This window comes from Enterobacter sp. 198, from assembly GCF_009025585.1.
In the GTDB taxonomy this organism is placed as follows: domain Bacteria; phylum Pseudomonadota; class Gammaproteobacteria; order Enterobacterales; family Enterobacteriaceae; genus Enterobacter; species Enterobacter ludwigii.
The window spans coordinates 57228-114898 of the sequence record NZ_WCIM01000023.1 but is presented as its reverse complement, the minus strand read 5'-3'; the positions used below and the strand labels follow the sequence as shown (position 1 = coordinate 114898).

Below are 57671 nucleotides of genomic sequence, written 5' to 3'. Positions count from 1 at the left end.
AATTGGACTCGAACCAACGACCCCCACCATGTCAAGGTGGTGCTCTAACCAACTGAGCTATGAACGCAACGTGTTGTCGGTGACAACGGGGACGAATATTAGCGGCACAGCATCGTTGAGGCAAGAGGGAAAATGCATTTTTCTCTCTGATTTCACGCGATTGCTTTATTACCGCGCAAAGTGAAGAGAAAGTAGCCGCCAGCTGGCGGCTACTGCGTATTTAACGTGCAGCGCGTTGCAATATTACCGAGGATGACTGGCGTTGCAGGAAGCGCATGCGCAGCATCATCATAATTGCCGCAGAGGTTAAGCCGATGATAAAGCCCATCCAGAATCCTGCCGGCCCCATGCGGTCAACCACGAGGTCGGTAAGCGCCAGGATATAACCACACGGCAGACCCAGCACCCAGTAAGCGATGAAGGTGATAAAGAAGATCGAACGCGTATCTTTATACCCACGCAGTACGCCGCTGCCAATCACCTGTATGGAATCGGAGATCTGGTACACCGCGGCAAGCAGCATCAGATGGGATGCCAGCGCCACCACTTCCGGGTTGTCGTTGTAAAGCAGGGCAATTTGCTCACGCAGCGTGATGGTAAACAGTGCCGTACAGATGGCCATACAGACACCGACGCCAAGCCCCGTGCGAGCCGCCGTTTGCGCATCCAGCGTCGAACCTTGCCCCAGACGAAAGCCCACGCGAATGGTCACCGCTGCGGCCAGCGACATCGGCAATACGAACATCAGGGAACTGAAGTTCAGCGCAATCTGGTGACCGGCTACGTTCACAATGCCGAGCGGAGAAACCAGCAGGGCGACCACGGCAAACAGCGTCACTTCAAAGAACAGCGCCAGTGCAATCGGCAGGCCTAACTGCACCAGACGCGTCATGATGTTCCAGTCCGGCGTGCTGAACGAACGTTCATTGCGGATATCGCGCATTGAACGGGCACGTTTCACATAGGAGATCATACTGAAGAACATCACCCAATAGACGGCAGCCGTCGCCACGCCGCAGCCGACGCCGCCGAGCTCCGGCATACCGAAGTGACCATAGATGAAGATGTAGTTCACCGGAATATTCACCAGCAAGCCGATAAAGCCCATTACCATTCCGGGCTTGGTTTTCGCCAGACCTTCACACTGGTTACGCGCGACCTGGAAGAACAGATAGCCAGGCGCACCCCACAGCAGGGCCCGCAGGTAGCCGACGGCTTTGTCAGCCAGTGCCGGGTCAATATTATGCATGGCGCGGATGATATGACCGGCATTCCACAGCACAACCATTATCAGCACGGAGACAAATCCTGCCAGCCAGAACCCCTGTCGAACCTGATGGGCAATACGTTCACGTCGCCCTGAGCCATTTAGCTGAGCGATAACCGGGGTGAGGGCGAGCAGCAGGCCGTGGCCAAACAGGATAGCCGGAAGCCAGATCGAGGTGCCTATTGCCACGGCGGCCATATCGGTGGCGCTGTAGCCACCCGCCATTACCGTATCCACAAATCCCATTGCGGTCTGGGCCACTTGCGCGATGATCACTGGTATAGCCAGTGCCAATAACTGGCGCGCTTCATTCATGTACTTCTGCACGTGAACACCTTTATATTCTAGTTATTTGAGAGACTAAAAAGGCCGCCGTAACTGGCAGCAAGAAGAAAATGCAGGGGGGTGCCAGCTATTGTAGCGGGGTTTAGCTATTTATCTAGTGAAAAAATCGCCACAAAATGCGCTCCGCTGGCAACCTGTTTTTCCAACTGTTATTGTGGTGGGATTAAACGGTGTCACCACCGTCCGGAAAAAACAGGAGTTGTAAGCATGTTTACTGGTATTGTGCAGGGCACCGCCAAAGTGGTGTCCATTGATGAAAAACCTAATTTCCGAACTCATGTGGTTGAGCTTCCGGAATATATGCTTGATGGCATTGAAACTGGCGCCTCGATTGCACATAACGGCTGTTGCCTGACGGTAACCGAAATTAACGGTAACCAGATTAGCTTTGATTTAATGAAAGAGACGCTGCGCATCACCAACCTGGGCGAGCTGGTGGTGGGGGATACCGTAAACGTAGAGCGTGCGGCCAGGTTCAGCGATGAGATTGGCGGCCATCTGATGTCAGGCCATATTATGACCACCGCGGAAGTGGCGAAGATTGTCACCTCGGAAAATAACCGTCAAATCTGGTTTAAAGTGCAGGATCCTTCATTAATGAAATACATCCTGTATAAAGGATTTATTGGTATTGATGGGATTAGCCTGACGGTTGGGGAAGTGACGCCGACCCGTTTCTGCGTGCATTTAATTCCTGAAACCCTCCAGCGTACAACCCTGGGGGCGAAAAAACTGGGGCATCGGGTTAATATCGAAATCGATCCGCAGACTCAGGCGGTTGTGGATACCGTTGAGCGGCTGTTGGCGGCAAAAGAAGCCGCAATAATAAAGACCGCAGAAGAAGAATAAAATGAACCCCGGATATCCGGGGTTTTTTTTAGCGTGCGACCCGCAAACCGTGTTCTATCCCTCGGCTGAAAACAACCTGCCAAAGTTGAATATCACGCGCGCGAAAGGCGCCTGCGCAGGCATTGAGATAATAGCTGAACATCCGTTTAAACCGTTCAGAATAGTTGTCCGCAATTTCTGGCCAGGCTTCCTGGAAACGTGAATGCCATGCCATCAACGTGGTGTCATAATCCGCGCCAAAGTTATGCCAGTCTTCCATAATGAAATGAGGTTCACTGGCGTTAGCAATCTGGCGAACGGACGGCAAACAGCCATTCGGAAAGATGTATTTGTTGATCCACGGATCGACGTTATTGTCGGTGCGCTTAGAACCAATGGTGTGCAGCAGGAAGATGCCGTCAGGTTTCAAGTTACGGTCCACCACGCTGAAGTAGGTGTCATAGTTTTTCGGCCCCACGTGTTCGAACATGCCGACGGAGACTATGCGATCAAACTGCTCGTTCAGGTCGCGATAATCCTGAAGGCGAATATCCACATCAAGGCCCTGGCAGCGCTCCCGTGCCATTTTTTGCTGTTCAGCTGAAATGGTCACACCGACCACGCTGGCACCATAATGCTTCGCCATAAAATAGGCCAGACCACCCCATCCACAGCCGATATCCAGCACACGCATACCCGGCTGTAGCTGCAGTTTTTCACAAATCAGACGCAGCTTAGCCTGCTGGGCTTCTTCAAGGGTTGAGGCCTCTTTCCAGTAGGCGCAGGAATATTGCATGAAAGGATCGAGCATGCGGCTGAACAGGTCATTACCGAGGTCGTAATGCTCCTTGCCGACGATCCACGCCCGTTTTTTGCTTTGCAGATTAAACAGCCGGGCGGAGGCGACACGTAATGTATCTTTCAGATTGCGGGGGAGCTGGTTTTCCAGACCGGCGCGTAAAACGCTGGAGAAAAACATATCCAGCCGTTCACACTCCCACCAGCCGTCCATATAACTTTCCCCCAGGCCTAACGATCCCTCTCGCAATACGCGTTTAAAAAAGTCGGGATGCTTAACCTGTGGATCGGATGGCGAAGATCCATTAATAGTGATGCCTGCGCGACCTAACAGTTCACTGACGATCCGGGACCAGTTATCGTCCGGAACGCTGACTTCTTCTATACACGATGAACTCATAGCTTCTCCATCACCTTACTGTGATCAGAACCTTCAAACAGCGTAGACGCTTTTTATGGTTTGTGAGAAATCTCACGGTATTTCCCCGTGAGGCTAGTATCCGACGTAGAACAGAGGAAGGGAGATAACCCTTGCCGAAATGCCTTCCATGGTAAAACGGGAGCACTCCGGCTCCCGTTAACACTTAATATTTATCGTATTTAATCGAACCAAATTTAGTATAGGCCTCAAAATTTGGTGATTCAATAGAAAATTCTTAGCAACCTAATCACTGATATTTAACATAATTTCTGGCGCGATTATGCATGCGAGGTTTTCACCTCTGCGCGGTCATCCTGCTCACGTTGTGCCGCTGACTGCATACGGTATCCCAGAAGGGCCAGCGCAACCGTAACCAGCATGACGCTGGTGGTGGTCAGGAGCGGCGTGGCAATCAGCGCAGAGACCACCAGGCTTGCCAGGAAGCACAGACCCAGCTGCAGGGTATTCTGAAGCGCGGCCGCACGCCCTGTTGCCTGTGGGAACGGACGTAACGCCTGGGCTACGACGATAGGGTAAATCGCACCGTTCGCCACGGCCATCACGCAGAAGGGAATCAGAATTTCTGCCAGACCGGCGCCCGGGATAAAGCCCACAGCCCAAGTGGCGATCACGCTCAGCGCGTAGAGCACCAGCAGCCAGGGCAGCATCTGCTGACCTTCCCATTTTTGCAGCGCCGCGCGACAGCCATAGCCCCCGACCAGAAACGCGATGGTCTGCGGGACATAGCTCAGACCAATGGCGGCCGGGCTGTAACCCATATCGTGAAGAATGAACGGCGAACCGGTCAGCCACGCGAAGAAACTCGCCGAGCAGGCGGCATAAATCAGGACATTACCGCGGTACGCTTTGGTGCTCAGCAGAGAGGTAAAGGTCACCGGTGTTGTGTCAGCAGGCGTCTCTTTCTTATGTGCCGCTTTGAGTGTGAATGCCGGGATCATCAGGACCAGCGTGATGGCAAACAGCGTAGCGAAAATGGCCTGCCAGTCAAAATGTGCCAGGATCCAGCTCCCGAGCAGCGGGGCGAGGGCAGGCGAAAGCCCTACCAGCGGCATAATGGTGGCGAAAATGCGGTTTGTACGGTTGGCCGGATAGTAGTCGGTGACCAGCGCCTGCCAGGTCACCGCAGCAGCACAGACGCCAACGGCCTGCACGAAGCGCAGTACCAGCAGCCAGGTTGCATCGCGCACCCATAACATTCCCAGACAGCCGACGGCAAAGATAGCCAGCCCCAGCAACAGCACCGGTTTACGGCCAAAGCGGTCAGAGAGAGGCCCCCAGAGCAGCTGCGCGAAGGCAAAGCCCGCGAGGAATAAGCTCAGGCTGGCGCTGATGGCTGCCGCCGGGATCTGTAAATCTTCCTGCATTGCGGCGAAGGCGGGCAGGTACATATCAGTGGCTAAAAAGCCCAGCACGCTTAAACCACCGAGCCAGACTAAAAATCCTTTCCTGGGTTGCATTGTTTTTTCTCCTGAGGGAGGCAGGTCTATGTTTGCGCAGAGTGTAGGGAGTGCAAAGCAGCTTGTGAAACGCTAATATTTGGCGAGTGCATTCAAAATTTTTGCAGGCAGAAAATGTGGTCAGATTATTCTCTTGAAGTGGTCGATGCTGTTGCGCGCAACGGCAGCTTTAGCGGTGCCGCGCAGGAGTTGCACCGCGTCCCCTCAGCAATCAGCTATACGGTGCGTCAGCTTGAGGAATGGCTGGCCGTTCCGCTGTTTGAACGGCGTCACCGTGATGTGGAATTAACGCCCGCCGGGGCATGGTTTTTGAAAGAAGGGCGTTCTGTTATCAAAAAAATGCAGATCACCCGCGAACAGTGTCAGCAGATCGCTAACGGCTGGCGAGGACATCTTTCGATTGCCGTGGATAACATCGTAAAACCAGAACGTACCCGGCAGATGATTGTCGATTTCTATCGCCATTTCTCGGATGTCGAATTGCGGGTATCCCAGGAAGTGTTTAACGGCGTCTGGGATGCGCTGGCAGATGGCAGGGCAGAGATGGCGATCGGTGCCACGCAGGCGATCCCGGTTGGGGGACGCTTTGCCTTTCGCGACATGGGCATGCTCAACTGGAAATGTGTGGTGGCAAGCGATCATCCGCTGGCTGACCTGGACGGGCCGCTCAGCGACGAAACGCTCCGTAACTGGCCCTCGCTGGTGCTGGAAGATACCTCGCGTTCGTTGCCCAAACGCATTACCTGGCTGCTGGATAACCAGCGACGGGTGGTTGCGCCGGACTGGGAATCCTCAGCAACATGCCTCAGCGCAGGGCTGTGCGTTGCCATGGTTCCTGGCCATTTTGCACGGCCCCGAATCGACACCGGTGAATGGGTTGAACTGACGCTGGAAAATCCTTTTCCGGATGCGGCCTGTTGCCTCACCTGGCAACAAAATGATGTGTCGCCCGCAATGGCCTGGCTTCTGGATTACCTGGGAGACAGTGAGACGCTTAACCGGGAATGGCTACGGGAGCCAGTATAACTGGCCCCGTAAAAGATTAACGACGATAGTCGCGGAACGGACCATCCGCAACGGAACGGCGTTCGATAAGACGCGGGTGAACTTCAATAGACTGAGACTCTTCACGCTTGTTGACGATCCTGTCCATCAGCATATTGAAGGCCGTTTCACCCAGCGAGTCTTTTGGCTGGTGGATGGTGGTCAGCGCCGGGGTAAAGAAGCGCGCGTTGCGTACGTTGTCATACCCGATCACGGAAATGTCCTGCGGCACGCGCAAACCCAGTTCATCGGCGGCACAAAGAGCACCCATCGCCATAATGTCACCGCCACAGAAAACGGCTGTCGGGCGATGCGACTGGGAGACAATCTGCTGCATCGCGCGGTAACCGGATTCCGGTTCAAAGTCACCCTGCACGATCCAGTTTTCCGGCACGGTAATCAGCGCCTCTTCCATGGCTTTCATAAACCCGGCCAGACGCCCGGCACCGGTGTTGCGCTCCAGTGGACCCGGGATCACACCAATCTCGCGGTGACCACGTTCAATCAGATAACGGCCTGCCATATAGCCGCCTTCAAACGCGTTATCGATGACGGAGTCGGTGAAGTCTGCACGTGCTTCGCCCCAGTCCATGACCACCATAGGAATATGGCGGTACTCTTCCAGCATGGAAAGCACGGACTCCGGATACTCTGAACACATCACCAGCAGGCCATCCACACGCTTTTGCGCCATCATGGAGAGATAAGCGCGCTGTTTTTCAATGCTGTTCCACGCGTTGCCCAGAATCAGGGTATAGCCTTTCTGGAAGCAGTTTTTCTCGACTGCTTCAATGATCTCGGCAAAATAGGCCGCTTCACTGCTGGTTGCCAGCAAACCAATGGATTTGGTGTGATTAACTTTGAGGCTGCGCGCCACCGCACTCGGTGAATAGTGTAATTCTTTGATTGCCGCCCAGACGGCGTTGCGCGTCTCTTCCGCCACAAAGCGGGTTTTGTTAATTACATGTGATACGGTTGTAGTGGAAACGTTTGCGCGTTTTGCTACGTCTTTAATTGTTGCCATTAAATGTCACTCCAGACCATATCCTAAACTCCTGAAAAACTTGAAGGTAAACGTTTGCCTTCTCTCACCCTTATCACGCAATCTTGAATTGCGGCACGCCGGGAAAACGACACAGGACGTCAGGAGGGGGTCAATGGCCGGTACGCTAATAAATTTAGCGTGGAATTTTGTCCTATCTTGATGAAAAGGGGAAGAGCTAAAGTGGTTATCAGTTTAAATCCAGGAAGATTTTTGAACTAAACTGTGTAAAAATGAGCAGGCTCACTTTTCGTGGGGAGATTAAAAGGAGAAAAATTGATGAGCTACGATCTGAAGTTTTCGCTGGTGACCACCGTTATTGTACTGGCTCTGATTGTTGCGGCGGGTCTGACGGCTGCATTGCACTGATTTACACGGAGGGAGAGCTCTCTCCCTCTCAGTTTTCCTGATTGTTACGCCTGCGGCAAAAATCTTTTGCCAATTTGTTAACTTCTCATTTTTTGTGATTGATGTCATGCTTTCGGCTTCTTTGTTCTGTGTCACGACATGACACGGCATCCGGAGTTGACGCATGAAAATCAATTTTCCCCTGCTTGCCCTGGCGATTGGCGCTTTTGGGATTGGCACCACTGAATTCTCCCCGATGGGGTTACTGCCTGTTATCGCCCGGGGCGTGGATGTTTCTATCCCGGCGGCCGGGATGCTCATCAGCGCCTACGCCATTGGCGTGATGGTGGGGGCACCGCTCATGACGCTTCTGCTTTCACACCGCGCGCGCCGCAATGCGCTGATTTTCCTGATGGCGATATTTACGCTGGGCAACGTGCTCTCCGCCATTGCTCCGGATTACACCACCCTGATGTTGTCCCGCATTCTGACCAGTCTTAACCACGGCGCGTTCTTTGGGCTGGGATCGGTTGTGGCCGCAAGCGTGGTGCCAAAACACAAGCAGGCGAGTGCCGTGGCAACCATGTTTATGGGTCTGACGATTGCCAACATTGGCGGTGTACCTGCCGCAACCTGGCTGGGTGAGGCGATCGGCTGGCGCATGTCGTTCCTGGCGACGGCCGTGCTGGGTGTTATCGCCATGGTGGCGTTGTACTTCTCCTTGCCGAAAGGCAGCGCTGGTGAACGTCCTGACGTCCGCAAAGAGCTGTCGGTACTGATGCGTCCGCAGGTGCTCTCCGCACTGTTGACCACCGTACTGGGGGCGGGTGCCATGTTTACCCTGTACACCTATATTTCACCGGTGTTGCACGATATCACCCACGCGACGCCTCTCTTTGTGACCGCGATGCTGGTGCTGATTGGTGTCGGGTTCTCTATTGGCAACTATCTCGGCGGGAAATTCGCCGATCGTTCCGTGAGCGGGACGCTGAAAGGCTTTTTAACGCTGCTGATTGTCATCATGATCGCCATTCCGTGGCTGGCGCGTAATGAAGTCGGGGCGGCGATGGCGATGGTTGTCTGGGGGGCTGCGACCTTTGCCGTGGTTCCGCCGCTGCAGATGCGCGTGATGCGCGTTGCCCATGAGGCACCGGGTCTCTCGTCTTCGGTCAATATTGGCGCGTTTAACCTTGGCAATGCGCTCGGTGCCGCTGCCGGTGGTGCCGTCATTTCTGGTGGCCTGGGATACAGCTTTGTGCCGGTGATGGGGGCGATAATTGCCGCGCTCGGCCTGCTGTTAGTAATGATGTCTGGCCGTAAACAGCCGGAAGCAGCGTGCGCTGCTGAATAATGAAAAAACGCAGAAGGGCAAACCCTTCTGCGTGTCTCTTACGCGGCGAAGTTCTTCGCCACAAACGCCCAGTTAACCAGTGCCCAGAAGTGCTCCAGGTAGTTCGGGCGCGCGTTACGGTAATCAATGTAGTAAGCGTGTTCCCAGACGTCCACGGTCATCAGCGGCGTTGCGCTGGTGGTCAGTGGCGTACCCGCATTCGAGGTGGAAACGATAGCCAGTTTGCCATCCGCGTCTTTCACCAGCCACGTCCAGCCAGAACCGAAGTTCTTGACTGCAGCATCCGTAAACTTCGCTTTAAAATCAGCAAAGCTGCCAAATGCCGCGTTAATCGCGCCAGCCAGTTCACCCGTAGGTTCGCCGCCTGCATTCGGTGCCAGGCAGTGCCAGTAGAAGGTGTGGTTCCACACCTGAGCGGCATTGTTAAAGACACCGCCCTCTGAACTGCGGACGATCTCTTCCAGCGTTTTGCCTTCAAAATCGGTGCCCTTGATCAGGTTGTTCAGATTGGTGACGTACGTCTGGTGATGTTTGCCGTAGTGATACTCCAGGGTTTCCGCAGAAATGTGCGGGGCCAGGGCGTCTTTTGCATATGGTAGTGCAGGTAATTCGAACGACATTGCTTCTCTCCTTATTGTTTTTTATGTTGCCAATAACCACACAGACAACAGGGACAGGATAGCAAATTGAAAGGGTATGCAAAAGAGGAACTTACCCTGCCACGGCTGTGGCAGGGCAGGGGTTAGCGAATGGTTTTTGGCGTCATCACGCGGCGTGCGCCGACATAGTGACGTACCCAGTAGTCTTCACTGAGAGAGGTTATCTGGATGTCCTGGCCGCTACGTGGGGACTGGATAAATTTCCCGTTGCCTACATATACGCCAACGTGGTCAGCCGTGCCGCGCCCCTGAGTGCGGAAGAAGACGAGATCGCCATTCTCCAGTTCACCGCGGTTGACCGGTGACGCGTCGCGCAGGTGATACATCTCATTGGCGGTACGTGGAATTCGGAACTTCACCAGATCTTTATAGGCGTAATAGACGAGGCCGCTGCAGTCGAAACCGGTACGCGGTGAGCTGCCGCCCCAGCGATAGGGTTTGCCAATCTGCCCCATCAGTTTGTTCAACGCCGTTTTTTGCGCTTTCTGTACGCGAACCTTATGCACTTCCGCTATTTTCGTGACCTTCGTGCATTTCGCTTTATGACCTTTGCGGGGGATGCATTTTTCCGTCACGAGATTAGCTGCAGTTTGCGAGGCTTTGCTTTTGGTTGCGTGGGCAGTGCGGGAAGGTTTTGTTTTCGTCTTGCTGGAGGCGGTCTTTTTAGTCTGGGTGGTGGTCTTTTTCTTGTCGTTCTTGCTGGTGGTTTTTTTCTTACGGTCTGTGGTTTTGGCCAGATGCGTTTTTTGTACAGCAGAGTGCCGCGCCTGTTGAGAGGCGTTCGCCACTGGCGTGAAAGTGAGTGTTGTAAACAGTAAAGCACAGAGCGTGATCGAGATTTTATTTATCCGCGCCACTGGGCAGTCCCCTGATAAATGCAGGTCATCAATAATACCCGCGAATGATTTACAAAGCCCGTCGATTCTAATCTATAAAAACCCGATAAGTTAATAGCATTTTTCAATCTACAATCCTGTTTCGTTAGCAAGTGCAAAAAAATTCATCAATCTGTCGCACTATTGTTCACTCCCTAAACAAAACCCTGAGTGCCGCAGGGTTAAACACCATTTGCAATGCAACTTTTCATCACTCGCGGTAAAATAAGAAAGACGTGACAAAAATGTTATTTTCCGATGGCAGTCTGAACCGCTACAATGACAGACGAATGCCGTAACAGAAGTTAAAGGAAGCAAGACATGAGCACCACTATTGAAAAAATCCAGCGCCAGATCGCTGAAAACCCGATTCTGCTGTATATGAAAGGTTCTCCGAAGCTGCCAAGCTGTGGCTTCTCCGCGCAAGCGGTTCAGGCGCTGTCTGCCTGTGGTGAGCGTTTTGCTTACGTTGATATCCTGCAGAACCCGGACATCCGCGCTGAGCTGCCTAAATACGCTAACTGGCCGACGTTCCCACAGCTGTGGGTAGACGGTGAGCTGGTCGGCGGTTGCGATATCCTGATCGAAATGTATCAGCGCGGTGAACTGCAGCAGCTGATCAAAGAAACGGCTGCGAAGTACAAAACGGAAGAGCCAGACGCGGAGTAAGTTATCTGCGAAGACAAAAAAGCGACCTCATGAGGTCGCTTTTTTTTATTCTTCATTGTCACCCATCGGCAGCGGCCAGCCGCCCAGACGCTTCCAGCGGTTCACAATTTCACAAAACAGTTCCGCCGTCCGCTCGGTGTCATAAAGCGCGGAATGCGCCTGCGTACCGTCAAACTCAATGCCTGCCGTAATACATGCCTTTGATAATACCGTTTGTCCCAACGCCAGACCGCTCAGTGCCGCGGTATCGAAGGTCACAAACGGGTGGAAAGGGTTACGCTTGAGCGACGCGCGCTCAGCGGCGGCCATGGTAAAGGTGTGATCGAACGTGGCGTTATGCGCCACCATAATGGCGCGGCTGCAGTTGCTCTCTTTCATACCTTTACGCACCATTTTAAAAATGGCGTGCAGCGCGTCATATTCACTTACCGCACCACGCAGCGGGTTATGCGGATCGATGCCGTTAAAGGCCAGCGCTTCGGGCTGTAAGTTGGCCCCTTCAAACGGTTCAACGTGGAAATGCAGCGTGGTGTCCGGTGTAAGCCATCCCTGTTCATCCATCTTCAGCGTGATGGCGGCAATTTCAAGCAGCGCATCGGTTTTAGCGTTAAATCCGGCTGTTTCAACATCGATCACAACAGGATAAAAACCACGAAAACGGTCGCACAGACCGCTAAATTGAGCGTTATCGGACATCAGGGTCTCTTACATGGGGAAAAAAGCAGTGCGCATTATGGCAAATTTTGGATGGGGATGCAGTAAAAGTACGGGCGCATGTTGCGCCCTGCGGGATCAGTTGCCCAGACCGCGACCAGCGTCTTTGGCTTCAATCAGTTCGATTTTGTAGCCGTCCGGATCTTCAACAAACGCGATCACGGTGGTGCCGCCTTTGACCGGGCCAGCTTCGCGCGTCACGTTACCGCCGTTGCTGCGAATACGTTCACAGGCTTCGGCTGCGTTGTCCACTTCCAGCGCGATATGACCATAAGCGGTGCCCAGCTCATAGCTGTCCACGCCCCAGTTGTAGGTCAGTTCGATGACCGCTTCGTCCGTTTCCGGGCCGTAACCCACAAACGCCAGCGAGTATTTATATTCCGGGTTTTCGCTGGTGCGCAGCAGTTTCATACCCAGTACGTTAGTGTAGAAATCGACAGAACGTTGCAGATCGCCAACGCGCAGCATGGTGTGAAGTAGGCGCATAATTTCCTCATTAACCAATGGAATAGAATATCTATTTGAACAGAAACGATGTTTTAGTATAGCGGCGAAAGGTCGCCGCTATCAATGAGCAATGAAGAGATTACAGGGTAGGGTAGTCGGTATAACCTTCAGCGCCGCCGCCGTAGAAGCTTTCCGGACGCTGAGGGTTCAGCGCGGCTTTCTGCTGCAGACGGGCGACCAGATCAGGGTTAGCGATAAAATCGCGACCAAATGCAACGGCGTCGATCAAACCTTTGCTAATCAGATCTTCAGCTTTCTCAGGGGTATATGCCCCTGCACCGATGATCACACCGTGGAAGCGTTCGCGTACTTTCTGACGGAAGGCTTCAGTGTAAGGCTGACCACCGGCCCAGTCTGGCTCGGACATATGCAGATACGCGATACCCCGTTTTGCCAGCTCTTCAATCAGATAAAGGGCATCCGCTTCTTCGTCCGGGCCGTTATCAACGTTCTGGAAAGAACCAATCGGGGACACGCGAATACCAATGCGGTCCGGGCTCCACTCCTGACATACGGCATCCACCACTTCCAGCACCAGGCGCGCACGGTTTTCAACGCTGCCGCCGTACTGGTCGGTACGATGGTTAGAGGACGGTGACAGGAACTGGTGCAGCAGATAGCCATGCGCGGAGTGCAGTTCAACCAGGTCGAAACCGGCTTCACGCGCATTCGCCACGGCCTGGCGGAAATCGTTAACAATCCCCGGGATCTCGTCCAGTTCAAGAGCGCGCGGCATAGACGTATCAACGCGGATCGCATTGCCGTTTTCATCACGCAGAGAGGTGCGGGTGTTCGCGCTCAGGGCAGAGGCGGAAACCGGTGCCTGACCGCCAGGCTGGATGCTGCTGTGAGAGATACGACCGGTATGCCACAGCTGGACGGCAATACGACCCTCTTCAGCGTGAACGCCAGCCGTGATTTTTTTCCACGCGGCAATCTGTTCCGGGCTGTGCAGACCTGGTGCGCCAGCGTAACCCTTAGCCTGAGCAGAAATCTGAGTGGCCTCGGTGATGATCAGGCCAGAGCTTGCGCGCTGACGGTAATATTCACCCATCAACGGGGTAGGGATATCACCCGGCTCAATGCTGCGCAGACGGGTAAGCGGGGCCATGAACACACGGTTTGGCGCGGTAACGGCACCCACTTTCAAGGGGGTAAATAATTTTTCAGCGGACATAAAGGCTCCTGAGTAGACCAGTCGTCTAGTAATTGCGTAAATAAAAACGCCTGCTATACGCGAGGCGTAGTAATGCTGCTTTTTACATGTGCCAGTGCGCTTTCAAGCGGCACCGCACTGCGTGAAATCTTGGCCTGCAGGTTAGCGCCTAACCAGAGGGCGTATAAAACCTGCGCCTGGGTTAAGGGTTCGCCGGGAAAAGTCAGCGTTTTTTCATCGCGGCCTTTCTCCAGCGCCTGTGCCATGAGGGCGATAACCCCGCGGGCCCCTTTATCCATTGCTGTGCGCATATCTTCTGAAAGATCGCACACTTCGGCAGAAAGTTTTACCGTCAGGCAACCGCTGATGATGCCCTGCTGACAGAACTGGTTCAGCGTTTCCTGATAGAAGTGCAGAACACGATCGCGATAATTACCTTCGCCCGTGGCAAAGTGCACTGCCAGGCGCTGATGGTAGCTGGCATAGTGCCGCTCCAGCATTGCGACGCCAAACGCCTCTTTGGACCGGAAGTAGTGATAAAACGACCCCTTCGGTACCTCAGCGGTTTTTAATAACTCGCTCAACCCCATACCGGTGAACCCGCGATGCATGCAAAGTCGCTCGCCGGTCGCCAGTAAATGTTCTCGGGTATCGTGTTCTGTATTTCTGCTCATGGCCGCACTCTAATAGACCGTTCGGTCTATTGCAAGCGTGTTCAGTGGCGACATGCGTTCAGAATATCCAGCTGCTGTTGATAAACCTTTGATTTAATGTCCATCATACCCAATACGGTAGAGAACAAATTGTCCTGCGAAACCGCATTTTTTGCTGCATAGTCACGTAAACACTGCGCGTTGACGCCGAAATTTTTCGCATAGTCTGGTGATAACCAGAACATAAACGGAATGTGCGTTTGTTGCTCTGGTGCCAGCAGATACGGCGTGCCGTGCAGATAAATCCCGCTTTCGCCCAGCGACTCCCCGTGATCCGAAAGATAAATCAGGGCGGTATTCATGCTCGCCTGACGCGCTTTCAGGGCATCGATGGTTTTGCTGACCATGCTGTCGGTATACAGGATGGTGTTGTCATAGGTATTCATCAGCGCCTGGTGATCGCAATCCTGAATTTCATTGGTATCGCAGGTTGGCGTAAATTTGCGGAAATTATCCGGATAACGGCGATAGTATGCCGGGCCGTGGCTGCCCATCAGGTGGATGACCAGTACGGAGTCCTGCTTCAGGCCATCCAGAACATTGTCCAGACGGGTGAAGTTCACATCGTCAATGCAGGAGTTGTCTTTGCAGAACTGATCGAGTTTCCACTGGGTCATGTCGGTATGGGGAACGCGATCGCAGGCGCCTTTACAACCGCCATCATTGTCACGCCACAGCATATTGATCCCCGCATGGGCGAGCACGTCCAGCAACCCTTCCTGGTGATGGGCCAGATCGGCATCGTATTTACTGCGCGTCATACCGGAGAACATGCAGGGCACGGAAACGGCCGTTTCGGTGCCGCAGGAGGAGGCCTGCGGGAAGTTAATCACATCCTGCTTTTTCAGCTCGGGGTTTGTTTCACGCCCGTAGCCATTCAACGAGTAGTTCGCGGCACGTGACGCTTCGCCGATGACCAGCACCAGAACGGTTTTCTTTTGTTGGCCTGCAATCAGCGGCCCTTTATGGGCATCTTCACCGATCCGGACCAGTGTTTGATCGCCTGCAAACCAGCGCATTTTGCTGTATTTGACCATCGCGCTGACATAGTTTGCGGGGGTCACCATTTTGACGATGCTTTTGTTATTGCGAAACAGCGACGCGTAGTCTTTATAAAACAGGGCGGCGATGAGGATGATAACCAGCAGGGCGCCGAGCATTGCGGCAAAACGGGTCAGCAGGGCGTACCACCATTTCCCGGTGCGAATGCGGATCATGGCCAGCACCACGGACGGAACAAGACCGGCAACGACAATCCACAGGATCATCTGCGGCGTCACCAGGGCGGTGGCTTCCTGAGAGTTGGTTTCGAACACGTTAACAATCATGTTCTGATCGATAACCGCGCCGTAGGTATACATAAAGTAGGTCGCGGCGGCGCATCCGACGGTCAAGACAATCAGCAGCGGCTTACGGATAAACGGGATATTAAGCAGACTAAAAACAATGACCCAGCCGCAAAACAGCACGAGTGGAACGGACGCGGCAAAGAGGACGTCATGGATATGCGCGGGCGCGATAATTGCCCAGCTACGCTGAATAAACAGCGCGTTTAATACGGTAAAGAAAAGTGCACAGCCCAGAGTAAATTTTATATCGTTACATTGTAACTTTTTGATTAGCCACATCGATCAGAAAACCTGCAATTTTAATGATGGGGCGAGTATAGAGAACGAAGATTAGTGAAACCTTAATGCCACAAAACTGTGGTAAAGCCCTTGCACGCGGGACGTTTAGCGTCTTCACTGTAGGTGATAGTCGTTATCGGGAGGTGAGTGTGGCAGAGCAACTGGAGTTTTTCCCCATCCAGAGCCCGTGCCGGGGTATTTGTCAGGTGGATGAACGCGGATATTGCCGTGGCTGCATGCGCACGCGCGATGAGCGTTTTAACTGGCAACACTTCAGCGACACGCAGAAACAGGAGGTGCTCCGTCTCTGTCGACAGCGACTTCTGCGCAAAATACGCGCAAACAAAGCCGGTGACACCGAAGAACCCCAGCAACCTTCACTGTTTTAACACGGTAATTGCGTATACTCATGACATCACGTCCTTGAGGAAAATGTTATGGTTCAGCGAATTACCCTTGCCCCCCAGGGGCCAGAATTCTCCCGCTTTGTGATGGGCTACTGGCGCCTTATGGACTGGAATATGTCCCCCCTCCAGCTGGCAAGCTTTATTGAAGAGCATCTCGACTTAGGGATCACCACGGTCGATCACGCTGATATTTACGGTGGCTATCAGTGTGAAGCCGCGTTCGGCGAGGCACTCAAACTGGTTCCTGCGTTACGCGAACGCATGGAGATCGTCACCAAATGCGGGATTGCCACGACGGCAAAACCGGAACATGCTCTCGGCCATTACATTACCGACAGCGCGCACATCATTAAGAGCGCCGAACAGTCGCTGGTTAACCTGGCGACCGATCATATCGATCTGCTACTGATCCACCGCCCCGATCCGTTGATGGATGCCGATGAGGTGGCCGAAGCGTTTCTGAATCTGCATCAAAGCGGCAAAGTGCGTCATTTCGGCGTATCAAACTTTACCCCTGCACAGTTTGCGCTGCTGCAGTCTCGTCTGCCGTTTACCCTGGCCACCAACCAGGTTGAAATTTCTCCGGTTCATCAGCCGCTGCTGCTGGATGGCACGCTCGATCAGCTTCAGCAATTGCGTATCCGACCGATGGCGTGGTCGTGTCTGGGCGGCGGACGTCTGTTTAATGATGATGAATTCCAGCCGCTGCGCACTGAGCTTGAGACCATTGCCCGCGAACTGAATGCCGGAAGCATCGAACAGGTGGTGTACGCGTGGATCCTGCGTCTGCCATCAAAACCACTGCCGATCATTGGCTCGGGCAAAATTGAACGCGTACGCGCCGCCATTGCCGCGGAAGAGTTGCAGATGACCCGTCAGCAGTGGTTCCGCATCCGCAAAGCGGCGCTGGGTTACGACGTCCCGTAACCGGTAAAACGTGACTTTCCGGTGAAATCTTTGCCCCTGGTATAAACTTAAGGGGCAAAAAACAACCCGTGGAGGTCATATGAAGCGTTTTACTCTGGCTCTCGTCACGCTGGTGGTCTGTGCAGGTGCGCAGGCGGCCAGTGATGAAGTGGAAATGAATCTCGTCACCTCTCAGGGTGTAGGTCAGTCCATCGGCACGGTGAAAATCACTGAAACCGACAAGGGACTGGAATTCGCGCCCAATCTCAAAGCCCTTCCTCCTGGCGAACATGGTTTCCATGTCCATGCTAACGGTAGCTGTCAGCCCGCATTAAAAGAGGGTAAAGCCTCGGCTGCGGAGGCGGCAGGCGGCCACCTCGACCCACAACATACCGGTAAGCATGAAGGTCCTGACGGCATGGGACATCTGGGCGATTTGCCGGTGCTGGTGGTGAATAACGACGGCAAAGCCACGGATCCCGTCGTCGCGCCGCGGCTGAAAAAGCTGGATGAAGTGAAAGGCAAGGCGCTGATGATCCATGTCGGCGGCGACAATATGTCCGATCAGCCAAAACCGCTTGGCGGTGGCGGGGCTCGCTATGCCTGCGGGGTGATGTGATCCCCAATTGTACCCGGAGCCGGTGCCTGTTCCAGCTGCGACAGTGAGCAGTGCAGGCGCCAGATTATCGAGGCTAAATCTCGTGCTGCAGGCGAGTGGTGGTGCGCAAGGGTATCGCAAATTCGCTGAAGTTCAGCAAGCGTGGTTTCCAGTGGACGCTGCTGGACACCGCGTTCGCTCATGACATCGCGTAGCAGGGTGATGCAGACATCACGAACCTGCGACAGCGGGTCGGACCGTGTTTCCCATGCCCTAAGTTGCCAGACCACGTGAGAGCAGTTCAACAGCACCACGCCCCAGCGCAACAGCCAGCGGCGCGAAAGAGAGTCCTGGCTGTTATTGAGCTGGCTGACATAGTGATAGACCAGCGATTCGTACTCACTTTCACGTAAATGCGGTTTTCGACTCAACTGGTCGACAAAACCTCTGCGTAACTCGCGGATATGCCGGCGACTCTTGCGCGCATCTGAACCCGGACGTAACACCGCAAATGCCAGCCACGCCAGCCCAACGCCAAGGATCTTCGCCAGATTGTCATTGAGAAAATCGGCGTAGTCATAAACCGGCGGGTTAGTGACGGAGATAAACGAGCCCATAAATACAATCAGCTGTCCCCACAGCCCCGCGAGTTTGGGCATTTGCAGCTTCAGCAGCTGCATGGTGGTTAACAGCGGGAACAGGAACAGAAGGAACTGCCACAGGTCGCTTATCTGCACCATCAACCCAAACTTCACGGCAAAACTAAACAGCGAAAGCAGCACCAGGGTGCGCAGCAGCAGCGTGAGGGAGTTGAACGGTGACGCGGCGACGGAGTACAGCACGCAGCTGATAGCAGCAAGCGTCAGGGCCGCAGGGCCTGACTCCCACTGGGTGGTGATACTCCACGCGCCGACCAGCGTGAGCGCGCAAAAGGTACGAAAACCGCTCCACAGTGCCTCCATCGAGTCTGTGTGTCGTGCCAGCGCCGGGCTACCGGGGACAGCGAACTCGGTGACCGGGGTGGCATTTTCCACGGCGTTAATCCAGCGGCTGCTGCGCAGATACAACCGGCAAAAATAGTTGAGACGCTGCCAGAAGGCGCGGTGACGGTAATCGTACTCATCTACTGGCGCGAGCGGGGCGATAATCTTCGCGACGGTGTAGATGTCGGCATCCGGGCGTGCAAGCGCCGCGAGCAGCGTTTCAATTACGGCGCGCGTATGTGCAGGGGGCGTGGGCCAGTTGAGCAGCATCCGGCGCAGGCTGGAGATTGAACTGGTCATACGCAGCTGCTGATGCAACAGATAGTTCAGCAGGGTGTTCTGACGACGAAAGCGATAGTGGCTCCAGAAGGCCTGAATGCGTAACAGATTCATGGTCAGGATCTGGCCGATCACCTTTTCGTGCGCAAGACGGATGTCGTCGTTGGTATCCGGCTGCCAGAGCAGGCTTGCGTGCTCCAGTAAACGAGTATGCATGGTCTTCAGGGCAGTAATAAGCGCGGTGCCATCGGAGGTGCTCGGCAGTATCATCATCATGAAACCGCCGCTCAGAATACCGACAATCACTTCACAGACGCGCGCCTGTGCGATGTCCCACAGCTCGGTGGTATCGAGCACATTCACCACCGGAAAGGCGATAATGGCGGCGGTATAGCCGGCCAGCTGGAAGGCATAGGCCACGTTATTCGTAAAATGTGCGCAGGCCCAGGTACAAAAGCCCAGCCATATCGCCATGCTCAACAAAAAAAGCCACGGATCGTTCAGCGTATGACCTGCAATGATTAACGCTGCGGTGGCACCCAACAGGCTGCCGGCAATACGTCCAAGACTTTTGCTGATCACCCCGCCGACGGTGGGGAAACTCACCACCGCGGCAGAGGTCATTGCCCAGTAGGGCTGATCAAGGTTGAGGTAATAGGCAACAGTCAGCGCCAGACACATCGCAATGCCATTACGCAGCGCATAGCGCCACTGCGGACGTGTCGCTTTCATCCACGGCGTATTTCGCCAGGAGAAGGCCTGCAGGTTCATCAACGGGTCCCGATGGCGACGGTGCAGGTTGTGCCGGAGACCAGCGTTATGGCCTGCGGTAAATGGTCAAACTCCACACGAACCGGTACGCGCTGGGCCAGACGCACCCACGGCACGTTCGGTTTAATGTCCGGTACCAGGCCTGAATCCATTTCAACACTCTGATCGTAAATGGCGCGGCCAATGCTGGAGACGTGACCCTGTAACCGCTGCGAGCCGCTGTAAAGCGTAATGGTAGCGGGAGACCCTTCGCGAATATGGCGAAGCTTGGTCTCTTCAAAATAACCCACCACATAGAACGAGTGGCTGTCGACAAGGGCGAAAACGGGTTGCCCGGCGGTGGCATAATTCCCCACGCGGGCTGACAGGTTAGTGATCCATCCATCGACAGGCGCGGTAATAACGGTTTGTGTCAGCTCCCACTGCGCCTGTTTGAGCGTAGCCTCCGCGACGTTCACGCTCGCCTGCATGGCCTTAACGTTGATATTGGCGGTATCTAAATCTTCTGCGGAAATGTAGTTGCGCGACAAATGCCGGCGGCGATTGGCTTCGTTATTGGCTTTTGCTAAATCAGACTGGGCCTTCGCCAGCTGTGCCTGGGCGTTAAGGATCGCAATATGATAGGGGGTGTCGTCGATACGGAATAACACGTCACCCTTTTTAACGTACTGGTTATCTTTCACAACAAGCGTCGTAATGCTGCCCGAAACCTGTGGGGTAATGCTGACCTGCTCAGCCCGCACTTTGCCGTCACGTGTCCAGGGTGACTGCATATAAAAATTCCAGAGCCACCACCCGGCAACCAGGGCCAGAGCAAGAACAATCAGCGTGGAAAAGTACTTCAGCGTTTTCAGGGGCATATTCACCACACAATCAAGACAGCTAGGCCCAGGCATACGGAAAGGGCAAACAGGGAGAGGTCCATTAACATGGGGTGCCAAATCTCGCCGGAGTACATCCAGTCGCGAAGCAGGCGATGGGCTATGAGCCAAATCATAAAGCCGACCAGGACGGCCTTAAACAAGGGCGGAAAGTAGACTGACGCACCGAAAATCAGGTCCTGAAGGGGGAGTCCCACGGAGCTTTGAAAAAACGTCACGGGCAGAGATCCTTTGCAGTGAACAAAATGCCGCGAGGGCGAGTCTTAATCTGATGGAACATCACAATTCAGTGTAAGTCATCCTTTTAAGTTCGATGAATGCAGTATTGCATTTGTTTTGCCAATACAAATGCTGCACACTATTCTAAAATCAGTATAATAACTTAGCAAGCTAATTATAAGGAGATGAAATTGGAATCGCCATTAGGTTCTGATCTGGCAAGGTTGGTACGCGTCTGGCGTGCTCTGATTGACCATCGCCTGAAACCTCTGGAATTGACACAGACGCACTGGGTCACGCTGCATAACATTCATCAGCTGCCACCCGACCAGTCACAAATTCAACTGGCAAAAGCGATCGGCATTGAGCAACCATCACTGGTACGTACGCTTGACCAACTGGAAGAGAAAGGACTCATCTCCCGGCAAACCTGCGCCAGCGATCGTCGCGCTAAGCGGATTAAGCTCACTGAGAAAGCGGCCCCTATCATTACTGAAATGGAAGCCGTTATCACCAAAACGCGCGGCGAAATCCTTTCCGGGGTTTCACCCGCAGAGCTTGAACTGCTCATCAGCCTCATTGGACGCCTTGAGCAGAACATCCATGAGCTGCAGTCACGCGACTGACACCATCACAAGGCCTTGCAGCAGCAAGGCCTTTTTTACCTCGACACAACGACGCGGTTACGCCCGGTCTCTTTTGCTTCATACATCGCCTTGTCAGCATTCTCCACGCACGCTTCAGCGGTCGTCGTCGGAGAGGTGGCGGTAAACACCCCCATGCTAATCGTGATGGATTCAGGTAACTGACCCCCGCTGCTGACCTTATCAAAACTGCTCAGCTTTAGCCGTATGCGTTCAGCCACCTGGTACGCTGCTTCCGACGAAGTATTGGTCAGCATCAGGACAAATTCTTCCCCGCCAATACGTGCCGCGATGTCCTGCGGGCGGACGGAATCCATCAGCAGGTTGGCGACAAACTGCAATACTTTGTCTCCCTGCAGATGGCCGTAGCAGTCGTTGATGCGCTTAAAACGGTCGAGATCGCTGACGATAACCGACACAGGGTGGTTGGCTTTGCTGATGCTGAGTGCCTGATTTAAGGCGTCGTAAAAATAACTGCGGTTGTAAAGGCGCGTCAGCGGGTCGCGGATCGAGTTCTGATAAGACTGCTGATACTTTATGTGCGAGTCGCGATACAGGTTAAAGACGTCGTACAGCAGGACAAAAATAATCATCAGCGTCGCCACGGTTTCGAATAAGCGAGCGTGATACCAGGACGTGTCCTCAGCATGCCCGCCGGCTAACAGTAATGAGAGCGTCAGGACATAACAGACACATAAGAAATTACCGCCAACCCAAAAAAGATTCCGCACCCGGGTAATCGTCATTAACGTTGCTAATGCCACAACCCAGAGAAGAATCAAAAAGATATTTATGACCTGGCTCCAGAGAACCATAAATTGCCGGGTTTCATTATCTACCAGATCCAGCGTTATCAGTGCCGAGTGGCTGGAGCAGAACCAGGCCAGGGCGACCATAGAAACCGTAAACAGCAGTGTACCGATAAACACGGCAATATGTGCGGGGCGAGAAAGGGGATAATCCCGAATGGAATAGAGCAAGGCTGAGACTATTATCAGCACCGCCATAAGAATATGACGGAACATAAAGAAGATCATGGCGTCGTTATAGTCGACAACATTGAACTGATAGAGATCCAGCCATGACGGGAAGCTGGACAGGGTACCGGCCATCAGCATCGTCGACCCGGCGAAGGCCGAGGCGAGGGCGATAAGGTACAACCGCCGTCTGTCACACCAGTATTTCATGACCATGAAGCAGGCAATAAACAGGTGGAATACCAGCAAAAATATGGTAAGTGTCGGGAATAGCAGCGGTGAGAATGAAGGGACTAATTCGACCAGTTTTACAAAGAGACCTTGTAATATTCCAACGACGACGATGCATCCAAAACAGAATGTAATATAAGGGTTTTTAAAATATCGTTGTAGTGCAAGCATAGGGATTTGACGGAATAATAAAATTAAAAAATGTAAAGTAAGAAAGAGAGTAACAGGCGTGGAGAGTAAATACTTTGCGCAGGAACAAGATATACCGCGCTTAATGATTCATGGCGGGAATGTTTTTTGTAAATATATTGCTGATAATTATATTATATGTAAATAGATTTGTTTACTGGCTTCGCTAAACGGATTTGTTAAATGGATTTGTTAAATGGATGTGGTCTGATGACCACATCCAGTTTGAATTAGCGTGGAGAAACGGTGACCTGGCTTCCGTTGCTCGCCAGAACAACGCGCTGGCCAGCAGAGAAACGGGTATTACCTTGTTTCTGTACTACCATGATGGTGCTGCCGTCATCTTTACGGATTTCCAGTTCTACGCCCTGGCTTTTGTTCATTGCACCCTGAACGCCCTGGCCTGCAACACCACCCGCAACGGCACCTGCTGCCGTGGCCAGCGAACGACCCGTGCCACCGCCTACGGTATTACCGAGGAAGCCACCCAGCACAGCACCGCCGATGGCACCCATCACGTTGCTGTCATCGCCACCCTGAATTTGTACAGGGCGTGCGTTAACAACGGTACCGTAAGTGACGCTCTGAACCTGTTTGGCTTCAGAAGCGCTGTACACGTCGCCAGAAAGTGAACTGTCATTCACACAGCCTGCAAGGGTTAAACCGATCAGCGAAACGCCCAGTACACGTAAAATCATTTGAATCTCCTGTTCACCAAAAACGCCCGATGGCGGGCATCCGTTATGGCTAAATTATATGGCATAAGGGGCCATAGTTCATATCTTTGCACTAACAATAAGAAAATTGTACTTGAATTTAACTTAACGAGACATAAACGGGCACCCGGCAGGTCACCTGTCTGAGATTGTTAAAAAATATTATCGCCGGATAGCAAAGCGGCGCTGTTTATGGTTGAGTGGAGAGCATTAGCCCACGCAACGTAAGGAAAGCGCATGAAATCGGGTCGCTACATTGGTGTGATGTCGGGTACCAGTCTGGATGGCGTAGACGTCGTTCTGGCCGCTATTGATGAAAACATGGTGGCACAGCAGGCGAGCCTGACCTGGCCTATCCCCCTGGCGCTGAAAGAGGACATTCTCAGTGTCTGTCAGGGGCAGCAACTGACGCTTTCTCAGCTTGGTCAACTTGATGTGCGGCTGGGAGCGCTGTTTGCCGATGCGGTACTGGCCCTGATGCATAAAGAAAAGCTTCGCCCGCAGGATGTCGTCGCCATCGGCTGTCACGGACAAACGGTCTGGCATGAGCCGGTCGGCGACGCACCGCATACCCTGCAAATCGGCGACAATAACCAGATTGTGGCGAAGACGGGCGTGACCGTAGTCGGTGATTTTCGGCGTCGCGATATTGCGCTTGGCGGGCAGGGCGCGCCGCTGGTGCCCGCTTTTCATCAGGCATTGTTGACCCATCCGACAGAGCGCCGGATGGTGCTGAACATTGGCGGTATCGCCAACCTGTCTCTGCTTATCCCGGATCAACCCGTACGCGGCTATGACACCGGCCCGGGTAACATGCTGATGGATGCCTGGATCTGGCGTCAGCGTGGTCAGGCGTATGATAAAGACGCGCAGTGGGCCAGCGAAGGCAAAGTGATCATCCCGCTGTTGCAGTCCATGCTAAGCGATCCGTATTTCGCCCTACCGGCGCCCAAAAGCACGGGGCGCGAATATTTCAACTATGGCTGGCTCGAACGTCAGCTGGCGCAGTTCCCGGCGCTTGCACCGCAGGATGTCCAGGCGACGCTCGCCGAGTTAACGGCGGTTTCGATATCGGAACAGGTTCTTCTCAGCGGTGGATGCGAACGCCTGCTGGTGTGCGGCGGTGGCAGCCGTAACCCGTTGGTGATGGCACGTCTTGCCGGGTTATTGCCGGGTACCGAGGTGACGACCACCGATGAAGCCGGCATCAGCGGCGATGATATGGAAGCGCTGGCCTTTGCCTGGCTTGCCTGGCGCACCATTGCCGGGCTTCCGGGCAATTTGCCGTCGGTGACTGGCGCACGTGAGGCCAGCGTCCTCGGGGCCATTTTCCCGGCGAATCCGCGTCATAATCAGAGTTAACTGAAATTCAGCGCGGCGTGTGGTCGTTAGAATGGAATGAAACAGGAGGGCAGCCATGCCCTCCAGGACCAGGAAAGTCTTCGGAATACGCCCATGAAAAAACTTCTTCTTATTGCCGCGCCTTTATTGCTGTCAGGATGCAGCGTCTACAACCAGTTCCTTGATCGCATGCAGACCGATACCCTGGAGTATCGCTGTGATGAAAAACCGCTGACCGTTAAGCTGAACAATCCGCGTCAGGAAGCCAGTTTTGTCTACGACAACAAATTGCTCACCCTCAAGCAGGGCATTTCTGCCTCCGGCGCACGCTACACGGACGGAATTTATGTCTTCTGGTCGAAAGGCGACAGCGCCACCGTCTACAAACGCGACCGTATTGTGCTGAACAATTGCCAGCTCGAAAATCCGAAGCGTTGAGATTTTTACAGGGGCGGCGCACAATAGCGCCACCCAATGTCAATGTCAGCTAACGCCATGTCAGATAACGACGAACTGCAGCAAATTGCGCATCTGCGCCGTGAATACACCAAAGGCGGCCTGCGTCGCCAGGATCTTCCCGCCGAACCCCTCGTGCTTTTTGAACGCTGGCTGAAACAGGCCTGCGAAGCGAAACTCGCCGACCCAACGGCAATGGTTGTTGCAACGGTAGATGAAAACGGTCAACCGTATCAGCGTATCGTCCTGCTCAAACATTATGACGAGAAAGGCCTGGTGTTTTACACCAACCTGGGCAGTCGTAAGGCACACCATTTAGAAAACAATCCTCGTATCAGCCTGCTGTTCCCGTGGCATATGCTGGAGCGTCAGGTGATGGTCACCGGCAAAGCAGAGCGTCTCTCCACGCTGGAAGTGGTGAAGTATTTCCACAGCCGTCCGCGTGACAGCCAGATTGGTGCCTGGGTCTCAAAACAGTCCAGCCGCATTTCGGCGCGTGGCGTGCTTGAAAGCAAATTCCTCGAACTGAAGCAGAAATTCCAGCAGGGCGAAGTTCCGTTGCCCAGTTTCTGGGGGGGCTTCCGCATTCCGATCGAGCAGATGGAATTCTGGCAGGGCGGCGAACACCGTCTGCATGACCGCTTTTTATACCAGCGAGAAAATGGCGGCTGGAAAATCGACAGGCTGGCACCGTAATCGCCGAAATTTGTTGATTTAAGCGCTAGCGCAGGCCGCGCTTGCGCTTTATTCTATGTACCTTTCGCATCAGGCGAAAAGTCGTGTACCGGCAAAGGTGCAGTCGTTTATACATGGAGAATTTGATGGCAAGCAGTAACTTGATTAAACAATTGCAAGAGCGGGGCCTTGTGGCTCAGGTGACGGACGAGGAAGCGTTAGCAGAGCGACTGGCGCAAGGCCCGATCGCGCTCTATTGCGGCTTCGATCCTACCGCTGACAGCTTGCATTTGGGGCATCTTGTTCCATTGTTATGCCTGAAACGCTTCCAGATGGCGGGCCACAAGCCTGTCGCACTGGTTGGCGGCGCGACCGGTCTGATTGGCGACCCAAGCTTTAAAGCTGCCGAGCGTAAACTGAACACCGAAGACACCGTGCAGGAGTGGGTGGATAAGATCCGCAAACAGGTTGCGCCTTTCCTCGACTTTAACTGCGGTGACAACTCTGCGATTGCGGCCAACAACTATGACTGGTTTGGCGGCATGAACGTGCTGACCTTCCTGCGCGACATTGGCAAACACTTCTCCGTTAACCAGATGATTAACAAAGAAGCGGTGAAGCAGCGTCTGAACCGTGACGACCAGGGCATCTCCTTTACCGAGTTCTCCTACAACCTGCTGCAGGGTTATGACTTTGCCTGCCTGAATAAACTGCACGGCGTCTGCCTGCAGATTGGCGGCTCTGACCAGTGGGGCAACATCACGTCGGGTATCGATCTGACGCGTCGTCTGCACCAGAACCAGGTCTTCGGTCTGACCGTTCCACTGATCACCAAAGCCGACGGCACCAAATTTGGCAAAACCGAAGGCGGCGCGGTATGGCTTGATCCGAAGAAAACCAGCCCGTACAAATTCTACCAGTTCTGGATTAACACGGCGGATGCCGATGTTTATCGCTTCCTGAAGTTCTTCACCTTTATGGACATTGAGGCGATCAATGCTCTGGAAGAAGAAGACAAAACCAGCGGTAAAGCGCCACGTGCTCAGTACGTACTGGCTGATGAAGTGACCAAACTGGTTCACGGTGAAGAAGGTCTGGCCGCGGCAAAACGTATTACTGCAAGCCTGTTCAACGGGACGCTGAGCGATCTGAGCGAAGCGGACTTCGAACAGCTGGCGCAGGATGGCGTGCCGATGGTTGAGATGGAAAAAGGTGCCGACCTGATGCAGGCGCTGGTGGACTCCGAGCTGCAGCCATCCCGCGGTCAGGCGCGTAAAACCATCGCCTCGAACGCGATCACCATTAACGGTGAAAAACAGGCCGACCCGGAATACACCTTCGCTGACAGCGATCGTCTGTATGGCCGCTACACGCTTCTGCGTCGCGGTAAGAAAAACTACTGTCTGGTCTGCTGGAAATAATTAAAAGTATCCAGGGGCGTGGGAAACCACGCCCCTTTTGTTTTTTCAGGGTTTGGTAAGTAAAAATGAAGAACATCCTCGCCATTCAGTCCCACGTTGTCTTTGGGCATGCTGGCAACAGCGCCGCGGAATTTCCGATGCGCCGCCTCGGTGCCAACGTCTGGCCCCTCAATACTGTGCAGTTCTCAAACCATACACAATACGGTCAATGGACCGGCTGCGTGATGCCGCCTTCGCACCTCACCGACATTGTGCAGGGCATTGCCAATATCGATCAGCTAAAACGCTGTGATGCGATACTGAGCGGATATCTCGGTTCGGCAGAGCAGGGAGAGCATATCCTGGGCATTGTCCGCCAGGTGAAAGCGGCAAACCCGGCGGCGAAATACTTTTGTGATCCTGTTATGGGGCATCCGGAGAAAGGCTGTATCGTGGCCCCCGGCGTGGCTGAATTCCATGTGCGTCACGCGCTGCCGGCCAGCGATATTATTGCGCCGAACCTGATTGAGCTGGAAATTCTCTGCGAGCATCCGGTGAATAGCGTAGAAGAGGCGGTAAGCGCCTCTCGCGAGCTAATAGCCCAGGGGCCGGAGATTGTCCTGGTGAAACATCTCGCGCGCGCAGGGCTGAGCAGGGACCGTTTTGAGATGCTGCTGGTGACGAAAGACGAAGCCTGGCATATCAGCCGTCCGCTGGTGGACTTCGGCATGCGTCAGCCGGTGGGTGTCGGTGATGTGACAAGCGGTTTGCTGCTGGTGAAATTACTTCAGGGAGCCACGCTGCGGGATGCGCTTGAGCATGTGACTGCTGCGGTGTACGAAATCATGAAGGCGACAAAAGAGATGCAGGAGTATGAACTGCAGGTGGTCGCGGCACAGGATCGTATCGCGAAACCGGAGCATTACTTCAGCGCGACCCGGTTATAACGGTTCACGTTCCTGTCAGCCGGGTAGCGACAGCGCCACCCGGCAATACAGTGCGCCGGTCAGTTCAACCCTTCTGCTTTAAGCGCTGCAGCCACCGCAGGACGCGCGGCTACGCGATCCATGTACGATGCAATGTGGTCCAGCCCGTCCATGTTGAGCTTAATGGCCCGCGCCCAGCGCAGCACGGTGAACAGATAGGCATCGGCAATCGTAAAACGCGCGCCCCCAATCCACTGATCGTCTTTCAGCGATGCGTTAACGTACTGCAGTTTTTTCTCCAGTTGAGCACGTACGGTCGGTTTGTACTCTTCCGGCGTCTCCGGACGGAACAGCGGCGTAAAGCCTTTGTGCAGCTCGGTCGCAATGTAGTTCATCCACTCCAGCGTTTTGTAGCGAGAAACCGTGCTTACCGGTGCCAGCAATTGCCTGTCGGGCACACTATCGGCGAGGAACTGCATAATCGCCACGCCTTCGGTCAGCAGGGTACCGTCATCCAGCAGCAGAGCCGGAACTTGTCCCTTCGGGTTAATAGCAAAAAAATCATCGCCGTTTTCCAGGCGTTTTTTCATCAGGTCAACGCCATCCAGCGTGAAATCTTTGCCGCTCTCGCGCAGGGTAATGTGGGAAGCAAGAGAGCACGCGCCCGGTTTGTAGAACAGTTTCATCGGTAACTCCTTTTTGCTGAGGTTTCAGCTATGTTAGTGCGCGAACGGGTAAAAAAAAAGCCGCTAATACATTAGCGGCTTCTGTTCAGTCGTTTCTCAGTGACATTATGCGGTAGCGGTTTCGGTCGCTTTCGCCGTCTTGTCGTCGTCCTGAGTCATGCGATTCAGCTTCGGCGCAGTCAGCATCATCAGAACCGCGATAACCGCAGTAGCAATACCAATCTGCATGAACACGGTACCGTAGACGTTCAGAGAGACCAGTGGGTCAGTCACGTTATCCGGCACGGCCATCAGGTTTGCAATTTTACCTGCGATGATAGCGGCACCCGCAGTGGTCAGGAACCAGCTACCCATGATGAAGCCCATCAGACGCTGAGGAACCAGTTGTGCAACCATCGCCAGGCCCAGACCGGAGATCATCAGTTCACCGATAGACTGCAGCGCGTAGCTCAGGATCAGCCAGTTAACGGAGACGATACCGGCGTCAGTCGCAAATTTCGTACCCAGCGGCAGTACCAGGAATGCGCCAGAACACAGCAGCATACCGATAGCAAATTTGTGCGGCATCGGCAGACGGTCGCCCATCTTGTTATAGATAGCAGCCAGAATCGGGCTACCAATCATGATCCAGAACGGGTTCAGGGCCTGATACTGTTCCGGCTCGAACGCGATACCCAGGATTGAGTGTTCAACGTTACGGATAGCGAAGAAGTTCAGAGACGTTGGCATCTGGCTGTACAGAACGAAGAAGATAATCGCTTCCAGCATCAGGATGAAGGCCACAATCATCTTACGACGAGCGGCACCCTGCATGGCGAAGGCTTCTTTCGCGAAGATGATCACGATACCCAGCGCAACCACACCCAGAACGGCACGCGCGATGCCCTGGTTATGCAGCAGCCAGGTTGCGATTGCCGCGAGGATCACCACGCCGACAATGGTCGCCAGCAGTTTGCCAATGTGAACCGGTTCGAAGTCTGGTTTGGAGCCGTAGTCTTTTACCCAGCGTTTGCAGAAGGCAAAGTTAACCACGGTGATCAGCATACCGACAACGGACAGGGAGAACGCAACGCTCCAGCCGAATTTAGCGGCCAGCCACGGGGTTGCCAGCATGGAGAAGAAGGAACCGATGTTCACGGACATGTAGTACATGGTGAATGCACCGTCCAGACGCGGGTCATCTTTGTTGTAACAGGTAGAGAGCAGGGAAGACGGGTTCGCTTTGAACAGACCGTTACCGACGGCGATAGTCGCCATACCCATATACACCACAGCGGCATCGTGACCAGACCATGCAACCAGCGCATAGCCAACGGCCAGGACAATCGCACCCAGCATAATGACACGTTTAGTCCCGAGGACTTTATCACCCAGCCAGCCGCCGATAGCGACCAGACCGTACACCAGGGCACTGAAAGAGGAGAACAGCGTAATGGAATCTGCTTCGGACATACCCAGCTGTTTTACCAGGTAAACCGCCATGATCCCTTGCAGGCCGTAATAACCAAAACGCTCCCATAACTCGATAGAGAAGATGAGATAGAACGCTTTAGGTTGTTTAAAAGCGTTAAGACTTACGCTTTCATCTGTTGGTTTATTGTTTGCAGTCGACACATATACCTCTTTTTTTACATCCCATATTAACGGGGGTGTTCATCGCGTGATGGCCGTAGTCCATCCGCCTTATAGTTATATTGGGAGGAGAAACGGCGGGTAATGTTCACTATCCTGCACCGTCTGGCAATACGTTTGTAATAATCTGTTACATATAACTGGGCCGCTATAATCGGCGGTTCATACAAATGTTATTCAGCGTTAAATTTCATACGATCTGTAAAGGGAGTTTTTTTGACTGGCATTCACCCATAATTTGCCCTCAATGGCGATATGTTCTGCTATTTGAGGTTTATTGCAGTGATATAGCCCATATTCTGAAAAATAGCTGGTCTTATGTGTTGCTCGTGATGAGTTTGATCTTGTCTGGCAAAGGGTTTACGCCGCTTTTAACAACAAAAATTCAACACGAAGTTATCAGGGTGATCTTGATCACATATGTATAGAAATTTTTGGCTATGAAAAAAGTATTAACCTGTTTGAGCGTTAAAGGCTCGAACAAGTGATAAGGGAAGCGGTAATGAAGGCGGATAAATTATGGTCAAAAGAAGGTCTACTGGTAGACCCTCTCTTGGTAAGGAATTGGCGTTGCGTCAGAAAACGAAAAGCGGAAGATATCAGGGATACACTTTCTCTTTGTACTCGCAGAGATCTTCGATAATACAGGAGCCACAGCGAGGCTTACGGGCAATACAGGTATAACGGCCATGGAGAATGAGCCAGTGATGGCAATCCACCTTAAATTCGGCGGGAACCACTTTTAGCAGTTTCTCTTCAACCTGCTCGACATTCTTGCCCGGTGCGAAGTTCGTGCGGTTAGAGACGCGGAAAATATGGGTATCAACGGCGATAGTCGGCCAGCCAAACGCGGTGTTAAGTACCACATTCGCAGTCTTGCGTCCCACGCCGGGTAATGCTTCCAGCGCGGCGCGATCTTCCGGCACTTCACCCCCGTGCTGTTCCAGCAGGATCCGGCAGGTTTTGATCACGTTCTCAGCCTTGCTGTTAAACAGACCGATGGTTTTGATATAGGACTTCACCCCGTCCACGCCCAGTTCCAGCATCGCCTTTGGCGTGTTGGCGACCGGATAAAGCAGGGCGGTCGCCTTATTAACGCTCACGTCGGTAGCCTGCGCAGAGAGCAGCACGGCGATCAACAGCTCGAACGGGGAGTTAAAATTCAGCTCCGTCGTCGGATGTGGGTTCTCATCCCGCAGACGGGTCAGGATCGCAATGCGCTTTTCTTTATTCATGAGGCCTTCTCGGGTATCCCTTCCTGTACGCTGCGCTCAGCCACGCGGCGCTTACGTTTTTCATCAATCAGGTATTTTATCGCCAGCATCATGCCGAGGCCAATAAACGCGCCTGGCGGCAGCATGGCCATCAGGAACGGCGTATCGGTGTGGAAGACTTCGATGCGCAGCGCTTTAGCCCAGCCGCCGAGCAGCGCATCTGCGCCATCAAACAGCGTTCCGTTACCCAGGATCTCACGCATTGAGCCGAGCACGAACATGGCACCGGTTGCCCCCATACCAATAGAGAAACCATCCAGAGCCGACATCGCCGGGCTGTTTTTTACGGCAAAAGCTTCCGCGCGCCCGACCACAATACAGTTGGTTACGATGAGGGGAATAAAGATCCCGAGCGACTGATACAGACCGAACGCATAAGCGTTAATCAGCATCTGGACGATACTCACCACCGACGCGATGATCATGACGTAAATCGGAATACGGATTTCCGATGGCGTCCAGCGGCGCAGGGCAGAGATGGACAGATTGGTCAGGGTGAGAACCAGCGTGGTTGCCAGCCCCAGACCCAGCGCGTTGGTGGCTGTGGATGTCACTGCCAGCAGCGGACACATCCCCAGCAGCTGTACCAGCGCGGAGTTGTTCTTCCACAATCCCTGGACGATAACCTCTTTAACCTGGCTCATGATTACTCCTCACAGGCCGGAAGATTGTTCATCTGCGCGGGCAGCGTTTCCGCATACAGCCCGGCTCGTTTTACGGCATTGACCACGGCCCGTGGGGTAATGGTTGCCCCCGTGAACTGGTCAAACTCGCCGCCATCCTTTTTCACAGCAAATGCAGGATCCGCTTCGCCGTGGATCACTTTTCCGGCAAAATGCAAAATCCAGTCGCTCAGACGGGTTTCAATTTTATCCCCCAGGCCTGGCGTCTCATGATGTTCCGTCACGCGCGTACCCAACACGGTACCGGAGAAATCGCTGCCGACCAGCAGTTGAATCGCCCCGGAGTAGCCATCGGGCGCCGTCGCTTCCATTACCGCGCCTACCGCGTTATCCCCCTTACGGGCAATAAAGACGCGGTGCGGGCCTTTGCCTAACTGAGGTGCCTGGACCACGAAGCAACTTTTCTGCAGGTCATTATCGTAGAAATCAGGGGGGATCACCTGATCGAACAGGGCTTTTTGCTGCTTCACCGCCTGTTCGTCGATGGTCGATTTGGTCAGGTTGTTCACCAGGGCCGTCAGTCCGGTGAGGACCGCGGCGAAAATGGCCAGCGTGACGCCATGTTTTTGCATTGTTTTCAGCATCGCGAAACCCTTAACGGTGGCCGTACACGCGCGGACGCGTGTAGTAGTCGATGAGCGGAACGGTGATGTTCGCAAGCAGAACCGCGAATGCCACACCGTCCGGGTAACCGCCAAAGCTGCGGATGAGCCACACCAGCAAGCCGGCCAGTGCACCGAAGATCAGGCGGCCACGGTTCGTGGTAGATGCCGTTACCGGATCGGTCAGGATAAAGAACGCACCCAGCATGGTTGCCCCCGAGAGCAGATGCATCTGTGGGCTGGCGAGCGATTCTGGCGAGAACACCCATCCCAGTGTGGCGCAGACCGCCAGCGTCACGAGGAAGCTGACCGGAATATGCCAGCGGATCGCTTTCTGCTGCAGCAGGAAGAGCCCGCCCAGCAAATAAGCAAGGTTCACCCACTGCCAGCCCGCGCCCGCCAGCATGCCGCTGAAGATGGCAGATTTCATAATCTGATCGACGGAGTGTCCGGCATGCAGGGAGGTTTTAAACGTATCGAGTGGTGTGGCCTGGCTGATGCCATCCACGCCCATACGCAGCGCGTTCATATCCGCACCGAGCGCGGTATGGCCGGTAAAGATAACGTGCAGGGCATCCATAAAGCCGGGTACTGTCGCGGCAATGTCATGCGGCGGCAACCAGCTGGTCATCTGAACCGGGAAGGAGATGAGCAGTACGACGTAGCCAATCATCGCCGGGTTGAACGGGTTATGGCCCAGCCCACCATAAAGTTGTTTGGCAATAATGACTGCAAACACCGTACCGAGCACCACCATCCACCACGGAGCAAACGGTGGAATACTGATTGCCAGCAACAGGCCAGTCAGCAGTGCTGAGTTATCGGCAAGGATGCGGGAAACCGCCAGCTTACGCAGTTTAAGCACCAGGGCTTCTGCCCCTAAGGCGCTGGCACAACCCAGCACTATCTGGAACAGCGTTCCCCAGCCGAAAAACCAGCACTGAACGGCAATGCCCGGCAGCGCCGCCAGGCACACCAGCATCATGATGCGTGATGTCTGGCGCTGATTATGGGTGTAAGGGGAACTTGCGATTCTGAAAACCATTTAATCCTCGTTAACTGCTTGCTGTGCGGCTTTCTTCGCCTGAACGCGCGCAATGGCGGCGGCGACTGCGGCTTTACGTGGGTCGTCGTTTGCGGCCGGCTGCTGTTCTTCCTGCTGTGCTGCTTTGCGGGCCTTGGCGCGGGCAATGGCGGCTTCAACAGCCGCCTTACGCGGGTCGACAGGTGCTTCAGGTTCAGCGGCTTCAGGCTGCGCCGCCGCTTTACGCGCTTTGGCACGGGCAATGGCGGCTTCGACAGCCGCTTTACGCGGGTCGACGGGGGCTTCAGGCGTAGCGGTTTCAGTCTGCGCCGCTGCTTTGCGCGCTTTAGCGCGCGCGATCGCCGCTTCAACAGCCGCTTTACGGGGATCTACGGCCTCCACTTCTTGCTCAACCACCACGTTTTGCTCGCCGGCCTTACGCGCTTTGGCGCGAGCGATCGCCGCTTCAACAGCCGCTTTACGGGGATCTATGGTCTCCGCGTCTTGTTCAACTACCACGTTTTGCTCGCCGGCCTTACGGGCTTTGGCGCGGGCAATGGCGGCTTCAACGGCGGCTTTACGCGGATCGATCTCAGCGTCAGAGGAGGCTGACTGTGCTTTTTCTGCCTGACGGGCGCGCGCAGCCGCTTTACGCGCTTCGCGGGCGGCAATCGCTTCGCTGTTATCCGGTTTTTCACCGGTCGGGATCACCACGGTCTGGGCTGCCGTCGCTTTTTTCTCCCGCACGCGTGCCAGTGCGGCATTAATCGCATCCTGGTCTTTTTCGCCGGGCTGAACTGCGGCCTGTTTGTGACGCGCCTGACGGGCCAGTTTTTCACGCTCCAGACGCGCCTGACGCGCTTCAAAACGCGCTTTCGCTTCGGCTGCGCGTTTCTCTTCCATGGAGATGGCATAAATCTCGGCCTTCTCCTGGCGGAAGTACTGCACCAGAGGAATGTTACTTGGGCAGACCCAGGCGCAGGCACCGCATTCGATGCAGTCGGCCAGGTTATGGGCCTGCGCTTTATCGTGCAGCTGACCTTTGCTGTACCAGTACAATTGTTGCGGAAGTAAATCCGCCGGACAGGCATCGGCACAGGCGCTGCAGCGGATACAGCCTTTCTCCTCCTGCTCTTCACCCATTTCGGTCGGGGAGGGGGCAAGCAGGCAGTTTGTGATTTTTACTACCGGGACATCGAGCCACGGCAGGGTAAAGCCCATCAGCGGGCCACCCATGATCACCATCTGGTCGCTGGCCGGGCAAAAATCAGCCTGTTCCAGTAGATGACGAACCGGCGTACCCAGACGCGCCCAGACGTTGCCCGGACGTGCGACAGATTCACCGGTCAGCGTAACCACGCGCTCGGTCAGCGGTTCACCGTCCACCACCGCACGTTTCACGGCGTAGGCTGTCCCGACGTTTTGCATCAGCACCCCGATGTCCGAAGAGCGTCCGCCATGCGGAACCTGCTTTCCGGTCAGAATTTGCGTCAGCTGTTTGGCGCCGCCAGAGGGGTACTTGGTTGGGATAACGCGCAGGCCGATATCGTGGCTGCCGTTGAGGACGGCGCGCAGCATCGAAATAGCCTGTGGCTTGTTATCTTCAATGCCAATCAGCACTTCGCGCGGCTGCAGAATATGGGCAAGAATGCGGATCCCTTCCACGACCTGCGCGGCGCAGTCCTGCATCAGACGATCGTCGGCGGTGATGTAGGGTTCACATTCTGCTGCATTGATGATCAGAGTCTGAATTTTATCGCCGCCGCCGTGCAGTTTGACGCCAGTAGGGAACCCCGCGCCGCCCAGGCCGGCAACGCCGAATTGATGAATACGCTCGATAAGCGCTTCGCGGCTCCGGTTGCGGTAGTCGCTCCAGCCGTCACGGTCTATCCAGCGGTCTTCTCCGTCGGCTTCAATAATGACGCTCAGTTCGGAGAGCGCAGAGGGGTGTGCTACGGTATGGGGGGCGATCGCCACCACTGTACCGGACGTCGGAGCGTGGACCGGCAGCATACGTCCGCGACCGAACGTTAACGGCTGGCCGCGAAGGACGGTATCGCCTTCTTTCACGCACAGTTCACCCTCAGCACCGATATGCTGTTTCAGCGGCATGACGTAACGGGACGCCAGCGGAATTTGGCGCAGCGGCGTGCCGTTGGACTGGGTTTTCATTTCAGGTGGATGGATACCACCGTCAAAGTCCCAAATCTTCTCTTTTCTGAAAGCAGAAAATAACTTAAGCATGTTGTTCCACAGGAATGATGCGAACCGGAATGGTTTGAAGATCCCACTTCCAGCTTTCGGTAGTCGGTTCAACCGGGCGCAACGCGATACATTGCGTCGGGCAGGGTGCCACGCAGAGGTTACAGCCGGTGCACAGATCCGCCACGACGGTGTGCATGGCGCGCGTTGCGCCAACGATGGCGTCGACAGGGCATGCCTGGATGCATTTTGTGCAGCCGATACAGTTCGCTTCGTCAATCACGGCGAGGGCGCGAACCGGCTCCTGCACATCTTCATCGCCGTCAACAGGTTGCGGGTCAACGTTAAGCAGGGCGGCTATTTTCAGCATTACCGCTTCACCGCCGGGTGCGCAGCGGTTAATTTTTTCACCCTGCACGCCTACCGCTTCGGCATAGGGGCGGCAGCCAGGATAGCCACACTGACCGCACTGGCTTTGCGGCAGAAGCTCATCGATTTTTTCTACAACAGGGTCGTCCTCTACCGCGAAACGGCGGGAGGCGTAACCCAGAATAAGGCCAAACACCAACCCCAGCACGCTGATAGAGGCGATGGCTATCCAGACAGTACTCATTACAACTTCACCAGACCACTAAAGCCCATAAAGGCCAGAGACATTAAACCTGCTGTCACCAGGGCGATCGCGTTACCGCGGAATGGCGCAGGGATATCCGCTGCTGCCAGGCGCTCGCGAATCGAGGCGAACAGCACCATCACCAGAGAGAAACCGACGGCGGCAGAAAAACCGTACAGCGCCGATTGCATGAAGTTATGCCCAAGGTTGATGTTCAGCAGCGCCACGCCAAGTACTGCACAGTTGGTGGTAATCAGCGGCAGGAAGATACCCAGCAGGCGATAGAGAGCCGGGCTGGTTTTACGCACCACCATTTCTGTGAATTGCACTACCACCGCGATGACCAGAATAAAGGACAGCGTACGCAGATAGATTAAATCCAGCGGGATGAGGATCCAGTTATCAATCAACCACGCGCAGATAGACGCCATCGTCATCACGAAGGTAGTGGCCAGCCCCATGCCCATCGCAGTTTCCAGCTTTTTGGAAACCCCCATAAATGGACACAGGCCAAGGAACTTCACCAGGACGAAGTTGTTAACCAGCACAGTGCCGACAAAGAGCAGTAAGTAATCGGTCATTATTTAGCCTGAAATAAAAAAGCCGCCTATTATCGGACAAACCACCGCAGGCGACAACAGGTTATCTGTAAGGTTATTACGGGTTCACAAAGGTGTTCTTCACCCGCGTCGAACGCTTGAAATAGGGCACCAGCAGCGCGGCGGCCAGTAACGGGAAAAGCAACTGGCGAACGGCCAGGGCATCAGAAACTGGCGAAAAAGCAAAGGCTTTCACCGCCAGCAGGACCGAAATCAGCAGCCAGATAATGTAGTGTTTAGGGACACCCTTACGGCGCTTAAAGAAGGCAATGGTCAGCCATAGCGTGTAGTACCACATCCCGATTGCAAAAACGAACGACACAAACCACATCGTAATATTAAGCACACTTTGCGACATCAGGGTCTGGATTGCATGAGGTGTAATCAGTGCGGTGGTATAAAGCAGCAGCGCAAGTGATGCGCTTAATAAGGCAACCAGCAGCCATGCCAGTGGGGCGATTAACCAGCCTCCAATTCGTTCTCCAGGCGTTGCGGTCATGAACTCTCCCATAATCTGCGCGAAATGTTGTACAGCCAGTTTGCAGGGCGGAGAGTATATAACATTTCGCGCGGATGGCTACTTTCTTATAAAACGTAGCGCCATACAGACTTAGGCACTTCACCGACGTTGAACAAACGGCCACCGGAGACCAGCTCCGCACGGCGGTGGTCAGCGGCGCGATACATATTGATGATTTCCTGATTATCCGACAGCGTGTAGTTCAGATGGTCAAACAGTTTTTCCAGGCTCTCAAGCGAATTGATCTTGCGAAATTTTAATAAATAGTCCTGAACTGTCATATTAATAAGTTTCCATATAAAAGTGAGTAATACCAGTTAAGGTAATTCGTCCGAATAATAAACGGATTAATAAAGACGTAAACAGCCCACTCAGATAACGCGACTAAATTAGGAGTTTTCTTTGCTGAAAGTACAGGCATCAGACGATGCCTGGAAGAGAAGGTTAACCGTGTTCACCAGGGCTGGCAATAAGTAACTGACATATTATGTCACTCTTTATTGCGGTAACCGGTTACTTAGGTTGGGCGACGGTGACAGGCTCCGGCGGCTGGTAGTTATCGATATGGCTGGCAACGCCAAGCAAAATGACCGATACCCCAAGGACAATCCATCCCGCTAATTCAATGATTCGATTAATAATTGACGTCATGACTGGTACGTGTAATTTATCCATAAATACAGGTTGCAAATGTTACAGCGCCGTTTCCCCCGCGGCAAGTGCTTTGGGAACGGTTCCCCTAAACAAAATCAGAACGTTAAATCTATGTAACAAAAACAACCGGCATAGCCTGCTATTTTACGTCATATGGCACATGATTAATCTGTAAGAACGTCAGAGTAGCCAGTGTGAAATAAGATAGTCATAAAAGAGGGCAACATTATGAGTGATAGCATCCGCGTCGGGCTTATTGGTTACGGGTACGCGAGCAAGACTTTTCATGCGCCTCTGATTGCCGGGACGCCGGGCATGGCGCTGGCGGCAGTTTCCAGTAGCGATGCCACGAAAGTGCATGCAGACTGGCCCTCCGTGCCGGTTGTTTCTGAACCTAAGCATCTTTTTAACGACCCTAATATTGATCTGATCGTCATTCCCACCCCCAATGACACGCATTTTCCGCTGGCAAAGGCTGCACTGGAGGCCGGTAAGCACGTTATTGTCGATAAACCCTTCACGGTGACGTTGTCACAGGCACGCGAACTGGATGCGCTGGCAAAAAGTTTTGGCAGAGTGCTTTCGGTATTTCATAACCGCCGCTGGGACAGTGATTTCCTGACGGTAAAAGCGCTCCTTAATGAAGGTACGCTGGGCGAAATCCTCTTTTTTGAATCGCACTTTGACCGGTTCCGCCCTCAGGTCCGAAACCGCTGGCGTGAGCAAGCCGGGCCGGGCAGCGGCATCTGGTACGATTTAGCGCCGCATCTTCTCGATCAGGCCGTAAATTTGTTTGGCCTGCCGGTCAGCATGACGGTCGATCTGGCCCAGCTCAGACCCGGAGCGCAAACCACCGACTACTTTCATGCCATCTTGAGTTACCCGCAGCGGCGTATTGTACTGCACGGGACAATGGTGGCAGCCGCCGAATCAGCGCGTTATATCCTTCACGGTACGCGCGGGAGCTATGTGAAGTTTGGTCTCGATCCTCAGGAAGAACGCCTGAAAAACGGCGAGCGTTTGCCGCAGGAAGACTGGGGCTATGACATGCGGGACGGGGTTGTGACGCGGGTGGAAGGCGAGGAGAGGGTTGAAGAAACGTTACTGACGATCCCGGGTAACTATCCGGCGTATTATGCCGCTGTCCGTGATGCGCTAAACGGGACGGGGGATAACCCGGTTCCGGTCAGCCAGGCGATTCAGATTATGGAATTGATTGAACTGGGGATTGAATCAGCCAAACACCGCGCAACGCTCTGTCTGGCGTGATTCTGGCAAAGCCGGGTAAGGGGACGACCCCACCCGGCAACGGGCTTAGCCGCGGGCGACCTTATCCCGCAGCGCCTGTTTCTCTGCTGGCGTCAGGAAGGCGATGTCCAGGCCGTTAATCTGCGCCTGGCGGATCTGATCCTGACTCAGGCCAGCCTGCGGTGCGGCGACGGTGTACTCATGAATAATATCCACGCCCTGTACTGCCGGATCGTCCGTGTTCAGTGAGGCCAGAACACCGTGCTCCAGGAAGGTTTTCAGCGGGTGATGCGCCAGTGATGCCACTGTGCTGGTCTGAATATTGGACGTCAGACACGATTCAATACCAATACGCTGCTCGGCAAGGAAATCCATCAGGGCGCGATCTTCAACGGCTTTGACACCATGACCGATACGCTCTGCACCCAGCTCACGGATGGCCTGCCAGATGCTTTCAGGGCCTGCCGCTTCACCGGCATGCACGGTAATGTGCCAGCCGGCGTCACGCGCGCGGTTGAAATGAGAAAGGAACAAACTGCCCGGGAAGCCGAGTTCATCCCCCGCTAGGTCAACGGCAGCGATCGCATCACGATGTGCCAGTAACCCTTCCAGCTCCTGCAGGCAGGCCGCTTCACCGAAGGTACGGCTCATAATGCCAATCAGGCGAGCCTGAACGTCGAAGGTTTTACACCCTTCGCGCACGCCGTCAATTACCGCTTCAACCACGCCTGCAACGGGCAGGTTGTGGGTCATCGCCATATAGCCTGGCGAAAAGCGCAGTTCAACGTAGTGCAGGCCATTACGGGCGGCATCTTCAATATTTTCGAAAGCAACACGGCGGCAGGCATCCAGCGAGGCCAGCATCTTCACGCCCCAGTCGAGTTTGCTCAGGAAACTGACCAGATCCGGTTCATTTGAGGTGACCTGAACGTGGGGGATTAGGGTCTCAATCGTTTGTGCAGGGAGCGTGAGATTGTACTGGCGGCCAAGATCGAGGATGGTTTGGGCACGAATGTTACCGTCAAGATGGCGGTGAATATCAGTTAGTGGCAGGCGTGTATCAATCATGGTCGCACTCTTTTCTGGTTAAAGTGCGTCATATTATAAAAACAAAACGAGGTAAAAAGCTATTTGCGCAAGGGAATATTCCGTTGCGCAATCTGATTACAGGAGCGTCGTTATGCCAGCGATCAGCCGCTGAACCCCTTGCTCAAGCTTGCTACGCGGGCATCCCGCGTTCAAACGGACAAAACCGTTACCCTCTTCGCCGTAGGTGTATCCCGGCATGATGGCGACCTTTTGCTGCTCAATAAGGACTTTTTGTAGCATTTTATCGTCAAGGTTGAGTGGGCGTAAATCGATCCAGGCCAGATACGTGGCTTCGGGTGGCTGCCAGTCGAGCGTCGGAAACGCGCGGTGTAATTCGCGTGCAATGTACGCCAGATTTTCTTCCAGATACGCCCGCAACGCATCCAGCCATGGCTCTCCCTGCTGATAGGCAGCAATGTGGGCCGTCAGCGCCAGTACGGAAGGGGAAGAGAGCCCGTCACGACCTTTTAATGCGCTGAGGTAACCGTTACGGCTCTGTTCATCGCCAATCAGCCCCCAGGCACCGGTGAGCGCCGGTATGTTAAAACTTTTTGAACCAGAGCTCAGAAGTGCCCATTTGCCGCGTGCCACTTCATTCCACGGCGTATGGCGACGGCCTCCCCACACCATGTCCATATGAATTTCATCGCTGATCACCGCCACGTCATAACGGGCGCACAGTTCTGCCATGTGACTCAGCTCTTCACGGGTCCAGACTTTACCCGTGGGATTTTGCGGGCTGCACAGCAGCAAAATTTTGTTTTCCGGTTTTGCCAGCGCCGCCTCAAGCGCGGCCCTATTTCCCTGCCAGCCCGTGGCATGTTTTTCCATCGCCACGCCGACCACCTGGCGGGCATTCCCCTCGATGGCCTTATAGAACGCATCGTAAGCGGGGGTATGGACCACCACGCCGTCGCCGGGAGTTGACCAGAGGCGAATCAGTTCGGATACCATATAAATAACGGAAGGCCCGTACACGAGCGAGTCGGTATCAATGTGGCTGTTAAAGCGTTGCCGGAACCAGTGTGCCACAGCGGCGAGAAACTCTTCATTTTTCCATCGGCTGTAGCCAAACACCCCGTGATGAATACGCTGATGCAGCGCTTCGGTGATGCAGGGCGCGGTCGCGAAATCCATATCGGAGATGGTGAAGGGCAGCAGATCGGCCGCGCCAAAGCGGTCGGCGACATAGTCCCACTGCGTGCACCAGGTGCCGTGTCGATCCACGACGGTTGAAAAATCGAACATGACTCAAGTCCTTAAAGAAAAACCCCCTCAGCGCGAGGGGGTGAGGCATCAGGCTTCCACTGTACGCATCAGGGTTGCCAGCTCATCTTTCACTGACTGAACCTGCGGGCCGATAACCACCTGCAAATTATGTTGATTTAACTGTACCACGCCGATGGCCCGGTTGGCTTTCAGGGCGTTGGTGTCCACTTTCGACATATCCGCCACCGACAGGCGCAGTCGGGTGATGCAGTTATCCAGAGAGGTAATGTTATCCGCACCACCCAGCGCCGCCAGAATAGCAGGGGTGTTATAGCCGGACTTACCCACGGTACCTGCAACTGCCTGCTCAACGCTGCTGGCGGTATCGGTATCCCGCCCAGGCGTTTTGAGGTTAAAGCGGGTGATGGCGAAGCGGAAAATGCCGTAGTACACCGCGAACCAGATAGCGGCGACCACCGGTACCAGGTACCACTTGGTCGACAACCCGTGCAGGATCCCGAACACCACAAAGTCGATGACGTTGCCGTCGGTATTCCCGATGGTGACGCCCAGCACCGCCATCACGGTGAAGCCCAGACCGGTCAGTACCGCGTGGATGAGATACAGCACTGGCGCGACAAACAGGAACAGGAATTCGATTGGCTCCGTTGTACCGCCCACGACGCAGGCGATGACCCCGGAAATCAGCAGCCCTTTAATTTTATGGCGGTTTTCCGGACGAGCACAGTGATACATGGCCAGCGCCGCACCCGGCAAGCCGCCGAGGAAGGCCGGCATTTTACCCTGTGACAGGAAGCGGGTCGCACTTTCAGAGAAGCCGTGCGTGGTCGGGCAGCTCAGCTGTGCCTGGAAGATGGTCAGCGCACCGCTCACATCGTGTCCGCACACCTCCATTGTGCCGCCCGCTTCGGTAAAGCGGATCAGCGCCACCAGAATATGTTGCAAACCAAACGGCAGCAGCAGACGTTCGCCGGTTCCGAAGATCATCGGGCCAAAATCGCCCGCACCGTTGATGATGCGACCAATCCCGTTAATCCCCAGCGCAAAGACTGGCCAGATCAGCGGAATAATAAGGCCAAACAGACCCATGACCACAAGGGTTACAATGGGTACAAAGCGGGTGCCCCCGAAGAACGCCAGCGCATCAGGCAGGCGGATATTGTGGAAGCGCTCATGCAGCATCCAGATAATCACCCCGGCGATCACCGCGCCGAGGATCCCGGTATCAATGGACTGAATCCCGATAACGCTCTGAATGTTGTTCGCTTTAAGCACGGCGGCATCGGTGGTGGGCAGAATGCCTTTAGCCGTCAGCCAGAAGTTCACCGCAAGGTTCATTACCGCATAACCGACAAACCCGGCAAAGGCGGCCACGCCTTTGTTCTCGCGTGCCAGACCCAGCGGGATAGCAATACAGAACATCACCGGCAGGAAGCTGAAGGCGAAGGAGCCGACTTTACTCATCCAGATAAAGATCGCCTGCAGCACAGGTGTCCCGAGGAACGGGATCAGCGTGATGACGTCCTTACTGCTCAATGAACTGCCGATCCCGAGCATGATCCCGCAGAACGAGAGGAGTGCCACGGGCAGCATAAAGGTTTTACCCAGTTGCTGGAAAAATTCCCACAGCGATATTTTTTGTGCTGCTTTCGCCGTCATAAAACGACTCCTTTATTGTTAAAATCAGTTTATCTGCTTCAATGCTGCGAGAAGATAAAACGTTTTATCAAAGTTTAGTGCGCTCTGAATCACATTCTCAGGCTTTGACTGGTAGTATAAAGATTACATATTGATAAAACGTTTTACCGATCTCATTTCAGGGAGTCACGCCGACACATGGCTGTAGCGAAAAAAATCACCATCAACGATGTCGCGCTGGCGGCGGGGGTTTCCGTCAGCACCGTTTCACTGGTGCTCAGCGGGAAAGGACGCATTTCTCCCGCGACCGGGCAACGGGTTAACGAGGCGGTTGAGCAACTGGGCTTTGTACGTAACCGCCAGGCATCAGCGCTGCGCGGCGGCCAAAGCGGTGTGATCGGTTTGATTGTGCGTGACCTGACCTCTCCCTTTTATGCCGAACTGACCGCGGGCCTGACCGAAGCGCTTGAAGCGCAGGGACGGATGGTCTTTTTGCTTCACGGCGGTCGCGAGGCCGATCAGCTCCTTTCCCGTCTGGATATGCTGCTTACGCAGGGCGTCGACGGGGTGATCGTCGCCGGCGCGTCGGGGGTGAGTAATGCCTTGTGCGAGCGCGCCGCCGAAAAAGGCGTGCCGCTGGTGTTTGCCTCGCGCGCCAGTTATCTGGACGAAGCCGATACCCTGCGACCGGACAACATGCAGGCCGCACAAATGTTGACGGAGCATCTCATTCATCGGGGGCATCAGCGCATTGCCTGGCTTGGCGGAAAAAGCTCGTCCCTGACGCGAGCCGAGCGGGTAGGCGGCTACTGCGCGACGCTGATTAAATACGGCCTCCCGTTCCACAGCGAATGGGTGGTGGAATGCGAATCCAGCCAGAAGAAAGCCGCGGAAGCGATAAACGCGTTATTACGGAGTAGCCCGACGATAAGCGCCGTGATTTGCTATAACGAGGTGATTGCGATGGGGGCCTGGTTTGGCCTGATCCGCGCCGGGCGTCAGAGCGGCGAGGGTGGCGTTGAAACCTTCTTCGGCCACCAGGTGGCGTTAGGGGCATTTGCCGATGTTGGTGAAAACGCGCTGGACGATCTGCCCATTGTCTGGGCCACCACACCTGCCCGGGAGATGGGTTACACGCTGGCGGACAGGATCATGCAGCGCATCGAAAAAGCAGACGTGCAGGCCGGGCACCAGATTGTGTCGGCACGGTTAGTGACGGTGAAATAGTATTTCGTGGCACCAGTCTGAGTACCTGCAACCGGTAATAAAAAACCCCTCAGAGAGGGGTTTTGATGATTACTGCTGTGGTGCAGCGGGTGCAGCGGGTGCAGCGGGTGCAGCAGGTGCTTCAGGCACGGCCGGCGCTGCCGGTTCAGCCGGTTCCGGCATCCCCAGAGCAGGCATACCAAACATCCCGACAAAATCTTCCAGCGGCATTTTATCGCCGTTCAGCGTGACCTGACCGTTGGCATACTGCAGGCTGGTGGAAATGGTGTTGTCTTCCATCTTCGTGATGCGGAACATCTGACCCATTGCCGCCAGGCCTTTCACCTGCTGGCTCGCCAGCTTGCCGGCATCTTCATCGCCATACCCTTCAAGCTTCGCAATCTGGGTCATAAACTCGGTCGCCATATCCATAGGGATGGTCAGCTTGCTGTCGAGTGACTTCACGCTGCGATCCACTTCCTGCGCCAGCGTCTGAGGTTCACCCGTTGCGGTTGCCGGGTCTTTCAGGAACAGGGACAGGTTAAAGTTGGTTTCGCCTTTGCTGTTTTTCCAGCTCAGCGGGGCCACGGTGATAACTGGCTCGCCTTTCAGCAGGATTGGCAGGTTGTTCATCAGCACCGCCAAGGCCTGCTGCTGGTAAACTTCCGGATTCTGCTGCAGCGCGGCATTGCTCAGCAGTGCCTGGCTCTCTTTGCTGTATTTCTGGCTAAATTCATGCCACGCCTGACCGTCGATATTGCCAATCTTCAGCGACAGTTTGCCGGTCCCGAGATCCTGGTTCTGCACTTTCAGGCTCTTCAGGGCGTAATCCAGTTGGGTATTGATGCTCTTACCGTCTTTAGACACGTCGGATTTGCCGTCCACCTCCATGCCTTCCAGCACGGCCATCTCTTTACCTTCAACCGCGATAGCAATCTTGTCGAAAGAGAGTTTCTGATTACCGATACGCTCTTTAAAATCGGTCATCTTGCTGTCGCCGTCGGCTTTCAGGTTATTGAACGTCAGCTGAACCTTTTGACCGTATTCATTGACGGCATTGATCAGGCCGCTCTCTGCTTCACCGGTCAGGGAGAAGACATTTCCATCGCGGTCAGCATCAACCTTGAAATTCCCCCCGCTAAAGGTCACTTTCTCGTTATCTTTCTCGTAGTTCAGTGCTTTCAGATCGATACTGGAACGTGTGTCGCCGGCGTAGCTGATGCGGGTGTTAACCTCGAAAGGTGACTCGTTCTTTGCCAGATCAAACAGAGGTTTGGTTAAGTCGTTATTCACCAGTACAGTATGAACGGACGCCATCGACGGGATCAGGTTAAAAGACGTTAACTGTGCCAGCGGGAACGGACCGTGGCTGACCACTTCATCCAGCACCACGCTTTGGCCCGGTTTCAGCCAGCCATTTTCATTACCGGCAACAGGCTTGACAACCACCTGCATATGGCTGGTAAAGACACCACGCTGATAATTCTGGTAGGCAAGCTCCACGCCTGCTTCCGGCGCGCCACGCTTAAGCTCTCCGTTAGCCTGTGCCACCATCTCAGCCAGACGGCTTTCCAGCTGTTTCCCGGTAAACCAGGAGGCACCTGTCCAGACCACGCCTAACGCTACAATCACTCCTACCGCTACGACCGATTTTTTCATTGCGACTATCCCTAAAATGAAACCAGGCGGTAGAAACCGCCCGGTGATGTAAAGTCTTCAACTAGCTTAGCAAGAGTTGTTAAAAAATTCAGTAAGTGCTTATAGCTTATTAAAAACACGCGCCAGACGACCGGTACCGCTCACGCTCACCGGCGACTCGTTTGCCGCTACAAATGCCGATTCGCCTGGCTTGAGCACCAGACGCTCGCCACCTTTATGCAGCGTTGCTTCACCCTCAACGCAGAACAGGATTGCTGCGCTCTCCTGCGCGATGGCGGTTTCTGCCGGGCTCAGGTCATGCAGTGAGAAGGCAAAATCATCCACCGGGATCGGGAAGTTCAGCTCCGCACCCTGTTTAACAGGCTGAGTCAGCAGGTGATCCGCTGGCTTCGCCTCAAACTTCACGTTGGCAACCAGCTCAGGGATATCAATGTATTTCGGCGTCAGGCCTGCACGCAGTACGTTGTCTGAGTTGGCCATCACCTCCAGCGCCACGCCCTGCAGGTAGGCGTGCGGGGTTTCAGCAAACAGGAACATCGCCTCGCCCGGGTTCAGCTTCACCACGTTCAGCAGCAGAGGGGAGAACAGGCCGCTGTCGTCCGGGTAGAATTCAGAAATCAGGCGGATGGTATCCCACGGCTCACCGTGCTGGCTGTCCAGCGCTGCTTTTAGCACCGCCAGGGCGTGAGATTTCTCTTCACCCTGCATGTTCAGCAGGCTGGCGAAAAGCTGGCTCAGGCCTGCTGCATTCGGGTTTTCCAGGAAGTGAGCGATAGCGTTGTTAGCACCCGCCACCGGCTGCAGCAGGGAGATAATTTCTGAGAACTCGCGAAACGCGTTCATCGCCAGGAAGGGGGTCAGCGCAAAGACCAGTTCCGGCTTGTGGTTAGGATCTTTGTAGTTACGCTCGGCGGCATCTAACGGAATACCGGCCGCGTTCTCTTTCGCAAAGCCCATCTCAGAGGCTTTTTTATTCGGGTGCACCTGGATCGAGAGCGGCTGGTCGGCGCACAGCACTTTAAACAGGAACGGCAGCTCACCAAAACGGCTGGCAACCTTGTCACCCAGCAGGGTGGCTTTGTCGGCATCAATCACGTCGCGCAGAGAGCGAACCTGGCCGCTTGCGTCTTCAATTTTTGAGCTGCTCTTCGGGTGCGCACCCATCCACAGTTCTGCCATTGGCAGGTTGTTTGGGTTCGCGATACCGTAGAGATCCGTTAACGCAGTTTTACTTCCCCAGGCGTAGTTTTGCACTGAGTTAATGAGTTTTTGCATTATCAAGCCCTGATTCAATGGTGGAATTAACTCCGGGTATTAAAGCAATAAACCACATGGAAGTAACCTGTGGATGTAAAAAGTCGTACTAGTCTCAGTTTTTGTTAAAAAATTGTGTAGGATAAGCTGACTCGCTTTTAAGCGGGCAGCGGAACATCTGCCCAAATAATCAGACTGAAGCAGTAAGTGAGAGAACAATGTCGAACAAACCCTTTCATTATCAGGATCCTTTCCCCCTCAGTAAGGATCAAACCGAATATTACCTGTTAACCCGCGATCACGTCTCCGTCTCTGAATTCGAAGGGCAGGAGATCCTCAAGGTCGATCCGCAGGCGCTGACGTTACTGGCGCAGCAGGCTTTCCACGACGCCTCGTTTATGCTCCGCCCTGCGCACCAGCAGCAGGTTGCCGATATCCTGAGCGACCCGCAGGCCAGCGAAAACGACAAATACGTCGCCCTGCAGTTCCTGCGTAACTCGGATATCGCGGCGAAAGGTATTTTACCTACCTGCCAGGACACCGGCACGGCCATCATTGTGGGTAAAAAAGGCCAGCGCGTCTGGACCGGCGGCGGCGACGAAGCGGCGCTGGCGCACGGCGTGTACAACACCTACACCGAAGACAACCTGCGCTACTCGCAAAACGCGGCGCTGGATATGTACAAAGAGGTCAACACGGGCACAAACCTGCCTGCGCAGATTGACCTGTATAGCGTGGACGGTGATGAATACAAATTCCTCTGCATCGCCAAAGGTGGCGGTTCAGCGAACAAAACCTATCTCTACCAGGAAACCAAAGCGCTGCTCACACCGGGCAAGCTGAAGAATTACCTGGTTGAGAAAATGCGCACGCTCGGCACCGCTGCCTGCCCGCCGTACCATATTGCCTTTGTGATTGGCGGTACGTCAGCAGAGAGCACCCTGAAAACGGTGAAGCTGGCGTCGACCAAATACTACGACGGCCTGCCTACCGAAGGTAACGAGCACGGCCAGGCGTTCCGCGATGTTCAGCTCGAACAGGAACTGCTGGAAGAAGCGCGTAACCTTGGCCTGGGGGCGCAGTTCGGCGGCAAATATTTTGCCCATGATGTGCGTGTGATCCGTCTGCCGCGCCACGGTGCCTCCTGCCCGGTTGGGATGGGGGTCTCCTGTTCTGCGGATCGTAACATCAAGGCGAAGATCAACCGCGAAGGCGTCTGGATCGAAAAACTGGAGAATAACCCAGGGAAGTACATTCCTGAAGCGTTGCGCAAAGCGGGCGAGGGTGAAGCCGTTCACGTTGACCTGAACCGTCCGATGAAAGAGATTCTGGCGCAGCTGTCTCAGTATCCGGTGTCGACCCGTCTCTCTCTTAACGGAACCATCATCGTTGGTCGTGACATCGCTCACGCGAAACTGAAAGAGCGTCTGGACAACGGTGAAGGGCTGCCGCAGTACATCAAAGATCACCCGATTTACTACGCAGGCCCGGCCAAAACGCCAGAAGGCTACGCCTCTGGCTCGTTAGGCCCGACCACCGCAGGCCGTATGGACTCGTATGTTGACCAGCTGCAGGCCAACGGCGGCAGCATGATCATGCTGGCAAAAGGAAACCGTAGCCAGCAGGTGACGGATGCCTGCCATAAACACGGTGGCTTCTACCTGGGCAGCATCGGCGGTCCGGCTGCCGTACTCGCGCAGGGCAGCATCAAGAGCCTTGAGTGCATTGAATACCCGGAACTGGGTATGGAAGCTATCTGGAAAATTGAAGTGGAAGATTTCCCGGCGTTTATCCTTGTGGATGACAAAGGTAACGACTTCTTCAGGCAGATCCAGTCCTCTCAATGTTCGGCGTGTGTGAAGTAATCTACTATAGCCGGGTGGCGTTCACGTCACCCGGCACATCAAAGAGCGCACAAAGCGCCATATCTTTTCTGTAAAGCACTCAATACTTATCTCTGAAGCATGTGAGCAATCCCGACAGTGTTATCAAGGAGAAAGTAATGACTACGGTACGCCGTGAGAAAGACTCTATGGGCGCGATCGATGTCCCGGCTGACAAGCTATGGGGCGCGCAAACCCAGCGTTCGTTGGAACATTTCCGTATTTCGACCGAGAAAATGCCCGTCTCGCTGATTCAGGCGCTGGCGCTCACTAAACGTGCGGCCGCCAAAGTGAATCAGGATTTAGGCCTGCTGGCGGCAGATAAGGCCACCGCGATTATCACTGCTGCCGATGAAGTGCTGGCCGGCAAGCATCCCGATGAATTCCCCCTCGCCATCTGGCAGACCGGTTCTGGCACCCAGAGCAACATGAATATGAACGAAGTGCTGGCGAACCGGGCAAGCGAACTGCTGGGCGGCGTGCGCGGTATGGAGCGTAAGGTTCACCCGAACGATGACGTAAACAAAAGCCAAAGTTCGAACGACGTCTTCCCGACGGCGATGCACGTGGCGGCGGTGATTGCGCTTCGTGAACAGCTGATCCCGCAGCTCAACGTGCTTAAAACCACCCTTGGCGAGAAGGCGCAGGCTTTCAGCGATATCGTCAAAATAGGACGTACTCATCTGCAGGATGCCACGCCGCTGACGCTCGGCCAGGAGATTTCCGGCTGGGTGGCAATGCTAGAACATAACCTCAAGCACATCGAGTACAGCCTGCCGCATCTTGCAGAGCTGGCGCTGGGCGGAACGGCGGTCGGTACGGGGTTAAATACCCATCCGGAATATGCGGTGCGCGTTGCCGACGAGCTGGCGGCCATCACCGGGCAGCCGTTTATCACGGCGCCGAATAAGTTTGAAGCGCTGGCCACCTGTGATGCGCTGGTTCATACCCACGGTGCCCTCAAGGGGCTGGCAGCGTCGTTGATGAAAATCGCCAATGATGTGCGCTGGCTGGCCTCGGGTCCCCGTTGCGGTATCGGTGAAATTAGCATTCCGGAGAACGAGCCGGGTAGCTCAATCATGCCGGGCAAAGTAAACCCGACCCAATGTGAAGCCATGACCATGCTCTGCTGTCAGGTAATGGGTAACGACGTTGCCGTTAACATGGGCGGCGCGTCCGGTAACTTTGAGCTGAACGTCTATCGCCCGATGGTGATTCACAACGTGCTTCAGTCCATACGCCTGCTGGCGGACGGTATGGAGAGTTTCAACGAGCACTGTGCGTCAGGCATTGAGCCAAACCGCGAGCGCATCAGCCAGTTGCTCAATGAGTCGTTGATGCTGGTGACCGCGCTGAATACCCATATCGGCTACGACAAAGCCGCTGAGATTGCGAAAAAAGCGCATAAAGAGGGGCTGACGCTGAAAGCCTCCGCTCTGGCATTGGGTTACCTGACGGAGGCTGAGTTTGATGCATGGGTACGCCCGGAATCGATGGTCGGCAGCCTGAAATAATCACTGCGCCACATACAGGTGCAGCCGCGGAATGATCAGCTGCAGCGGTTGCGCCTGAGGTCTGTAACGATGCTGGACATTTTCAGCATCGTAATTCAGCAGTTCGCCAATATCCGGCACAATGGCCCCCTGATCGGCATCATAAAGTGCGATCAGCGGCGTCGGGCAGGCATACTGTACCTGCTTTTGCTGGCCGGAATACCAGACGCGCGCGATAGGCTGCACCTTCACCGGACGCTTAATCTTAAGCCGGGTATCTGCCGGCAGTGAGGCGATGCTGTGGTACTCCTGCTCAAGCCGTTCAATCCACTGCTCGCGTGACCACGGTGCGACAGTCCGCGGTGCCTTCAGACTCTTTTCCAGCTGCGCCAGAATGTCATCCCGGGTGAAGTTTTTAATGATGTGCTTGTTGGCCCAGCCGAAGCGAAGCGTAGCGGGATGACGCAGTACCGTGAGCGTACGGTAGGCATTCAGGGTGATTAATCCCGGTAGCTGTCGGTGTACCCATTCAAAACGGGCGGCAGGGGCCAGACCCGACTCTTCAGTGATGATCTTTTCAAACGTCGCCTTAAGCGTGTTGATATGCGCAATCTGGTTTTCCAGCGCTTCTCGCGTTGTTGCATCAGTTTGCAGGCAGATTACGCCCGGCAGACGAACGGCCGCCTTACTGCTGCGGTTTTCTGACTGCTGCTGGATAAACAGGCGACGGTAGTGCCGCAGCGTCAGTTCCAGCGCCGCTTTGCCGATATGCTGCTGTACCTCTATGGTTTCCAGCGGGTCGTGTTCAGCGCCTTTCACCACATCCGGCAGGGTAAAGACCCGCGCGGCTAACAGACGGCAGGTCTGCAAACGTTCGGTCAGGGTCAGTAACTCGTGTTCAATGTCGCGGAACGTGCTGTTCAGCCTTTCGATGAGATCGTACGTCGCCATGATAACTCTTCATTAGTTACAACATACTTATCATATAGCACAGCACGCCGGGTCAGGCCAGCGTGCGATAAAGGTCAGGCAGGGACGGGAAGGGTGATGTTGTGATATACCGGCCAGCTAAAGCAGAAGCGCGCGCCGCCGAGTGCGCTCTCTTCACAATGCACCGTGCCGCCCATCGCCTGCGCAATGGAGTAAACAATTGCCAGCCCGAGGCCACATCCCCCCGTGGCACGATCGCGGCTGGGGTCGAGGCGTACAAACGGCTCAAACACCGTTTCACGCGCTTCCGGGGCGATGCCCGGTCCGTCATCCTCAACCGTCAGACAGGCCTGACTACCCTGTAAATCTAAGCCAATCTGCAGCGTGCTCTCGCTATAGCGCATGGCGTTGTTCATCAGATTATCCAGCACGCGTTCCATCAGACGCATATCCAGTGCGCCATAATCGCCGGGCGTGACGTGTGTCAGCAGGGTACGTTGCGGGTTTACGCTCTGGACATCATCGATATGGGTTTGTAACCAGTCGGGCAGGTCCGGCGTACTGAGGTTCAGTTCGTTTTGCGGGCGATCGAGGCGCGCGTAGGTCAGGAGCTCCTCAATGAGGCCCTCAAGCTGACCAATGTCGCGGTTCAGCGCCTGAGACTCGGCCTCCGTCAGGTTTTCGCTCATCTCCAGCCGATAGCGCAGGCGTACCAGTGGCGTACGCAGCTCGTGAGCAATTCCGTCAATGAGCTGTTTTTTACTGATAATCAGCGCATTGATGTTATCGGCCATCTGGTTAAACGCCACGCCAAGACGCTCGAAGCTGGAACCGCTGTCGAAGTGAATGCGCTCGGTAAAATGCCCGTCACCAAAACGTTGCGCAGCTGATTCCAGTTTCAGCATGTCCTGCCAGTGTGGCCTCATCCAGATAAAGACCGGGAACGCGAGCGAAATGGCAATGAAAGCCAGCAGGGCAAGGTCCAGCAGGCGCATCTGGTGCAGATAATAGAGATAAGGTACCGGCCCCACGGCCAGAACGTAATGGCTCCGTGGAATGCGCTGGATAAAGGTATATTTCTCATCCAGCGCCACAATGTCCCCGTCACGCAGTCGCTGCATGGCGGGTGGCTCTAAATCGAAATCCTTCATCGGCTCGATGCGCAGATCAAACGACAGGTTCAGATCCAGCTCTTTTAAGGTCTTGGCCCAGTCGTGTGGCGGGATCTCTCGCAGCTCGCTGCGCATCAGGTAGAGCGAGCTTTTCATTAAATCATCCAGTGACTGCCTGCCCGCACGTTCGGCGGTGAATTTATAGACCAGCCCAACCAGCATGGTCATCACCAGGAAGCAGACAAACAACAGGAGATAAAACTGTACGAACAGCTTTTTCATTCAATCTCACCGAAAATCAATACGTTAACAACCTGCGTCGAAGACAAACACGCAAACCCAAACTAGTTACACATACCGCTCGGTTTTTTACGGGGTCCGCATTGTGAGTAATCCCACAGAACGTACCCTTTTGATTTCATACAGTCTTCTATTTTTTTGATCCTGGAATCTTGCTGTTCTATCGTTTCGCCCGGCAGCAGGCGGTTGCGACTGAAGCTTTCGTCCCATGAATTGAGCGAATACTTTCGATCAACGCCGCAGGCGTACAAATCCTCACGGCGTTGTTGCACATTGGTATGGCCCGGGGTCCTGGGATTCTGGATAGTCTGAATATACGGAACATAGTCATAATGACTTGAATCCATATCTGCGACAACGCACCCGGTTAACCCAAAACAGCAGATCAGGCTGAGTGTTCTTATTTTATGCAACTGTCAGACCTCGTCTGCGTAATGTTTTAAACAGTGTCGTTCGGGGAACCGGCATCAGGTTTCCCAAGCGTGAGGCGCGAACAGATAGCCCTTGTTACGCACGGTTTTAATGCGGTACGGCTCAGTGGCATTATCCTGCAGTTTTTTACGCAGGCGCGAAATAGCCACGTCAACGCTACGATCCATTCCGTCGTAGCTGACGCCGCGCAGGTTTTTCAGTAATGCATCGCGGTCCATGATCTGCCCAGCGTGGGTTGCCAGTTCCCAGAGCAGGTCAAAATCTGCGGTGGAAAGGGCGATAAGCTCGCCAGAAAGCAGAACCTGACGGTTAATCGGATCAATAGACAAGGTACCAAAACGCATCGCTTTGTGCGGGGTCAGCGACTGAGCAGGCGCTTCTCGTTCAACGCTGGCACGCTGGCGTAAATGAAGGCGCAGACGAGCAAGGAGGACGGCAGGGGGCGTGGTTTTCAGAATGTAGTCATTGGCACCCATTTCGAGTGACAAAATATGGTTCATGTCGCTGTCCAGCGAGGTCAGCAGCACGATAGGGCCCTCCCACCGGGCGCGCAGATCGCGGCAGACCGTCATGCCATCTTTGCCGGGCAGCATAATGTCCAGCAGCACCAGGTCCGGGTTTTCACGTAAGACCACCTCTTCGGCACGATCGCCACGAGGCTCAACAATGACGTCCATATCATGTTTACCCAGATAGGCGGCGATCAATTGCCCAACTTCGGGCTCGTCTTCAACATAAACAATCTTATTCATACAACGTCTGTTATCGTGAAAAAAGCCAACATACACCGCACAACCTTAACGTTCCATTAATCTTTCATAATTAACGCCAGTTCCGTTATTCTGGCTCATAGTGTTATTTGATTGTTATAGGGAAAAAGATGGGGCTGGTGATAAAAGCCGCGTTGGGTGCGCTGGTGGTGTTACTGATTGGTATTCTGGCTAAAACCAGGAATTATTATATTGCCGGGCTGATCCCACTCTTCCCGACCTTTGCGTTAATAGCGCACTATATTGTCGCCTCAGAACGAGGCACGGAAGCATTGCGTACGACCATCGTGTTCGGGATGTGGTCGATCATCCCTTATTTTCTCTATCTGCTTTCGCTGTGGTACTTCACCGGTTTTATGCGACTTCCCCTGGCGCTGAGCGGGGCCGTTGTCTGCTGGGGGCTCAGCGCCTGGGTGCTTATCTTCTTCTGGAGCCGCTTTCACTAGCGCAACGGTCGACCGCCGTCCACGGCAAAGGTTCTGCCAGTGACGTAGCAACTGGTGAGCAGATAATCGATCAGATCGATAACCTCTTTTTCACCTGGCGCAATTTTCATCAGCGATTTATTTAGCGCCTGCTGGCGATACTCCGCATCATCGTCTTCGTTGAATAAAATCATCGCCGGGGCGATGGCGTTCACCTTAACTTCAGGGGCAAGTTTACGGGCGAACGAGCGCGTCATGTTATCGAGTGCAGCTTTACTGGCCGCATAGGCGATGTGCTTGTCGCTGCCGCGCTCCACGACGTAATCGGTGAAATGAATAATATCACCCGCCGCATGTCCGTGACCGCGCAACAGGTCGAGCAGGGCATGGTTCAGCAGATAGGGCGCATTGACGTGGATCTGCAGCATGCAGGAGAGCGTTTCGCTGAGTGGCGTACCGGATTTTTCGGGAAGCCAGGCGCTGGCATTATGGATAATGGCGCGCAGCCCGGGGGTGGTAGATTTCACTTTATCAGCGAAGGCCAGAATACCGTCATCGGTTGAGAAATCGGCCTGAATGCAGATCGCACCGGCTTTGCGTAGCCCCTCAATCGAGGGATATTCGCTGCGGTAACTGATGATGACCGGATGGCGAAGATTGAGAAAGTGATGGGCAAGGGCGAGGCCGATACGACGGCCTCCACCAGTAATCAGTATTGGGCGTTGCTGCGCGTTTCCCATCGTGTTCTCCTTTTCAGTTCAACAATGGGAAAGGCGATTCTATCCCATTAACATCCAGGTTGCCGGTACGGCAGCAACCAGTAACAGCCCGATTAAGGCCATCTCACGGCGTCTAAGCGCGTTCTCTAACTGATGCGTGCGGCGGGCGTAGATAAACACCAGCAGACCCGGTGCATACAACACCACCGACAGCAGCAGATGCATAGGCCCGGAAGCATACAACAACCACAGGCCGTAAATACAGGCTCCGACACCCACCACATAGTGCGCCGGACGTGTGGCGATTTTTAACAGATACGCACCTACTAAGAAATAGGGTACCAGAATCATCTCCGAGGCGATGGTCAGCAGAGTGTTATAGTCTGAACCTGTGAGCCAGATCAGCACCAGACAGACCTGAACGCTGATGTTGGTCAGCCAGAGTGAGGCCGACGGCGCGCTGTTTTTGTTTTGACGAGCAAACAGGCGTGGAAATGCTTTGTGCGTTGCGGCCAGGAACGGCACTTCTGCCGCCATAATGGTCCAGCTCAGGTACGCGCCACACACGGAGATAATCAGCCCCGCGGCAATCACCACGTCACCCCACGGCCCGAACATTTTCACCATCAGGCCCGCCATCGACGGGTTACGCATTTCGGCCAGTTCAGGACGCGCGACCACCCCCAGTGACAGCAGTGTCACCATCAGATACACGCCCAGCGCCGCCAGTACCGCCAGCAGCGTGGCGCGACCCACATCGCGCTTATTCCGCGCCCGGGCAGAGACCACGACGGCCCCTTCAACACCGATGAAGACCCACAGGGTGATCAGCATGGTGTTTTTGACCTGCTCCCAGACCGGTACGCCCAGCGCGACACCGCTGAAATCGAGACTGAACACATCGAGACGGAACGCCATAAAGGCCAGCACGATAAACAGGCCGAGCGGAACCAGTTTGGCCAGGGTTGCCACCAGGTTAATGCTGGCCGCCGTCTGTACGCCACGTAGAATCAACCAGTGAACAACCCACAGCAGTACCGAGGCGCCCACAATGGACTGCCAGGTATTGCCGTCGCCAAAGAACCGCAGTTCAGGGGTATCGGTAAAGAAACTGAGCGCCGAAAAGACGATCACCAGGTAGGAGACGTTTGCGATGACCGCACACAGCCAGTAGCCCCATGCGGAACAGAAGCCAATCAGTTCGCCGAAACCTTCACGGGCGTAAGTGAAAATCCCCCCATCCAGATCCGGGCGGATGCGGGTCAGCAGCAGCATTGCGAACGCCAGCAGCAAAATCCCGGCACCCGTGATGCCCCACCCTATAAGCAGTGCGGCAGGGCTTGCGACCGCCG

At 54.5% G+C, this 57671-nt stretch carries 57 protein-coding genes and 1 tRNA gene (2 of these 58 cut by a window edge); 19 read left to right on the top strand and 39 right to left on the bottom strand.

The window, feature by feature from the left end; all coding sequences use genetic code 11:
* Together F8561_RS15155 and mdtK are read right to left on the bottom strand one after the other, a co-directional pair.
* Nucleotides 1-67, bottom strand: a tRNA-Val gene (locus F8561_RS15155); it reaches 10 nt to the left of the window's first position.
* 153 nt (nt 68-220) lie between these two features.
* The gene (gene mdtK / locus F8561_RS15150) at nt 221-1594 is read right to left on the bottom strand and encodes an MdtK family multidrug efflux MATE transporter (protein WP_014169764.1); all 1374 of its coding nucleotides are present in this window, start codon (nt 1592-1594) and stop codon (nt 221-223) included.
* 225 nt (nt 1595-1819) lie between these two features.
* Between mdtK and F8561_RS15145 the strand changes: the two genes are divergently transcribed.
* Nucleotides 1820-2461 carry a riboflavin synthase gene (locus F8561_RS15145; protein ID WP_020884345.1) on the top strand — a complete coding sequence of 214 codons (642 nt, stop codon included), beginning with the start codon at nt 1820-1822 and terminating at the stop codon, nt 2459-2461.
* Between the two features lie 28 nt (nt 2462-2489).
* Here the strand turns inward: F8561_RS15145 and cfa are convergent, their stop codons facing one another.
* Complete coding sequence (cfa, locus tag F8561_RS15140; RefSeq protein WP_014169766.1) at nt 2490-3638, bottom strand: cyclopropane fatty acyl phospholipid synthase; 1149 nt, start codon at nt 3636-3638, stop codon at nt 2490-2492.
* Nucleotides 3639-3937: 299 nt separating this feature from the next.
* A complete protein-coding gene (gene punC / locus F8561_RS15135; RefSeq protein ID WP_151887656.1) occupies nt 3938-5137 on the bottom strand; it encodes a purine nucleoside transporter PunC in 1200 nt (399 codons plus the stop codon).
* 114 nt (nt 5138-5251) lie between these two features.
* On the opposite strand from punC, the gene punR reads away from it, so the two are divergent.
* Nucleotides 5252-6163 (top strand): DNA-binding transcriptional activator PunR, encoded by a 912-nt coding sequence (punR, locus tag F8561_RS15130; protein ID WP_014169768.1) that lies wholly within the window; start codon nt 5252-5254, stop codon nt 6161-6163.
* Nucleotides 6164-6179: 16 nt separating this feature from the next.
* Here the strand turns inward: punR and purR are convergent, their stop codons facing one another.
* Nucleotides 6180-7205, bottom strand: a complete 1026-nt coding sequence (gene purR / locus F8561_RS15125; RefSeq protein ID WP_014169769.1) for an HTH-type transcriptional repressor PurR — start codon at nt 7203-7205, stop codon at nt 6180-6182.
* A gap of 297 nt (nt 7206-7502) precedes the next feature.
* Between purR and F8561_RS15120 the strand changes: the two genes are divergently transcribed.
* On the top strand, nt 7503-7592 hold the full coding sequence (locus tag F8561_RS15120; RefSeq protein ID WP_032670423.1) for a YnhF family membrane protein: 90 nt from the start codon (nt 7503-7505) through the stop codon (nt 7590-7592).
* 163 nt (nt 7593-7755) lie between these two features.
* A complete protein-coding gene (locus F8561_RS15115) occupies nt 7756-8922 on the top strand; it encodes an MFS transporter (RefSeq protein WP_014169771.1) in 1167 nt (388 codons plus the stop codon).
* Between the two features lie 38 nt (nt 8923-8960).
* Here the strand turns inward: F8561_RS15115 and sodB are convergent, their stop codons facing one another.
* Together sodB and F8561_RS15105 are read right to left on the bottom strand one after the other, a co-directional pair.
* Nucleotides 8961-9542, bottom strand: a complete 582-nt coding sequence (gene sodB / locus F8561_RS15110; RefSeq protein ID WP_020884341.1) for a superoxide dismutase [Fe] — start codon at nt 9540-9542, stop codon at nt 8961-8963.
* A gap of 122 nt (nt 9543-9664) precedes the next feature.
* Complete coding sequence (locus F8561_RS15105) at nt 9665-10438, bottom strand: C40 family peptidase (RefSeq protein WP_014169773.1); 774 nt, start codon at nt 10436-10438, stop codon at nt 9665-9667.
* A gap of 339 nt (nt 10439-10777) precedes the next feature.
* Here F8561_RS15105 and grxD point away from each other — a divergent pair, with 339 nt between their 5' ends.
* Nucleotides 10778-11125: a monothiol glutaredoxin 4 gene (grxD, locus tag F8561_RS15100; RefSeq protein WP_003832760.1), complete on the top strand. Its 348-nt coding sequence runs from the start codon at nt 10778-10780 to the stop codon at nt 11123-11125.
* A 45-nt stretch (nt 11126-11170) separates the two neighbouring features.
* Here the strand turns inward: grxD and rnt are convergent, their stop codons facing one another.
* From rnt to eptA, 5 genes are all read right to left on the bottom strand, one after another.
* Nucleotides 11171-11821 carry a ribonuclease T gene (gene rnt, locus F8561_RS15095; RefSeq protein WP_025204356.1) on the bottom strand — a complete coding sequence of 217 codons (651 nt, stop codon included), beginning with the start codon at nt 11819-11821 and terminating at the stop codon, nt 11171-11173.
* 96 nt (nt 11822-11917) lie between these two features.
* Nucleotides 11918-12325: a lactoylglutathione lyase gene (gene gloA, locus F8561_RS15090; RefSeq protein WP_020884340.1), complete on the bottom strand. Its 408-nt coding sequence runs from the start codon at nt 12323-12325 to the stop codon at nt 11918-11920.
* Nucleotides 12326-12425: 100 nt separating this feature from the next.
* On the bottom strand, nt 12426-13523 hold the full coding sequence (locus F8561_RS15085) for an alkene reductase (RefSeq protein ID WP_020884339.1): 1098 nt from the start codon (nt 13521-13523) through the stop codon (nt 12426-12428).
* 53 nt (nt 13524-13576) lie between these two features.
* Complete coding sequence (locus tag F8561_RS15080; RefSeq protein WP_151887655.1) at nt 13577-14176, bottom strand: TetR/AcrR family transcriptional regulator; 600 nt, start codon at nt 14174-14176, stop codon at nt 13577-13579.
* A 41-nt stretch (nt 14177-14217) separates the two neighbouring features.
* A complete protein-coding gene (gene eptA, locus F8561_RS15075; RefSeq protein ID WP_049022035.1) occupies nt 14218-15843 on the bottom strand; it encodes a phosphoethanolamine transferase EptA in 1626 nt (541 codons plus the stop codon).
* A 149-nt stretch (nt 15844-15992) separates the two neighbouring features.
* Here eptA and F8561_RS15070 point away from each other — a divergent pair, with 149 nt between their 5' ends.
* From F8561_RS15070 to sodC, 3 genes are all read left to right on the top strand, one after another.
* A complete protein-coding gene (locus tag F8561_RS15070) occupies nt 15993-16232 on the top strand; it encodes a DUF1289 domain-containing protein (RefSeq protein ID WP_020884337.1) in 240 nt (79 codons plus the stop codon).
* A gap of 48 nt (nt 16233-16280) precedes the next feature.
* Entirely contained in the window at nt 16281-17177 is an 897-nt protein-coding gene (locus F8561_RS15065; protein WP_014169781.1) for an aldo/keto reductase, read from the top strand.
* 79 nt (nt 17178-17256) lie between these two features.
* Complete coding sequence (gene sodC, locus F8561_RS15060) at nt 17257-17775, top strand: superoxide dismutase [Cu-Zn] SodC (protein ID WP_020884336.1); 519 nt, start codon at nt 17257-17259, stop codon at nt 17773-17775.
* On the opposite strand, the gene F8561_RS15055 is transcribed toward sodC, so the two are convergent.
* From F8561_RS15055 to F8561_RS15045, 3 genes are read right to left on the bottom strand one after another with little or no spacing between them, the layout of a single operon-like run.
* Nucleotides 17754-19787 (bottom strand): FUSC family protein, encoded by a 2034-nt coding sequence (locus tag F8561_RS15055; RefSeq protein ID WP_047366454.1) that lies wholly within the window; start codon nt 19785-19787, stop codon nt 17754-17756. The two genes, sodC and F8561_RS15055, sit on opposite strands and share 22 nt — an antisense overlap.
* Entirely contained in the window at nt 19787-20647 is an 861-nt protein-coding gene (locus F8561_RS15050) for an HlyD family secretion protein (protein WP_041162561.1), read from the bottom strand. Before F8561_RS15050 ends, F8561_RS15055 begins: the two co-directional genes overlap by 1 nt.
* Before the next feature lie 2 nt (nt 20648-20649).
* Nucleotides 20650-20886 carry a DUF1656 domain-containing protein gene (locus tag F8561_RS15045; protein WP_020884333.1) on the bottom strand — a complete coding sequence of 79 codons (237 nt, stop codon included), beginning with the start codon at nt 20884-20886 and terminating at the stop codon, nt 20650-20652.
* A gap of 186 nt (nt 20887-21072) precedes the next feature.
* On the opposite strand from F8561_RS15045, the gene slyA reads away from it, so the two are divergent.
* Entirely contained in the window at nt 21073-21513 is a 441-nt protein-coding gene (gene slyA / locus F8561_RS15040) for a transcriptional regulator SlyA (RefSeq protein WP_014169785.1), read from the top strand.
* Nucleotides 21514-21548: 35 nt separating this feature from the next.
* Here the strand turns inward: slyA and F8561_RS15035 are convergent, their stop codons facing one another.
* Both F8561_RS15035 and slyB read right to left on the bottom strand, forming a co-directional pair.
* Complete coding sequence (locus tag F8561_RS15035; protein ID WP_063156066.1) at nt 21549-22910, bottom strand: GGDEF domain-containing protein; 1362 nt, start codon at nt 22908-22910, stop codon at nt 21549-21551.
* Nucleotides 22911-23158: 248 nt separating this feature from the next.
* Nucleotides 23159-23626: an outer membrane lipoprotein SlyB gene (gene slyB, locus F8561_RS15030; RefSeq protein ID WP_014169789.1), complete on the bottom strand. Its 468-nt coding sequence runs from the start codon at nt 23624-23626 to the stop codon at nt 23159-23161.
* A 255-nt stretch (nt 23627-23881) separates the two neighbouring features.
* On the opposite strand from slyB, the gene anmK reads away from it, so the two are divergent.
* The 5 genes from anmK to pdxY all read left to right on the top strand — a co-directional run bounded on the left by anmK (nt 23882) and on the right by pdxY (nt 28463).
* Complete coding sequence (gene anmK / locus F8561_RS15025) at nt 23882-25006, top strand: anhydro-N-acetylmuramic acid kinase (RefSeq protein ID WP_020884330.1); 1125 nt, start codon at nt 23882-23884, stop codon at nt 25004-25006.
* A gap of 93 nt (nt 25007-25099) precedes the next feature.
* Entirely contained in the window at nt 25100-25423 is a 324-nt protein-coding gene (gene mliC / locus F8561_RS15020) for a C-type lysozyme inhibitor (protein ID WP_020884329.1), read from the top strand.
* Between the two features lie 57 nt (nt 25424-25480).
* Nucleotides 25481-26137, top strand: a complete 657-nt coding sequence (gene pdxH / locus F8561_RS15015) for a pyridoxamine 5'-phosphate oxidase (RefSeq protein WP_025204349.1) — start codon at nt 25481-25483, stop codon at nt 26135-26137.
* Nucleotides 26138-26262: 125 nt separating this feature from the next.
* The gene (gene tyrS / locus F8561_RS15010) at nt 26263-27537 is read left to right on the top strand and encodes a tyrosine--tRNA ligase (protein ID WP_025204348.1); all 1275 of its coding nucleotides are present in this window, start codon (nt 26263-26265) and stop codon (nt 27535-27537) included.
* A gap of 65 nt (nt 27538-27602) precedes the next feature.
* Nucleotides 27603-28463: a pyridoxal kinase PdxY gene (gene pdxY, locus F8561_RS15005; RefSeq protein ID WP_014169794.1), complete on the top strand. Its 861-nt coding sequence runs from the start codon at nt 27603-27605 to the stop codon at nt 28461-28463.
* A 59-nt stretch (nt 28464-28522) separates the two neighbouring features.
* On the opposite strand, the gene gstA is transcribed toward pdxY, so the two are convergent.
* From gstA to blr, 12 genes are all read right to left on the bottom strand, one after another.
* Nucleotides 28523-29128, bottom strand: a complete 606-nt coding sequence (gene gstA / locus F8561_RS15000; protein ID WP_014169795.1) for a glutathione transferase GstA — start codon at nt 29126-29128, stop codon at nt 28523-28525.
* Nucleotides 29129-29233: 105 nt separating this feature from the next.
* Nucleotides 29234-30742, bottom strand: coding sequence for a dipeptide/tripeptide permease DtpA (gene dtpA / locus F8561_RS14995; protein WP_014169796.1), 1509 nt, complete (start codon nt 30740-30742; stop codon nt 29234-29236).
* Between the two features lie 617 nt (nt 30743-31359).
* Nucleotides 31360-31995 (bottom strand): endonuclease III, encoded by a 636-nt coding sequence (gene nth, locus F8561_RS14990; protein ID WP_014169797.1) that lies wholly within the window; start codon nt 31993-31995, stop codon nt 31360-31362.
* The gene (locus F8561_RS14985; RefSeq protein ID WP_151887654.1) at nt 31992-32678 is read right to left on the bottom strand and encodes an electron transport complex subunit E; all 687 of its coding nucleotides are present in this window, start codon (nt 32676-32678) and stop codon (nt 31992-31994) included. Before F8561_RS14985 ends, nth begins: the two co-directional genes overlap by 4 nt.
* Before the next feature lie 2 nt (nt 32679-32680).
* The gene (rsxG, locus tag F8561_RS14980) at nt 32681-33301 is read right to left on the bottom strand and encodes an electron transport complex subunit RsxG (RefSeq protein WP_020884325.1); all 621 of its coding nucleotides are present in this window, start codon (nt 33299-33301) and stop codon (nt 32681-32683) included.
* A gap of 10 nt (nt 33302-33311) precedes the next feature.
* Entirely contained in the window at nt 33312-34364 is a 1053-nt protein-coding gene (gene rsxD / locus F8561_RS14975; RefSeq protein WP_014169800.1) for an electron transport complex subunit RsxD, read from the bottom strand.
* Nucleotides 34365-36587 (bottom strand): electron transport complex subunit RsxC, encoded by a 2223-nt coding sequence (gene rsxC, locus F8561_RS14970; RefSeq protein WP_151887653.1) that lies wholly within the window; start codon nt 36585-36587, stop codon nt 34365-34367.
* A complete protein-coding gene (gene rsxB, locus F8561_RS14965) occupies nt 36580-37158 on the bottom strand; it encodes an electron transport complex subunit RsxB (protein ID WP_032678028.1) in 579 nt (192 codons plus the stop codon). Before rsxB ends, rsxC begins: the two co-directional genes overlap by 8 nt.
* Entirely contained in the window at nt 37158-37739 is a 582-nt protein-coding gene (gene rsxA / locus F8561_RS14960; protein ID WP_014169803.1) for an electron transport complex subunit RsxA, read from the bottom strand. Before rsxA ends, rsxB begins: the two co-directional genes overlap by 1 nt.
* A gap of 76 nt (nt 37740-37815) precedes the next feature.
* Nucleotides 37816-38256: a DUF2569 domain-containing protein gene (locus F8561_RS14955; protein ID WP_025204344.1), complete on the bottom strand. Its 441-nt coding sequence runs from the start codon at nt 38254-38256 to the stop codon at nt 37816-37818.
* 86 nt (nt 38257-38342) lie between these two features.
* Entirely contained in the window at nt 38343-38558 is a 216-nt protein-coding gene (gene ydgT, locus F8561_RS14950) for a transcription modulator YdgT (protein ID WP_006174966.1), read from the bottom strand.
* 232 nt (nt 38559-38790) lie between these two features.
* Entirely contained in the window at nt 38791-38916 is a 126-nt protein-coding gene (gene blr, locus F8561_RS14945) for a division septum protein Blr (RefSeq protein ID WP_168112406.1), read from the bottom strand.
* A 243-nt stretch (nt 38917-39159) separates the two neighbouring features.
* Here blr and F8561_RS14940 point away from each other — a divergent pair, with 243 nt between their 5' ends.
* Complete coding sequence (locus F8561_RS14940; RefSeq protein ID WP_151887652.1) at nt 39160-40200, top strand: oxidoreductase; 1041 nt, start codon at nt 39160-39162, stop codon at nt 40198-40200.
* A gap of 45 nt (nt 40201-40245) precedes the next feature.
* On the opposite strand, the gene add is transcribed toward F8561_RS14940, so the two are convergent.
* The 3 genes from add to malX all read right to left on the bottom strand — a co-directional run bounded on the left by add (nt 40246) and on the right by malX (nt 44157).
* The gene (add, locus tag F8561_RS14935; protein WP_014169807.1) at nt 40246-41247 is read right to left on the bottom strand and encodes an adenosine deaminase; all 1002 of its coding nucleotides are present in this window, start codon (nt 41245-41247) and stop codon (nt 40246-40248) included.
* A 96-nt stretch (nt 41248-41343) separates the two neighbouring features.
* Nucleotides 41344-42516, bottom strand: a complete 1173-nt coding sequence (locus tag F8561_RS14930) for a MalY/PatB family protein (RefSeq protein WP_151887651.1) — start codon at nt 42514-42516, stop codon at nt 41344-41346.
* Between the two features lie 48 nt (nt 42517-42564).
* Nucleotides 42565-44157, bottom strand: coding sequence for a maltose/glucose-specific PTS transporter subunit IIBC (gene malX, locus F8561_RS14925; protein WP_014169809.1), 1593 nt, complete (start codon nt 44155-44157; stop codon nt 42565-42567).
* A gap of 177 nt (nt 44158-44334) precedes the next feature.
* Here malX and F8561_RS14920 point away from each other — a divergent pair, with 177 nt between their 5' ends.
* Entirely contained in the window at nt 44335-45363 is a 1029-nt protein-coding gene (locus F8561_RS14920; RefSeq protein WP_151887650.1) for a Mal regulon transcriptional regulator MalI, read from the top strand.
* 69 nt (nt 45364-45432) lie between these two features.
* On the opposite strand, the gene F8561_RS14915 is transcribed toward F8561_RS14920, so the two are convergent.
* Both F8561_RS14915 and manA read right to left on the bottom strand, forming a co-directional pair.
* Nucleotides 45433-47001 carry a YdgA family protein gene (locus tag F8561_RS14915; RefSeq protein ID WP_151887649.1) on the bottom strand — a complete coding sequence of 523 codons (1569 nt, stop codon included), beginning with the start codon at nt 46999-47001 and terminating at the stop codon, nt 45433-45435.
* Nucleotides 47002-47100: 99 nt separating this feature from the next.
* The gene (gene manA / locus F8561_RS14910) at nt 47101-48276 is read right to left on the bottom strand and encodes a mannose-6-phosphate isomerase (protein WP_151887648.1); all 1176 of its coding nucleotides are present in this window, start codon (nt 48274-48276) and stop codon (nt 47101-47103) included.
* A gap of 197 nt (nt 48277-48473) precedes the next feature.
* Here manA and fumA point away from each other — a divergent pair, with 197 nt between their 5' ends.
* Complete coding sequence (fumA, locus tag F8561_RS14905; protein WP_025204339.1) at nt 48474-50120, top strand: class I fumarate hydratase FumA; 1647 nt, start codon at nt 48474-48476, stop codon at nt 50118-50120.
* A 137-nt stretch (nt 50121-50257) separates the two neighbouring features.
* Entirely contained in the window at nt 50258-51652 is a 1395-nt protein-coding gene (gene fumC, locus F8561_RS14900) for a class II fumarate hydratase (protein ID WP_020884315.1), read from the top strand.
* Here the strand turns inward: fumC and tus are convergent, their stop codons facing one another.
* The 3 genes from tus to rstA form a co-directional block, all read right to left on the bottom strand.
* Nucleotides 51653-52582: a DNA replication terminus site-binding protein gene (gene tus / locus F8561_RS14895; RefSeq protein WP_014169815.1), complete on the bottom strand. Its 930-nt coding sequence runs from the start codon at nt 52580-52582 to the stop codon at nt 51653-51655.
* Between the two features lie 74 nt (nt 52583-52656).
* Nucleotides 52657-53955: a two-component system sensor histidine kinase RstB gene (gene rstB, locus F8561_RS14890; RefSeq protein WP_151887647.1), complete on the bottom strand. Its 1299-nt coding sequence runs from the start codon at nt 53953-53955 to the stop codon at nt 52657-52659.
* Between the two features lie 485 nt (nt 53956-54440).
* A complete protein-coding gene (gene rstA, locus F8561_RS14880) occupies nt 54441-55157 on the bottom strand; it encodes a two-component system response regulator RstA (protein ID WP_025204337.1) in 717 nt (238 codons plus the stop codon).
* A 128-nt stretch (nt 55158-55285) separates the two neighbouring features.
* On the opposite strand from rstA, the gene F8561_RS14875 reads away from it, so the two are divergent.
* Nucleotides 55286-55621, top strand: coding sequence for a GlpM family protein (locus tag F8561_RS14875; RefSeq protein WP_020884312.1), 336 nt, complete (start codon nt 55286-55288; stop codon nt 55619-55621).
* On the opposite strand, the gene folM is transcribed toward F8561_RS14875, so the two are convergent.
* Nucleotides 55618-56340 (bottom strand): dihydromonapterin reductase, encoded by a 723-nt coding sequence (gene folM / locus F8561_RS14870; RefSeq protein ID WP_020884311.1) that lies wholly within the window; start codon nt 56338-56340, stop codon nt 55618-55620. The two genes, F8561_RS14875 and folM, sit on opposite strands and share 4 nt — an antisense overlap.
* A 39-nt stretch (nt 56341-56379) precedes the next feature.
* Nucleotides 56380-57671, bottom strand: the 3' portion of a protein-coding gene (locus tag F8561_RS14865) for an amino acid permease (RefSeq protein WP_020884310.1). It continues 91 nt past the right edge of the window; the window shows 1292 of its 1383 coding nt (coding positions 92-1383); the start codon falls outside the window, past its right edge; it ends in the stop codon at nt 56380-56382.

Bases quoted from the DNA above. Each gene is read 5' to 3' on its own strand.
- F8561_RS15145 (WP_020884345.1), top strand. From the start codon at position 1,820: ATGTTTACTGGTATTGTGCAGGGCACCGCCAAAGTGGTGTCCATTGAT.
- cfa (WP_014169766.1), bottom strand. From the start codon at position 3,638: ATGAGTTCATCGTGTATAGAAGAAGTCAGCGTTCCGGACGATAACTGG.
- punC (WP_151887656.1), bottom strand. From the start codon at position 5,137: ATGCAACCCAGGAAAGGATTTTTAGTCTGGCTCGGTGGTTTAAGCGTG.
- punR (WP_014169768.1), top strand. From the start codon at position 5,252: ATGTGGTCAGATTATTCTCTTGAAGTGGTCGATGCTGTTGCGCGCAAC.
- purR (WP_014169769.1), bottom strand. From the start codon at position 7,205: ATGGCAACAATTAAAGACGTAGCAAAACGCGCAAACGTTTCCACTACA.
- F8561_RS15120 (WP_032670423.1), top strand. From the start codon at position 7,503: ATGAGCTACGATCTGAAGTTTTCGCTGGTGACCACCGTTATTGTACTG.
- F8561_RS15115 (WP_014169771.1), top strand. From the start codon at position 7,756: ATGAAAATCAATTTTCCCCTGCTTGCCCTGGCGATTGGCGCTTTTGGG.
- sodB (WP_020884341.1), bottom strand. From the start codon at position 9,542: ATGTCGTTCGAATTACCTGCACTACCATATGCAAAAGACGCCCTGGCC.
- grxD (WP_003832760.1), top strand. From the start codon at position 10,778: ATGAGCACCACTATTGAAAAAATCCAGCGCCAGATCGCTGAAAACCCG.
- rnt (WP_025204356.1), bottom strand. From the start codon at position 11,821: ATGTCCGATAACGCTCAATTTAGCGGTCTGTGCGACCGTTTTCGTGGT.
- gloA (WP_020884340.1), bottom strand. From the start codon at position 12,325: ATGCGCCTACTTCACACCATGCTGCGCGTTGGCGATCTGCAACGTTCT.
- F8561_RS15085 (WP_020884339.1), bottom strand. From the start codon at position 13,523: ATGTCCGCTGAAAAATTATTTACCCCCTTGAAAGTGGGTGCCGTTACC.
- F8561_RS15080 (WP_151887655.1), bottom strand. From the start codon at position 14,176: ATGAGCAGAAATACAGAACACGATACCCGAGAACATTTACTGGCGACC.
- eptA (WP_049022035.1), bottom strand. From the start codon at position 15,843: ATGTGGCTAATCAAAAAGTTACAATGTAACGATATAAAATTTACTCTG.
- F8561_RS15065 (WP_014169781.1), top strand. From the start codon at position 16,281: ATGGTTCAGCGAATTACCCTTGCCCCCCAGGGGCCAGAATTCTCCCGC.
- sodC (WP_020884336.1), top strand. From the start codon at position 17,257: ATGAAGCGTTTTACTCTGGCTCTCGTCACGCTGGTGGTCTGTGCAGGT.
- F8561_RS15055 (WP_047366454.1), bottom strand. From the start codon at position 19,787: ATGAACCTGCAGGCCTTCTCCTGGCGAAATACGCCGTGGATGAAAGCG.
- F8561_RS15050 (WP_041162561.1), bottom strand. From the start codon at position 20,647: ATGCCCCTGAAAACGCTGAAGTACTTTTCCACGCTGATTGTTCTTGCT.
- slyA (WP_014169785.1), top strand. From the start codon at position 21,073: ATGAAATTGGAATCGCCATTAGGTTCTGATCTGGCAAGGTTGGTACGC.
- F8561_RS15035 (WP_063156066.1), bottom strand. From the start codon at position 22,910: ATGCTTGCACTACAACGATATTTTAAAAACCCTTATATTACATTCTGT.
- slyB (WP_014169789.1), bottom strand. From the start codon at position 23,626: ATGATTTTACGTGTACTGGGCGTTTCGCTGATCGGTTTAACCCTTGCA.
- anmK (WP_020884330.1), top strand. From the start codon at position 23,882: ATGAAATCGGGTCGCTACATTGGTGTGATGTCGGGTACCAGTCTGGAT.
- mliC (WP_020884329.1), top strand. From the start codon at position 25,100: ATGAAAAAACTTCTTCTTATTGCCGCGCCTTTATTGCTGTCAGGATGC.
- pdxH (WP_025204349.1), top strand. From the start codon at position 25,481: ATGTCAGATAACGACGAACTGCAGCAAATTGCGCATCTGCGCCGTGAA.
- tyrS (WP_025204348.1), top strand. From the start codon at position 26,263: ATGGCAAGCAGTAACTTGATTAAACAATTGCAAGAGCGGGGCCTTGTG.
- pdxY (WP_014169794.1), top strand. From the start codon at position 27,603: ATGAAGAACATCCTCGCCATTCAGTCCCACGTTGTCTTTGGGCATGCT.
- gstA (WP_014169795.1), bottom strand. From the start codon at position 29,128: ATGAAACTGTTCTACAAACCGGGCGCGTGCTCTCTTGCTTCCCACATT.
- nth (WP_014169797.1), bottom strand. From the start codon at position 31,995: ATGAATAAAGAAAAGCGCATTGCGATCCTGACCCGTCTGCGGGATGAG.
- F8561_RS14985 (WP_151887654.1), bottom strand. From the start codon at position 32,678: ATGAGCCAGGTTAAAGAGGTTATCGTCCAGGGATTGTGGAAGAACAAC.
- rsxG (WP_020884325.1), bottom strand. From the start codon at position 33,301: ATGCTGAAAACAATGCAAAAACATGGCGTCACGCTGGCCATTTTCGCC.
- rsxD (WP_014169800.1), bottom strand. From the start codon at position 34,364: ATGGTTTTCAGAATCGCAAGTTCCCCTTACACCCATAATCAGCGCCAG.
- rsxC (WP_151887653.1), bottom strand. From the start codon at position 36,587: ATGCTTAAGTTATTTTCTGCTTTCAGAAAAGAGAAGATTTGGGACTTT.
- rsxB (WP_032678028.1), bottom strand. From the start codon at position 37,158: ATGAGTACTGTCTGGATAGCCATCGCCTCTATCAGCGTGCTGGGGTTG.
- rsxA (WP_014169803.1), bottom strand. From the start codon at position 37,739: ATGACCGATTACTTACTGCTCTTTGTCGGCACTGTGCTGGTTAACAAC.
- F8561_RS14955 (WP_025204344.1), bottom strand. From the start codon at position 38,256: ATGACCGCAACGCCTGGAGAACGAATTGGAGGCTGGTTAATCGCCCCA.
- ydgT (WP_006174966.1), bottom strand. From the start codon at position 38,558: ATGACAGTTCAGGACTATTTATTAAAATTTCGCAAGATCAATTCGCTT.
- F8561_RS14940 (WP_151887652.1), top strand. From the start codon at position 39,160: ATGAGTGATAGCATCCGCGTCGGGCTTATTGGTTACGGGTACGCGAGC.
- add (WP_014169807.1), bottom strand. From the start codon at position 41,247: ATGATTGATACACGCCTGCCACTAACTGATATTCACCGCCATCTTGAC.
- F8561_RS14930 (WP_151887651.1), bottom strand. From the start codon at position 42,516: ATGTTCGATTTTTCAACCGTCGTGGATCGACACGGCACCTGGTGCACG.
- malX (WP_014169809.1), bottom strand. From the start codon at position 44,157: ATGACGGCGAAAGCAGCACAAAAAATATCGCTGTGGGAATTTTTCCAG.
- F8561_RS14920 (WP_151887650.1), top strand. From the start codon at position 44,335: ATGGCTGTAGCGAAAAAAATCACCATCAACGATGTCGCGCTGGCGGCG.
- F8561_RS14915 (WP_151887649.1), bottom strand. From the start codon at position 47,001: ATGAAAAAATCGGTCGTAGCGGTAGGAGTGATTGTAGCGTTAGGCGTG.
- manA (WP_151887648.1), bottom strand. From the start codon at position 48,276: ATGCAAAAACTCATTAACTCAGTGCAAAACTACGCCTGGGGAAGTAAA.
- fumA (WP_025204339.1), top strand. From the start codon at position 48,474: ATGTCGAACAAACCCTTTCATTATCAGGATCCTTTCCCCCTCAGTAAG.
- fumC (WP_020884315.1), top strand. From the start codon at position 50,258: ATGACTACGGTACGCCGTGAGAAAGACTCTATGGGCGCGATCGATGTC.
- tus (WP_014169815.1), bottom strand. From the start codon at position 52,582: ATGGCGACGTACGATCTCATCGAAAGGCTGAACAGCACGTTCCGCGAC.
- rstB (WP_151887647.1), bottom strand. From the start codon at position 53,955: ATGAAAAAGCTGTTCGTACAGTTTTATCTCCTGTTGTTTGTCTGCTTC.
- rstA (WP_025204337.1), bottom strand. From the start codon at position 55,157: ATGAATAAGATTGTTTATGTTGAAGACGAGCCCGAAGTTGGGCAATTG.
- F8561_RS14875 (WP_020884312.1), top strand. From the start codon at position 55,286: ATGGGGCTGGTGATAAAAGCCGCGTTGGGTGCGCTGGTGGTGTTACTG.
- folM (WP_020884311.1), bottom strand. From the start codon at position 56,340: ATGGGAAACGCGCAGCAACGCCCAATACTGATTACTGGTGGAGGCCGT.